This is a genomic window from Sulfitobacter sabulilitoris (genome assembly GCF_005887615.1).
In the GTDB taxonomy this organism is placed as follows: Bacteria; Pseudomonadota; Alphaproteobacteria; order Rhodobacterales; family Rhodobacteraceae; genus Sulfitobacter_E; species Sulfitobacter_E sabulilitoris.
The window spans coordinates 505713-560784 of record NZ_VANS01000002.1 but is presented as its reverse complement, the minus strand read 5'-3'; the positions used below and the strand labels follow the sequence as shown (position 1 = coordinate 560784).

At 63.2% G+C, this 55072-nt stretch carries 59 protein-coding genes and 2 tRNA genes (2 of these 61 only partly in view); 23 read left to right on the top strand and 38 right to left on the bottom strand.

All coding sequences use genetic code 11. From position 1 onward, the window contains the following. The 3 genes in view from FDT80_RS11070 to FDT80_RS11060 are tightly spaced (at most 14 nt apart) and all read right to left on the bottom strand, a layout consistent with a single transcriptional unit that may run on beyond the window. On the bottom strand, positions 1 to 218 hold the 5' portion of the coding sequence (locus tag FDT80_RS11070; RefSeq protein ID WP_138662333.1) for a peroxidase-related enzyme. Its footprint begins 355 nt before the window's first position; 218 of the gene's 573 nt are visible here — the first part of the coding sequence; the start codon lies at positions 216 to 218; its stop codon lies beyond the left edge, outside the window. A gap of 14 nt (positions 219 to 232) precedes the next feature. Next, positions 233 to 952, bottom strand: coding sequence for a GNAT family N-acetyltransferase (locus tag FDT80_RS11065; RefSeq protein ID WP_138662332.1), 720 nt, complete (start codon positions 950 to 952; stop codon positions 233 to 235). Further along, positions 949 to 1671, bottom strand: coding sequence for a competence/damage-inducible protein A (locus tag FDT80_RS11060; protein WP_138662331.1), 723 nt, complete (start codon positions 1669 to 1671; stop codon positions 949 to 951). The genes FDT80_RS11065 and FDT80_RS11060 overlap by 4 nt, the downstream gene beginning before the upstream one ends. A 72-nt stretch (positions 1672 to 1743) precedes the next feature. Here FDT80_RS11060 and sfsA point away from each other — a divergent pair, with 72 nt between their 5' ends. Both sfsA and map read left to right on the top strand, forming a co-directional pair. Further along, the gene (gene sfsA / locus FDT80_RS11055; protein ID WP_138662330.1) at positions 1744 to 2451 is read left to right on the top strand and encodes a DNA/RNA nuclease SfsA; all 708 of its coding nucleotides are present in this window, start codon (positions 1744 to 1746) and stop codon (positions 2449 to 2451) included. Between the two features lie 66 nt (positions 2452 to 2517). Then, the gene (map, locus tag FDT80_RS11050; protein WP_425471993.1) at positions 2518 to 3336 is read left to right on the top strand and encodes a type I methionyl aminopeptidase; all 819 of its coding nucleotides are present in this window, start codon (positions 2518 to 2520) and stop codon (positions 3334 to 3336) included. A gap of 73 nt (positions 3337 to 3409) precedes the next feature. On the opposite strand, the gene FDT80_RS11045 is transcribed toward map, so the two are convergent. Genes FDT80_RS11045 through FDT80_RS11035 form a run of 3 tightly spaced genes read right to left on the bottom strand, consistent with a single transcriptional unit; the run spans position 3410 to position 5376 of the window. Beyond that, positions 3410 to 3595: a hypothetical protein gene (locus FDT80_RS11045; RefSeq protein WP_138662328.1), complete on the bottom strand. Its 186-nt coding sequence runs from the start codon at positions 3593 to 3595 to the stop codon at positions 3410 to 3412. A gap of 18 nt (positions 3596 to 3613) precedes the next feature. Next, a complete protein-coding gene (gene rsmD, locus FDT80_RS11040) occupies positions 3614 to 4171 on the bottom strand; it encodes a 16S rRNA (guanine(966)-N(2))-methyltransferase RsmD (RefSeq protein WP_138662327.1) in 558 nt (185 codons plus the stop codon). Further along, positions 4168 to 5376 carry an NAD(P)/FAD-dependent oxidoreductase gene (locus tag FDT80_RS11035; RefSeq protein ID WP_138662326.1) on the bottom strand — a complete coding sequence of 403 codons (1209 nt, stop codon included), beginning with the start codon at positions 5374 to 5376 and terminating at the stop codon, positions 4168 to 4170. The genes rsmD and FDT80_RS11035 overlap by 4 nt, the downstream gene beginning before the upstream one ends. Before the next feature lie 93 nt (positions 5377 to 5469). On the opposite strand from FDT80_RS11035, the gene FDT80_RS11030 reads away from it, so the two are divergent. Then, positions 5470 to 5958, top strand: coding sequence for a peroxiredoxin (locus FDT80_RS11030; protein WP_138662325.1), 489 nt, complete (start codon positions 5470 to 5472; stop codon positions 5956 to 5958). A gap of 54 nt (positions 5959 to 6012) precedes the next feature. Here the strand turns inward: FDT80_RS11030 and FDT80_RS11025 are convergent, their stop codons facing one another. The 6 genes from FDT80_RS11025 to FDT80_RS11000 all read right to left on the bottom strand — a co-directional run bounded on the left by FDT80_RS11025 (position 6013) and on the right by FDT80_RS11000 (position 11875). Further along, the gene (locus FDT80_RS11025) at positions 6013 to 6309 is read right to left on the bottom strand and encodes a 4a-hydroxytetrahydrobiopterin dehydratase (RefSeq protein ID WP_138662324.1); all 297 of its coding nucleotides are present in this window, start codon (positions 6307 to 6309) and stop codon (positions 6013 to 6015) included. Then, entirely contained in the window at positions 6306 to 7493 is a 1188-nt protein-coding gene (locus tag FDT80_RS11020; RefSeq protein WP_138662323.1) for a GNAT family N-acetyltransferase, read from the bottom strand. Before FDT80_RS11020 ends, FDT80_RS11025 begins: the two co-directional genes overlap by 4 nt. 50 nt (positions 7494 to 7543) lie before the next feature. Beyond that, complete coding sequence (locus FDT80_RS11015; RefSeq protein WP_138662322.1) at positions 7544 to 8311, bottom strand: glycerophosphodiester phosphodiesterase family protein; 768 nt, start codon at positions 8309 to 8311, stop codon at positions 7544 to 7546. Next, complete coding sequence (locus FDT80_RS11010; protein ID WP_138662321.1) at positions 8308 to 8766, bottom strand: RidA family protein; 459 nt, start codon at positions 8764 to 8766, stop codon at positions 8308 to 8310. The genes FDT80_RS11015 and FDT80_RS11010 overlap by 4 nt, the downstream gene beginning before the upstream one ends. A gap of 74 nt (positions 8767 to 8840) precedes the next feature. Beyond that, complete coding sequence (locus tag FDT80_RS11005) at positions 8841 to 10142, bottom strand: HlyD family type I secretion periplasmic adaptor subunit (RefSeq protein WP_138662320.1); 1302 nt, start codon at positions 10140 to 10142, stop codon at positions 8841 to 8843. Next, the gene (locus FDT80_RS11000; RefSeq protein WP_138662319.1) at positions 10139 to 11875 is read right to left on the bottom strand and encodes a type I secretion system permease/ATPase; all 1737 of its coding nucleotides are present in this window, start codon (positions 11873 to 11875) and stop codon (positions 10139 to 10141) included. Before FDT80_RS11000 ends, FDT80_RS11005 begins: the two co-directional genes overlap by 4 nt. Before the next feature lie 186 nt (positions 11876 to 12061). On the opposite strand from FDT80_RS11000, the gene FDT80_RS10995 reads away from it, so the two are divergent. Beyond that, on the top strand, positions 12062 to 12841 hold the full coding sequence (locus FDT80_RS10995) for an MlaA family lipoprotein (protein ID WP_342777647.1): 780 nt from the start codon (positions 12062 to 12064) through the stop codon (positions 12839 to 12841). Then, positions 12831 to 13436: an MlaC/ttg2D family ABC transporter substrate-binding protein gene (locus FDT80_RS10990; protein WP_138662318.1), complete on the top strand. Its 606-nt coding sequence runs from the start codon at positions 12831 to 12833 to the stop codon at positions 13434 to 13436. The genes FDT80_RS10995 and FDT80_RS10990 overlap by 11 nt, the downstream gene beginning before the upstream one ends. A 352-nt stretch (positions 13437 to 13788) precedes the next feature. On the opposite strand, the gene FDT80_RS10985 is transcribed toward FDT80_RS10990, so the two are convergent. Continuing rightward, positions 13789 to 15999: a transglycosylase domain-containing protein gene (locus FDT80_RS10985; protein WP_138662317.1), complete on the bottom strand. Its 2211-nt coding sequence runs from the start codon at positions 15997 to 15999 to the stop codon at positions 13789 to 13791. A 254-nt stretch (positions 16000 to 16253) separates the two neighbouring features. Between FDT80_RS10985 and FDT80_RS10980 the strand changes: the two genes are divergently transcribed. After that, entirely contained in the window at positions 16254 to 16592 is a 339-nt protein-coding gene (locus tag FDT80_RS10980; RefSeq protein WP_138662586.1) for a P-II family nitrogen regulator, read from the top strand. Positions 16593 to 16623: 31 nt separating this feature from the next. Next, positions 16624 to 17946, top strand: a complete 1323-nt coding sequence (locus FDT80_RS10975) for an ammonium transporter (protein ID WP_138662316.1) — start codon at positions 16624 to 16626, stop codon at positions 17944 to 17946. 182 nt (positions 17947 to 18128) lie between these two features. Here the strand turns inward: FDT80_RS10975 and FDT80_RS10970 are convergent, their stop codons facing one another. From FDT80_RS10970 to smpB, 4 genes are all read right to left on the bottom strand, one after another. Further along, a complete protein-coding gene (locus FDT80_RS10970; protein ID WP_138662315.1) occupies positions 18129 to 19313 on the bottom strand; it encodes an amino acid aminotransferase in 1185 nt (394 codons plus the stop codon). A 2-nt stretch (positions 19314 to 19315) separates the two neighbouring features. Then, positions 19316 to 20170, bottom strand: a complete 855-nt coding sequence (sseA, locus tag FDT80_RS10965) for a 3-mercaptopyruvate sulfurtransferase (RefSeq protein WP_138662314.1) — start codon at positions 20168 to 20170, stop codon at positions 19316 to 19318. Between the two features lie 76 nt (positions 20171 to 20246). Beyond that, positions 20247 to 20897 carry a glutathione S-transferase family protein gene (locus tag FDT80_RS10960; protein ID WP_138662313.1) on the bottom strand — a complete coding sequence of 217 codons (651 nt, stop codon included), beginning with the start codon at positions 20895 to 20897 and terminating at the stop codon, positions 20247 to 20249. Beyond that, the gene (gene smpB / locus FDT80_RS10955; RefSeq protein ID WP_138662312.1) at positions 20890 to 21366 is read right to left on the bottom strand and encodes an SsrA-binding protein SmpB; all 477 of its coding nucleotides are present in this window, start codon (positions 21364 to 21366) and stop codon (positions 20890 to 20892) included. The genes FDT80_RS10960 and smpB overlap by 8 nt, the downstream gene beginning before the upstream one ends. 266 nt (positions 21367 to 21632) lie before the next feature. Between smpB and FDT80_RS10950 the strand changes: the two genes are divergently transcribed. Further along, complete coding sequence (locus FDT80_RS10950) at positions 21633 to 22865, top strand: lytic murein transglycosylase (protein WP_138662311.1); 1233 nt, start codon at positions 21633 to 21635, stop codon at positions 22863 to 22865. A gap of 23 nt (positions 22866 to 22888) precedes the next feature. Here FDT80_RS10950 and FDT80_RS10945 read toward each other — a convergent pair whose 3' ends face one another. Next, the gene (locus FDT80_RS10945; protein ID WP_138662310.1) at positions 22889 to 23707 is read right to left on the bottom strand and encodes a sulfotransferase family protein; all 819 of its coding nucleotides are present in this window, start codon (positions 23705 to 23707) and stop codon (positions 22889 to 22891) included. A 144-nt stretch (positions 23708 to 23851) separates the two neighbouring features. Between FDT80_RS10945 and FDT80_RS10940 the strand changes: the two genes are divergently transcribed. Then, the gene (locus FDT80_RS10940; RefSeq protein WP_138662309.1) at positions 23852 to 25429 is read left to right on the top strand and encodes a DUF5928 domain-containing protein; all 1578 of its coding nucleotides are present in this window, start codon (positions 23852 to 23854) and stop codon (positions 25427 to 25429) included. 9 nt (positions 25430 to 25438) lie between these two features. Next, positions 25439 to 25819 carry an HIT domain-containing protein gene (locus FDT80_RS10935; RefSeq protein ID WP_138662308.1) on the top strand — a complete coding sequence of 127 codons (381 nt, stop codon included), beginning with the start codon at positions 25439 to 25441 and terminating at the stop codon, positions 25817 to 25819. A gap of 59 nt (positions 25820 to 25878) precedes the next feature. Here FDT80_RS10935 and FDT80_RS10930 read toward each other — a convergent pair whose 3' ends face one another. The 5 genes from FDT80_RS10930 to FDT80_RS10910 all read right to left on the bottom strand — a co-directional run bounded on the left by FDT80_RS10930 (position 25879) and on the right by FDT80_RS10910 (position 30341). Beyond that, positions 25879 to 26526, bottom strand: coding sequence for a DUF1523 family protein (locus FDT80_RS10930; protein ID WP_138662307.1), 648 nt, complete (start codon positions 26524 to 26526; stop codon positions 25879 to 25881). Positions 26527 to 26537: 11 nt separating this feature from the next. Further along, positions 26538 to 26804, bottom strand: a complete 267-nt coding sequence (locus tag FDT80_RS10925; protein ID WP_138662306.1) for a hypothetical protein — start codon at positions 26802 to 26804, stop codon at positions 26538 to 26540. A 101-nt stretch (positions 26805 to 26905) separates the two neighbouring features. Continuing rightward, on the bottom strand, positions 26906 to 27988 hold the full coding sequence (locus FDT80_RS10920) for a sensor histidine kinase (RefSeq protein WP_138662305.1): 1083 nt from the start codon (positions 27986 to 27988) through the stop codon (positions 26906 to 26908). Positions 27989 to 28223: 235 nt separating this feature from the next. Beyond that, the gene (locus FDT80_RS10915) at positions 28224 to 29432 is read right to left on the bottom strand and encodes a M24 family metallopeptidase (protein WP_138662304.1); all 1209 of its coding nucleotides are present in this window, start codon (positions 29430 to 29432) and stop codon (positions 28224 to 28226) included. A 120-nt stretch (positions 29433 to 29552) separates the two neighbouring features. Continuing rightward, on the bottom strand, positions 29553 to 30341 hold the full coding sequence (locus FDT80_RS10910) for an alpha/beta hydrolase (RefSeq protein WP_138662303.1): 789 nt from the start codon (positions 30339 to 30341) through the stop codon (positions 29553 to 29555). 82 nt (positions 30342 to 30423) lie between these two features. Between FDT80_RS10910 and FDT80_RS10905 the strand changes: the two genes are divergently transcribed. Next, the gene (locus tag FDT80_RS10905) at positions 30424 to 31899 is read left to right on the top strand and encodes an NAD-dependent succinate-semialdehyde dehydrogenase (protein WP_138662302.1); all 1476 of its coding nucleotides are present in this window, start codon (positions 30424 to 30426) and stop codon (positions 31897 to 31899) included. Between the two features lie 131 nt (positions 31900 to 32030). Here FDT80_RS10905 and FDT80_RS10900 read toward each other — a convergent pair whose 3' ends face one another. The 7 genes from FDT80_RS10900 to FDT80_RS10870 form a co-directional block, all read right to left on the bottom strand. Further along, positions 32031 to 32498: an Hsp20 family protein gene (locus FDT80_RS10900; RefSeq protein ID WP_138662301.1), complete on the bottom strand. Its 468-nt coding sequence runs from the start codon at positions 32496 to 32498 to the stop codon at positions 32031 to 32033. 138 nt (positions 32499 to 32636) lie between these two features. Then, a complete protein-coding gene (locus FDT80_RS10895) occupies positions 32637 to 33440 on the bottom strand; it encodes a trypsin-like serine peptidase (RefSeq protein WP_138662300.1) in 804 nt (267 codons plus the stop codon). A gap of 19 nt (positions 33441 to 33459) precedes the next feature. Beyond that, the gene (locus FDT80_RS10890; RefSeq protein WP_138662299.1) at positions 33460 to 34248 is read right to left on the bottom strand and encodes a trypsin-like serine peptidase; all 789 of its coding nucleotides are present in this window, start codon (positions 34246 to 34248) and stop codon (positions 33460 to 33462) included. A 97-nt stretch (positions 34249 to 34345) separates the two neighbouring features. After that, positions 34346 to 35737, bottom strand: a complete 1392-nt coding sequence (gene glcF / locus FDT80_RS10885) for a glycolate oxidase subunit GlcF (protein ID WP_138662298.1) — start codon at positions 35735 to 35737, stop codon at positions 34346 to 34348. 12 nt (positions 35738 to 35749) lie between these two features. Beyond that, on the bottom strand, positions 35750 to 36100 hold the full coding sequence (locus FDT80_RS10880) for a hypothetical protein (RefSeq protein WP_138662297.1): 351 nt from the start codon (positions 36098 to 36100) through the stop codon (positions 35750 to 35752). Further along, positions 36100 to 37230 (bottom strand): FAD-binding protein, encoded by a 1131-nt coding sequence (locus FDT80_RS10875; RefSeq protein ID WP_138662296.1) that lies wholly within the window; start codon positions 37228 to 37230, stop codon positions 36100 to 36102. Before FDT80_RS10875 ends, FDT80_RS10880 begins: the two co-directional genes overlap by 1 nt. Before the next feature lie 75 nt (positions 37231 to 37305). Beyond that, complete coding sequence (locus tag FDT80_RS10870) at positions 37306 to 38757, bottom strand: FAD-linked oxidase C-terminal domain-containing protein (RefSeq protein ID WP_138662295.1); 1452 nt, start codon at positions 38755 to 38757, stop codon at positions 37306 to 37308. Positions 38758 to 38960: 203 nt separating this feature from the next. On the opposite strand from FDT80_RS10870, the gene FDT80_RS10865 reads away from it, so the two are divergent. Then, a complete protein-coding gene (locus tag FDT80_RS10865; RefSeq protein ID WP_138662294.1) occupies positions 38961 to 39317 on the top strand; it encodes a hypothetical protein in 357 nt (118 codons plus the stop codon). A 16-nt stretch (positions 39318 to 39333) separates the two neighbouring features. Here the strand turns inward: FDT80_RS10865 and rlmH are convergent, their stop codons facing one another. From rlmH to FDT80_RS10845, 4 genes are all read right to left on the bottom strand, one after another. Next, positions 39334 to 39804 carry a 23S rRNA (pseudouridine(1915)-N(3))-methyltransferase RlmH gene (gene rlmH, locus FDT80_RS10860; RefSeq protein ID WP_138662293.1) on the bottom strand — a complete coding sequence of 157 codons (471 nt, stop codon included), beginning with the start codon at positions 39802 to 39804 and terminating at the stop codon, positions 39334 to 39336. A 26-nt stretch (positions 39805 to 39830) separates the two neighbouring features. Further along, entirely contained in the window at positions 39831 to 40199 is a 369-nt protein-coding gene (gene rsfS, locus FDT80_RS10855; RefSeq protein WP_138662292.1) for a ribosome silencing factor, read from the bottom strand. A 208-nt stretch (positions 40200 to 40407) separates the two neighbouring features. Further along, a complete protein-coding gene (locus FDT80_RS10850; protein WP_246039923.1) occupies positions 40408 to 41196 on the bottom strand; it encodes a hypothetical protein in 789 nt (262 codons plus the stop codon). Between the two features lie 70 nt (positions 41197 to 41266). Beyond that, positions 41267 to 42637, bottom strand: a complete 1371-nt coding sequence (locus FDT80_RS10845; RefSeq protein ID WP_138662291.1) for a mechanosensitive ion channel family protein — start codon at positions 42635 to 42637, stop codon at positions 41267 to 41269. Between the two features lie 97 nt (positions 42638 to 42734). On the opposite strand from FDT80_RS10845, the gene FDT80_RS18985 reads away from it, so the two are divergent. From FDT80_RS18985 to FDT80_RS10825, 5 genes are all read left to right on the top strand, one after another. Continuing rightward, the gene (locus FDT80_RS18985) at positions 42735 to 42833 is read left to right on the top strand and encodes an isopropylmalate isomerase (RefSeq protein ID WP_212733850.1); all 99 of its coding nucleotides are present in this window, start codon (positions 42735 to 42737) and stop codon (positions 42831 to 42833) included. Between the two features lie 72 nt (positions 42834 to 42905). Then, on the top strand, positions 42906 to 44309 hold the full coding sequence (gene leuC / locus FDT80_RS10840; RefSeq protein WP_138662290.1) for a 3-isopropylmalate dehydratase large subunit: 1404 nt from the start codon (positions 42906 to 42908) through the stop codon (positions 44307 to 44309). Further along, complete coding sequence (gene leuD / locus FDT80_RS10835) at positions 44309 to 44914, top strand: 3-isopropylmalate dehydratase small subunit (protein WP_138662289.1); 606 nt, start codon at positions 44309 to 44311, stop codon at positions 44912 to 44914. The genes leuC and leuD overlap by 1 nt, the downstream gene beginning before the upstream one ends. Before the next feature lie 313 nt (positions 44915 to 45227). Next, positions 45228 to 46067, top strand: coding sequence for a hypothetical protein (locus FDT80_RS10830; protein WP_138662288.1), 840 nt, complete (start codon positions 45228 to 45230; stop codon positions 46065 to 46067). Next, positions 46064 to 47122: an endonuclease/exonuclease/phosphatase family protein gene (locus FDT80_RS10825; protein WP_170311856.1), complete on the top strand. Its 1059-nt coding sequence runs from the start codon at positions 46064 to 46066 to the stop codon at positions 47120 to 47122. The genes FDT80_RS10830 and FDT80_RS10825 overlap by 4 nt, the downstream gene beginning before the upstream one ends. On the opposite strand, the gene FDT80_RS10820 is transcribed toward FDT80_RS10825, so the two are convergent. Continuing rightward, positions 47119 to 47658, bottom strand: a complete 540-nt coding sequence (locus tag FDT80_RS10820; protein WP_138662287.1) for a redoxin domain-containing protein — start codon at positions 47656 to 47658, stop codon at positions 47119 to 47121. The genes FDT80_RS10825 and FDT80_RS10820 overlap by 4 nt on opposite strands. Positions 47659 to 47755: 97 nt before the next feature. On the opposite strand from FDT80_RS10820, the gene leuB reads away from it, so the two are divergent. Further along, the gene (gene leuB / locus FDT80_RS10815; protein ID WP_138662286.1) at positions 47756 to 48862 is read left to right on the top strand and encodes a 3-isopropylmalate dehydrogenase; all 1107 of its coding nucleotides are present in this window, start codon (positions 47756 to 47758) and stop codon (positions 48860 to 48862) included. 97 nt (positions 48863 to 48959) lie between these two features. Continuing rightward, positions 48960 to 49036: transfer RNA gene (locus FDT80_RS10810), tRNA-Pro, on the top strand. A gap of 169 nt (positions 49037 to 49205) precedes the next feature. On the opposite strand, the gene FDT80_RS10805 is transcribed toward FDT80_RS10810, so the two are convergent. Next, a tRNA-Arg gene (locus tag FDT80_RS10805) sits at positions 49206 to 49282 on the bottom strand. 126 nt (positions 49283 to 49408) lie between these two features. On the opposite strand from FDT80_RS10805, the gene FDT80_RS10800 reads away from it, so the two are divergent. Next, positions 49409 to 50446: a LacI family DNA-binding transcriptional regulator gene (locus FDT80_RS10800; protein ID WP_138662285.1), complete on the top strand. Its 1038-nt coding sequence runs from the start codon at positions 49409 to 49411 to the stop codon at positions 50444 to 50446. Continuing rightward, positions 50443 to 51654: a winged helix-turn-helix domain-containing protein gene (locus FDT80_RS10795; protein ID WP_138662284.1), complete on the top strand. Its 1212-nt coding sequence runs from the start codon at positions 50443 to 50445 to the stop codon at positions 51652 to 51654. Before FDT80_RS10800 ends, FDT80_RS10795 begins: the two co-directional genes overlap by 4 nt. Here FDT80_RS10795 and FDT80_RS10790 read toward each other — a convergent pair. Together FDT80_RS10790 and FDT80_RS10785 are read right to left on the bottom strand one after the other, a co-directional pair. After that, complete coding sequence (locus FDT80_RS10790; protein WP_138662583.1) at positions 51651 to 52319, bottom strand: aspartate/glutamate racemase family protein; 669 nt, start codon at positions 52317 to 52319, stop codon at positions 51651 to 51653. The two genes, FDT80_RS10795 and FDT80_RS10790, sit on opposite strands and share 4 nt — an antisense overlap. A gap of 25 nt (positions 52320 to 52344) precedes the next feature. Beyond that, positions 52345 to 52860, bottom strand: coding sequence for a winged helix DNA-binding protein (locus FDT80_RS10785; protein WP_138662283.1), 516 nt, complete (start codon positions 52858 to 52860; stop codon positions 52345 to 52347). A gap of 146 nt (positions 52861 to 53006) precedes the next feature. Here FDT80_RS10785 and FDT80_RS10780 point away from each other — a divergent pair, with 146 nt between their 5' ends. Next, positions 53007 to 54245, top strand: a complete 1239-nt coding sequence (locus FDT80_RS10780) for an NAD(P)/FAD-dependent oxidoreductase (protein ID WP_138662282.1) — start codon at positions 53007 to 53009, stop codon at positions 54243 to 54245. A 39-nt stretch (positions 54246 to 54284) separates the two neighbouring features. Then, a protein-coding gene (locus FDT80_RS10775; RefSeq protein ID WP_138662281.1) for a TRAP transporter substrate-binding protein crosses the window boundary here: on the top strand, positions 54285 to 55072 show its 5' portion. It continues 193 nt past the right edge of the window; 788 of the gene's 981 nt are visible here — the first part of the coding sequence; the start codon lies at positions 54285 to 54287; its stop codon lies beyond the right edge, outside the window.

The window sequence follows — 55072 nt, the reverse complement described above, 5'->3', positions numbered from 1 at the left end:
TCGCGTTCCAGCTTGCTGATCGCGCTGTCGCCCAGCATCAGATCGTTGTACATCGCCGTGAATGAATTGAGCTTGTCGGCGTCGAAGGCATAGGCGCGCAGCACGTTGGGCACCATCCCAAGCTTGTCCTGGCATACGTCGAAATATTTCTGCGTGGCCTCGGGCAGCGGGTCCATCATCGGCAGGTCGAGGGCGGTGGGCAGGCTGTGATCCGGCATGGGCGCGGTCCTTTTCATCTGGAAAGCTGGCGATAATGGTAGTGCCCGACCGCACCAAAGCCCAGCCCGGCATACAGCCGGTTCGCGCCGTCGTTCGAACGGGTGCAAAGTACCGACAGGCTGTGCGCGCCGTGGTCCTTGGCCCAATGCGCGGCGGCCCGCATGATCCAGGCGCCCACGCCCTGCTGACGCTGGTGCGGCAGGACTTCGACGGCATGGACCATGCACACCCCGTCGTGGATGGCGGCAAACCCCACGCCTCCGGGTTTTTCGTTCCAGCGCGTCAGGATACCGGTCTTGAGCGCGGCACGTTCCATCACCTGCCGCCGTGCTGGCCCGATGCCGCCCGCGGCCCAGATCTCGTCCATGATCGCCAGCGGCTCCCAGATGCAGAAGGCCGTCACGCGCGGGATCGGAATATCCGTCAGGCGCGCGACGTCGATGGACATCATCACCACCGGATCGATCAACTGGTATCCGCGCCCTTCGAGCCAGGCATCGAGGCCCGCATCGCCGTCGCGGATCATGAACAAGGGATCGCGCCCCATCGCGCGCATCGCGTCCTCTGCCGCTGCAATGTCGTCTTCCTCGACCGGTCCCGTGGCGGTGGCCGCCGACACCCGTTTGCCCCCGCCCTGACCGTCGCGCAGGGTCCATGGCCCCTGCTGCCAGACCCGCGCGGCGGGCCATGTCCGATCACAGACCTCGAACAACTGGGGCGCGGTGACTGTCATCCGGCAAACGTCGCGCGCAGCCGCGCGATGACGGACCGGACCGCCGCCTGATCAGTGCCGCGCACCACGATATTGGATCCGAACCTGCCATCCTTCTGGAACGGATAGGAGCCCATGCTGAGATCGGGAAACTCTGCCGCCAGATCGCCCAAGGGCCCCGCGATATCCCCCTCGCCCCGGTCGATGCGCAACGTCTCGCTGATCAGCGGCGCGCCCCCCGTCAGGCCCGGCAGAACACTCGACACCATGGCTTGAAACACCGATGGCACACCGGCCATGACATGCACGTTCTCAAGCGTGAACCCCGGTGCCGCGGATACCGGATTTTCAATCAGCGTCGCCCCGTCGGGGATACGCGCCATGCGCAGACGGGCGGCATTCAACTCGATCTCGGACTTCGCATAGTGATCCTCCAGCAGGGCGCGGGCGTCGGCGCGCACGTCGATTTTCACGCCAAAGGCCGCCGCGATGCAATCTGCCGTGATGTCGTCATGCGTGGGGCCGATGCCACCGCTGGTAAAGACATGGTCGAATGCCCGCGCCAGCGCCTGAACGGCTGCGATGATCGCGCCCCGGTCGTCGCTGACCACACGCACTTCGCGCAGGTCGATTCCCGCCTTGGACAGTTCGCCGGCGAGGTGATGCATGTTGGCGTCGCGTGTGCGCCCCGACAGAATCTCGTCTCCGATGACCAGCATCGCGGCAGTGGGATTGGGCATGTGGGCGTTTCCTCGGTGGTGATGGCCGCACCTGACTTGAGCGTGGCCCTGTCAAGGTATAGGCCTGCGGTCATGCGCTTTCAAACCCAACTTGTGCCCGCCCGCCTGATCAAGCGGTACAAACGTTTTCTGGCCGACTGTACCTTGGAAGGGACCGGGCAGACCATCACCGCGCATTGCGCCAATCCGGGGTCGATGATGGGCCTGGCCGAACCCGGACAGCGTGTCTGGCTCGAGCCGAACGACGACCCGCGCAAAAAGCTGAAGTTCGGCTGGCGGCTGGTCGATCATGGCGAGGGGCACTTTACCGGCGTCGATACCGGCGTGCCCAACCGTATCGTGGCCGAAGCGATCGACGCGCGCGCAATTCCCGCGCTGGCCGCCTACGGCACCTGCCGGCGCGAGGTCAGGTACGGAACCAACAGCCGGATCGACATGCTGCTGACCGAACCGGGCCTGCCCGACGCCTATGTCGAGGTCAAGAGTGTGACGCTGAGCCGTGCGCCGGGGCTGGCCGAATTTCCGGACAGCGTGACCACGCGCGGCGCCAGACATCTGGACGAACTGGCGCGCGTGGCGCAGGCGGGGCAGCGCGCCGTCATGCTCTACCTGGTGCAGCGGACCGACTGCGAATGCCTGTCGCTGGCCGCCGATCTGGACCCGGCGTATGCGACCGCCTATGCTGCGGCGCAGAAGAAAGGTGTTGAAACCTTGTGTTTCGGCACCAATATCTCACCCAACGGCATAGAAATGGCCCACCCGCTGCCTTTGCTGGGCTAACGGCCCACTGGTTCTTTGGGCCATAGCGCGCTAGACAGGCGCCCGAACTCAAGGATGGAGCCAGCAGTGAACCAGGATCTACGCGGCCGTCAGACCAAGGACGGCATCCGTATCTACGACGACGCGGACTTTGCCGGGATGCGTGTTGCGGGGGAATTGGCGGCGCGTATCCTCGACGAGGTCGCGCCCCATGTCGTCGTGGGCCAAACCACGGCCGAGCTTGACCGGATCATCAACGAAAAGGTGGATGCCGCCGGGGCCACATCCGCGACGATCGGCTACAAGGGCTATCAGCACGCAAGCTGCATCAGCGTGAACCACGTGGTTTGCCACGGGATTCCGGGCGACAAAAAGCTGAAAGACGGTGACATCCTGAACATCGACGTGACGGTGATCGTCGATGGGTGGTTCGGCGACACAAGCCGCATGTATGTCGCCGGAAAGCTGCCGCGCAAGGCCGAGCGGTTGATCAACGTGACCCATGACGCGCTGATGCGCGGCATCGAAGCGGTCAAACCCGGCAACACCTTCGGCGACATCGGCCACGCCATTCAGACATTTGTGGAAAGCCACCGCATGTCGGTGGTGCGCGATTTCTGCGGTCACGGGCTGGGCCGGGTGTTTCATGCGCCGCCCAACGTCCTGCACTATGGGCGTCCGGGCACCGGCGCGGTGCTCGAAGAGGGGATGTTCTTTACCATCGAGCCGATGGTGAACCTTGGCCGACCCGAAACCAAGACACTCGCCGACGACTGGACCGCCGTGACGCGCGACAAGTCGCTGTCGGCGCAGTTTGAACATTCGGTCGGTGTGACCCGCGACGGGGTCGAGATTTTCACCCTGTCGCCAGGCGGTCTGTTTCACCCGACCTACAAGACCGACTGATACGCATTCCGCGGCAGGCAGGCCGACCCGGCCCGCGCCGGGCGTTGTCCGAAACGAATGAAGTGAAGGCGCATCACTGCCCGTCCGCGCTGCTGTCGGATTGGGCGCGCAGCTGCGCGAGCAACATCGTCCCGTCGCCCCAGGGCTGCACCGCATCGCCGATGAACACCGGCGCAGGGCGCGGTCTGGGCGGTTTGGTATCCGCGCGGTCCGCCCGCGAGCGGAGCAGCCAATGCCAGGGAGATGCCGTTGCGATCATGCACGGCACTTTATCACATCAGGGCGCGGCTGCCGACAGGATCGTGACATGGGTGTCGCCGTATCGGCGGTGATCGGTCACGACCAATCCCGGCGGTGCGGCCTGCGGCGTACTTTCCTCCCAGACGATCACGCAGCCCGGGGCCAACCAATCGCCCGCGCGCAGGACCGCCAGCGCCTTGTCGCCCAATCCCTTGCCATAGGGCGGATCGAGGAACACCAGGTCGTAGGGCGCACCGGGATTGGACCCCAGCTTGATCGCATCGCGGCGGACAATATCGGTCCGGTCCTGCTCCCGAAGTTTGGCGACGTTCTGCGCGATCAGCTTTTGCGCCACGCGTCCGTCATCGACGAATGTCACATGCGCCGCGCCGCGCGACAGCGCCTCCAGCCCAAGCGCCCCCGTTCCCGCGAACACATCCAGCACGCGGGCCTGCGGGATCACATCAAGATGCACGAGCACATTGAACAGGCTTTCGCGCACCCGGTCGGTCGTGGGGCGCAGATGCGCGCCGGTGTCGCCCTTGCCCACGCTGGCCAAGGCGACGCTGCGGTGTTCTCCACCGATGATCCTCATGATGTCATGAGTGTCTTGAGGTCGGTTTCGGGGTCCGACACTGCCGCCTTGTCCGGCGATTTCCCCGCCTCGATCAGGCGTTTGCCGATCATGTAGGCGCGCGGATCATTCATCGCGTCCACCGCCAGCAGGGTGTCGCCCCCATAGTACCAGAATGACGCGCTCTGTCCGGATCCGCGGCGCGTGGCGACCTCGGTATATCCGGTGTTCAAACCGGCGATCTGCAATTTCACGTCATATTGGTCGGACCAGAACCACGGGCGCGCGATGTAATCCTTGTTCGCGCCCAGGATGTTTTCGGCCACCACCTCGGCCTGATCGATGGCATTGGGGACGCTTTCCAGCCGGATGCGGTGACCGGCATGGGGGAAGGACGCACAATCGCCCGCGGCCCAGACGTGCGGCGCGGATGTGCGCCCCTGCGTGTCGACCTTGATGCCGTTGTCCAACTCCAGCCCGGCGGCGTCGGCCAGCGCGGTCGCCGGCGTGATCCCGACGCCGACGATCACGAAATCCACTTCGATCTCGCTGCCGTCACCAAGCCGTGCAGACCGCACGGCGCGATCGCCCTCAAGACGGTCCAGCCCGACACCTTCACGGATGGTCACGCCATGAGACCGGTGCAGGACGCGGAAATAATCGCTGGTCTCGGGGGCGGCGACCCGTTGCAGGATGCGGTCCGCCATCTCGACCAAAGTCACCCTGAGCCCAAGCTTGGCGGCCACCGCCGACGCCTCCAGCCCGATATAGCCGCCACCGACGATCAGAACCCGCGCGCCGCTCACGAAGTGATGCGCCATCGCGTCCACATCGGCCAGCGTGCGGACCACATGCACCCCCTCAAGCGCACCGCCGATGCCTTCGGGCAACCGGCGCGGTATCGACCCGGTGGTCAGAACCAGGTCGTCGTAGCGCACCCGCTCGCCCTCCATCGTGACGGTCTGCGCGACGGTATCTATCGCCTCGACCCGGCGGTTCGTGTGCAGGTCGATGTCAACCTCGGTATAAAAACGCTCGGGCCGCAACAGCAGCCGATCCAGTGTCATCTCGCCCAGCAGATAGGCCTTGCTGAGCGGCGGACGCTGATAGGGGGGTACGGGTTCTTCGCCGATCAGGGTGATCTTGCCCTCAAAGCCCGCATTGCGCAGTTTGATCGCGCAGGATGCGCCCGCCTGCCCGGCGCCCACAATAATCGAATGGCGCATTCACGGCCCCTTTTACAAAGTGTCTTTCCCCGCCCAAGGCCAAAGCCTATATCGGTGCCAAGGACAAACGCAATTCCAAGAAAGGTCTATCACATGACGATTTCCACTGGCGAACGCCTGCCCGACGCGACCCTGGTCGAAATGGGTGCGGATGGGCCAAAGCCCGTATCGCTGGCCGACAGGACCAAGGGCCGCAAGGTCGTGATCTTTGCCGTGCCGGGCGCCTTCACGCCCACCTGCCATTCCGCGCACGTACCAAGCTTTGTACGCACCAAGGATCAATTCGACGCCAAGGGCGTGGACGAGATCATCTGCCTGTCGGTCAACGATCCCTTCGTGATGAAGGCCTGGGGCGAAGCGACCGGCGCGACCGCTGCCGGCATCACCATGCTGTCGGACGCCGAAAGCGCCTTTACCAAGGCCATCGGGATGGAGTTCAGCGCCCCGCCCGCCGGCCTGGTGGCACGATCCAAGCGCTATGCGATGCTGGTCGAAGACGGCACCGTGAGCCTGTTCCAGCCCGAGGAAGGCCCCGGCGTCTGTGACGTGTCGGGGGGTGAGGCGCTGTTGGCGTCGATGTGATCGGACCTTCGGCGGCGGGCCTGTCTTGGTTTGCCGCCGATGCGCGGGCCGATGTCAGCCCGCCAGCCCGTCCATCTTGCGCGCCAGCTTCACGTCGAGCGCGCTCAGGCCATCGACATCATGCGTGGTCAGCACGACGTTCACGGTGTTGTAGGTGTTGTCCCACTCCGGATGATGGCCCCATTTTTCGGCCCAGATCGCCGCCCTGGTCATCCAGCCAAAAGCATCCGCGAAATCGGCGAATTTGAACGTCTTGGCGATCGCGTCGCGGTCGTCCACCATGCTCCACCCCATGTCATACAGCGGTTGCAGCAGGGTCTTGCGGGTTTCTTCACTCAGTTTCTCGGTCATTCCTGTTCCTCGATCTGCGCCCGCTTGAACGGGCCATATTCCGTCAATACTTCGATCTCTTCGTCGACCGCCGCACGCTCTGCCTCCAGGTAGTTGCCGATGGCATCGGCAAAGCCGGGGTCGCCCACCCAGTGCAGCGACCAGGTGGCCGTCGGCAGATAGCCACGCGCCAGCTTGTGTTCGCCCTGCGCGCCCGCCTCGACCCGTTTCAGGCCCAGCCGGATGGCCAGGTCGATCGCCTGATAATAACACAGTTCGAAATGCAGGCAGGGGTGGTGTTCGCTACAGCCCCAATACCGGCCGTAAAGCGATTGCGCGCCGATGAAATTCAGCGCGCCCGCCACCCAGCGCCCATCGCGTTCGGCCAGGACCAGCGCCATGTCGGCGCGCAGCGTGTCCTGCGCGATGTCGAAAAATGCGCGCGTCAGGTACGGCGTGCCCCATTTGCGCGCGCCGGTATCCTGATAAAACCGCCAGAACGCGTCCCAATGCTCCGGCCGCAGGTCGTCGCCGGTAAAGGTCCGGATCGTCCCGCCAAAAGCCTGCGCCTGCGCGCGCTCCTTGCGGATGTTCTTGCGTTTGCGCGAACTCAAGGTCGCAAGAAACCCGTCGAAATCCGCGTAGTCGTCGTTGTGCCAGTGAAACTGTTGCGTCTTGCGGCGCATCAGACCAAGTGCCTCGCCCCGGTCGGCTTCGGCTTCGGTGCAAAAGGTAACATGCAGCGACGACAGCTTGTTGTCGGAGGCCAGTTGCACCGCCCCTTGCGTCAGCGCGGAAAATCCGGCGTCCTCGAACCCCGGGCGCACCAGAAACCGGCGGCCCGTCGCGGGGGTATGCGGCACGGCGATCTGCAATTTGGGATAATAGCGCCCGCCAGCCCGTTCATAGGCATGTGCCCAGTTATGGTCGAAAATATACTCGCCCTGACTGTGCGACTTGACGTACATCGGCGCCACGCCGATCAGCAAATCACCCAGATAGGCCGTGAGGTACTGCGGCTGCCATCCGGTGCCGGTTCCCACGCTGCCGCTGTCCTCCAGCGCTTTCAAGAAACGATATGTGGTGAAGGGATCGTCGGGTCGCGCGCCCTCGGCGGCTTCGGGGCAGGCGCAGGCGTCCCATTCCCTCGCCCCGATCTGATCCAGCGCGGGAACGACCCTGATTTCGACTGACTGATCCTTCATCGCGCCTTCCTGTCTGCCCTGCATCTAACTTGTGGCCGACGTGGCCCAGATCAAGGACGCAGAGCCGGCAGATAGCCTTCGAAGGTGATATTGTCCGCAACCAGCCGCGCTTGTCGCTCCTGATCCGGCGACCGCACTGTCCAGCACAGCACACCGGCGCCGCTCGACTTGATCTGGGCCACGCGTGCACGCCGCAGATCCTCGACTTCGTGACTGATGAAGCTGGCGCCGGTCCTGTCGAAATCGGGAATCTCGCGAAGCCTGTCGCAGGTGGCGCGCGGCAAAAGCCAGTCCGCGGGCGTGTAGGCCGATGTGGTTATCCCGCGAGGTATCTCCGGCAGGATTTCAGCTAGTCGCCCGACAGAGTGCGGGTTGAACGACATCATGGCGACGGGCCCGGAATACCCCGCCAGTGCCCGCGCGACCGCGTCTTCCAACGGTCCGATGTCGGGGCCCATGCCACCGTCCTGATCCTTGAGTTCGATAAGCAACGGCACCTGGCCCGCCACCAGATTCAGCACTTCGGGCAACGCCGGGATACACTCCGCCCCGCCGGTCAGCGGCACGTCCCCCAACGCCGCGGCACTGCGCAGGCGCACCGCACCCGTCTGCGGCGTCAGACGGTCCAGCGCATAGTCGTGGAACACCATCGCCTGACCGTCCGCGCTCAGTTGCACGTCGATCTCTATCCCATAGCCGACAGCAAGGGCCGCGCAGATGGCGGCGCGGCTGTTTTCCGGGCGACCGGCCTCGATGTCATGCAATGCGCGATGCGCCAGCGGCACCTGCAGGAAGTCATTCGGCAGATGTGGGATCATTTGATCTCGAAAATACCTTCGATCTCGACCGCGACCCCCAGCGGCAGGGATGCCGCCGACACCGCAGAGCGCGAATGCCGCCCTGCATCGCCCAGCGCATCGACCAGGAAATCCGACGCACCGTTGATGACCTTGGGCTGATCGGTGAAATCCGCCGTGGAGTTCACGAACCCTGTCAGCTTGATCACCCGCACCAGCCGCTCGATATCGCCACCGCAGGCCGCCTTGACCTGCGCCAGCAGGCTGATCGCACAGAGTTTGGCAGCGGCGGCACCTGCGCTCACATCAAGCGTGTCGCCCAACTTTCCGGTGACCAGCCCGTCCGGCCCGTTCGAGATCTGGCCCGAAATATAGACCGTGTTGCCGACCTGAACGAAGGGCACGTAGTTGGCCGCGGGCGCAGGCGCATCGGGCAGCGTCACACCAAGCTCTGCAAGGCGGGCGGTAATGGTCATGGCGGATCTCCTGTTGATCGGATGGGTCGTCGCGGACGCTAGCGGTGTTGCGCGGCGACCGAAAGGGGCGTGTGTCAGCTTTCGCGGAAAGCGCGGTTGAAATAATCGGCGACCGGTTTGATCAGATAGGCGATCGGCGACCGGTCCTCGGTCCGGATAAACGCCTCGACCGGCATGCCGGGGATCAGAACGGTGCCGTCCTTGAGCTTGCCCATCTCGCCGGGGTTCAGCACGATCTCCGCGCGGTAGTAGCTTTGCCCCGACGCTTCGTCATCGAAGGCATCCGCCGATATCTGAATCACCTCGCCATAAAGCTCGGGCGTGGTCCGCTGATCCAGCGCCGACAGGCGCAACGTCACCGGCTGGCCCGCGGCGATCTGGTCGATGTGAATTAGGTCGACACGCGCGGCGATCACCAGGGGGCGGTCCTGTGGCACGAGGAACATCACGGGCTCGGCCGGGCGAATCACCGACCGCGGCGTGCGGACCTGCATGCCGTAGATGATGCCCGACACCGGCGCGCGGATATCCAGCCGTTCGATCTCAAGGCGCAGGGCGCGGCGCTGTTCCAGCATCTCAAGCTCACGGTAGCGCAGGTCGCGCAATTGCGTGATGGCCTCCTCGCGGCGGCGGGTGCCCAGCTTCAGCCGCTCGATATCGATCTCTGTAATGCGTCCTTCGGCCTGCGCCTCGTTGGCGATCAATTCGCCCAGCGTCCCACCCAAACGGGCCAGTTCGCGCTCAAGGTTCAGCACGGTCGCGGCCTGTGCAAGTCCCCTGTCCAGCAGCGACCGTTGGCTCGTCAGCTCCTTTTCGATCAATTCCAACTGCTTGGCCAATGCCGCCTTCTGCGCGTCTATGCCGTCAATCTGGTTGCCGATCTGGCTGCTGCGCTTGCCCAGTTGTTCGATTTCCTTGGCGATCGATGCGCGCCGCGCGACGAACAGCCTGCGCTGCCCGTCCATCAGTTCTTGAAGGTTCGCATTGCGCTGCCCCGCCGCGATCAGTTCTGCGTCGAAGACCACCGCATCTGTCTCGTCGCGTTCGGCCTCAAGCCGTCCGCGCCGGGCCATCAATTCGTAAATCTGCCCCTCGGCAATCGCCAGCTGCGACGTCAACTGCTCGGGATCGAGTTGAAGCAGGATATCGCCCGCCGCGACGGTATCGCCTTCGTCCACGAGGATCCGCGCCACAGTGCCGCCGGTCTCATGCTGAACGATCTGACGGTTTCGGTCCACCTCGATCCGTCCCGAAGCCACGATAGCACCTGATATCTGCGTCATCACCGCCCAGGTTCCGAACCCGCCGAGCAGGATCACCAGGCCCAGGTATCCGATCACGACCGGGCGCAGGGCCGACCAACGACCGCCGGTCATACGACACCGCCCGCGCTGCTTGGCGCGCGTTGGATTTCCTTGTGATTTTTCACCATTCCGGCCAGCACCTCGTCCTTGGGGCCAAACGCCATCCGCATGCCGCCATCCAGCACCATCAGCGTATCGCATTCCTGGATCGCCGCGGGGCGGTGGGCCATGATCAGAACCGAACGGCCATCGGCCTTGAGCGCGCGAATAGCCTGATTCAAGGCCTGCGACCCGATATTGTCGAGGTTCGAATTGGGTTCATCCAGCACCAGGATGACCGGATTGCCATACAGCGCCCGCGCCAGTCCGATCCGCTGCATCTGGCCGCCGGACAGGCGGACCTGCCCCGAGCTGATCAAAGTGTCATAGCCCTGCGGCAACTCGAGGATCATTTCGTGCGCGGCGGCCTTCTTGGCGGCGGCCACCACCTCGGCATCGTCGGGCACATTCGCCAGCCGCGAGATGTTTTCGGCAATGGTGCCGTCAAACAATTGCACGCGCTGCGGCAAATACCCGATATGCTGACCCAGCGTCGCGGGCTCGTATTGGTCCAACGCCGCCGAATCCAGCCGGATCGACCCGCCAGCGGGGCGCCAGACCCCGGTCAGCGTCCGCGCCAGCGATGATTTGCCTGCCCCCGAGGGGCCGATCACGCCGACCGCCTGACCGGGCTTGACCTCGAACGACACGGATTTCAACGCCGCCTGCTTTTCGCCCGGCGGCACGACCGTCAGCGCCTTTGCGACCAGATGGGCGCGCGGCGTGGGCAGCCTGGTCTTGGTCGTCTCGGGCGGGACGATCCCCAACAGCTCTGACAGGTTTTCCCATGCTTTGCCTGCCCGCTGGACCACCGGCCACTGGTTCAGCGACACTTCGATCGGCGCCAGCGCACGCCCCAGAAGGATCGACCCGGCAATCATTCCCCCCGCGGTCATTTCCGCCTGAAGCACGAGCCACGCCCCCAGGCCCAGCATCGCGGACTGCAAGAACAGGCGCAGCGTCTTGGTCAGCGACGAAAACCCGCCGCCCACATCGGTGGCCTGTATCTGTTTTTCCAGGGCCGTGCTGCGCGCGGTCTGCCACCTGGTGAACGCCGCGTCGCGCATTCCCATCGCCTGAACCATTTCCGCCTCGGTCCTGATCTGGTCGGACATCCGCGACGCGGCATGGCCGGCGTCCGTGGCCTGTGACTGCGGATCGCGCGACAACACCTGGTTGGCCAGTGTGATCGCCACCAGCAACAACCCGCCTGCGACGCCAAGAACGCCCAGCATCGGATGCAGGATGAAAATCCCGGCAAAGAAAATCGGCACCCAGGGCATATCGAACCCGGCCATCAGAACCGGCGAGACCATAAGCCGCTGCACCGATTCCAGATCGGCAAGCCCGGTCTGCGTGCTGGCGTCGGGTGCCACGGCGGATTTCCGCACCACGGCATCGAACACCCGCCTGTCCAGATCATCCTGAAACCGCGCGCCGACGCGCGCCATGATCCGCCCGCGCGTGTAATCCATCACCCCCATCACACCGTAGAGAAACAGCACGAGAATCGACAAGGCGATCAATGTCTCTTCTGACCCCGACCCGAGAACCCGGTCGTAGACCTGCAGCATGTAAAGCGGGCCGGTCAGCATCAACAGGTTGGCAAAAAGGCTGAAAATGCCGACGGTCCAATACAGCGACCTGCTGCGCCGCCGCACATCACGCAGTTCCTGTAGGCCTTTCTTGTTATACGCACTGCTCATGGGCACATTTCCGCCTGCAATTTGGCCAAGGGTACGAGTTTCATGCGGCCCTTGGCCTTCTGTGTCAATCTTGCGTCTTGCAGCCTGTCGCCCATGGGCCACAATGCCGATATTAAAGAGGGCAGCGCCTTGGAGAAAGCTGCGAATGAATTAGGTAGACCTCAAATAGTTAATGGGGAATTTCACGTGAACAGTTTTCTTGGGTCGAACGGCGCGATTGCCCGGTATCTGGCGCTTGGCGCCTTGATGGTCCTGACCGCCTGCGGCACTGCGCAGGACACGGTCAGCCGCGCGGACGGCATCCATGACCCCTACGAGCCGACAAACCGCAGGATTCACGCCTTCAACAAGGCCCTCGACACCAATCTGCTGCGCCCGGGGTCAAAGCGGTACGCGCGTTTCGTGCCGGTCGAATTCCGCACCTCAATCTCGAATGTGTCGGAAAACTTCTCCATGCCCTCGGTGGCCGTCAACAGCCTGCTGCAGGGCGATCTGCGCAGCTTCGGGTTGTCCACAGCACGTTTTGCCGTGAACTCCACGCTCGGGATCGGCGGTATCATCGACGTGTATTCGGAATTCGGCGTTGAAGAGGTCGATACCGATTTCGGCGAAACCCTGTACGTCTGGGGCGTCGGCGAAGGGACGTATGTCGAATTGCCGGTCTTCGGCCCCTCGACGCGCCGCGATGCCCTGGGCCGGGTGGTGGATATCGTGACAAACCCGCTGTCCAATACGCTCGACAGTCCGGAAAAATACTATGGCACCGCCGCGGCCTACCTGACCCGGCTGAACGACAGGGATCGCTTTTCGTCAACGATCGATTCGATTCTTTATGACAGCGCCGACAGCTATGCGCAGGCGCGTCTGATCTATCTGCAGAACCGCCGGTTCGAACTGGGCGATGAAACGGCCAGTTCTGGCAGTGACCCATACACCGATCCCTACGAGGACCCCTATGCGCAGTAACATCACCCGGCGCGGGTTTCTGGCCGCGACGACCGCCGCGAGCGCCTTTGTGGCCTTGGCCCGCCCCGTTCTGGCCCTGACCGAAGCCGGCGCACGTGCGCTGATCAACACCGTCGTGACCGAGATCAACCGCGTAATCAGTTCGGGCAAGTCCGAAGCCGCGATGATCCGCGATTTCGAGACTATCTTTGTCCGGTACGGCGATGTGCCGATCATGGCGCAATACGTTCTGGGCAATGACGGCCGCCGCGCCACCGCCGCGCAGAAACGCGCCTTTCAGGAGGCCTTTCAGGGCTATATCTCGCGCAAGTACGGCAAACGGTTCCGCGAATTCATCGGCGGCAAGATCGAAGTGGAGAAAGCCCGTCAGATAAACGCGGGATACGAGATCATCTCGACCGCCTATCTGCGCGGCGAAGCCCCGTTCGAAGTGACGTTTCTCGTGTCGGACAAATCCGGGCGCGACCTGTTCTTCAACCTGTTCATCGAAGGCGTGAACGTGCTGCTGACCGAGCGGACAGAGATCGGCGCAATGCTGGACAGGCGCGGCGGCGATATCGACCAGATGATCGCGGATCTGCGGCGCGCGGGCTAGCAAGGTCATCACCCTCCGCAGGTCCGGGCACCGCGCAGATGGTTTGCCTGTGCCGCTGGCATGGACATCACGCTGATCCGACCTTTTTTCAAAGTGGCCAACGGCGGCCCGTCCGTCGCGGCGTCGGCGGGCCTGTTCGTGGCATGATCCGCCGTCGCCAGCGGGTAGAAAGACCGCAAGACGGTCTCGGCCGACGGCTGGCGACCTGCCGGATCCGCGCGACATCGCGGCAATGGGCCGGAGAGGGTTCGAGGCTCGCAGACAAACCACCCCTGCGATGTGCTTATCTCGTGATCCGAGGGGCGCGACGCTGGGGGAGAACAGATCCCCCCCTTTTTTGCGTGGCGGTCCTTCAGCGATCGCCTTGCCGCGGGGCCGGCGCATTGCTGCCGCCACCGCCGCCGCCACCGCCACCCAGGATATCGCGCAGCAGGCTTTCTATGATGCCGCCCGCGCCGCCACCGCGCGGTGCCGGCCCGACCAGCCTGTCGCCACCGCCGCCACGTACCGCGCCGCCATCGGTCGGCCGAATCATCGGCAGGGGGCTGACGGGCACACCCTGATGCGTGCGCACCATCGTTTCGCGCCAGATTTCAGCCGGCAGACCGCCGCCCGTGACCCCTGTCAGCGGTGTATTGTCGTCATAGCCCATCCAGACGCCGGTCACGTAATCGGCGGAAAATCCGATGAACCACGCATCGCGCGCCGCCTGTGTGGTGCCGGTCTTTCCGGCAACTTCGCGGTCGCCCAGCCGGGCCCGACTGCCCGTCCCTTCGGACACGACCTTTTCCATCATGTAGATCAGCTGCCGCGCCGCATCTTCCTGAATGACCCGCTCGCCGATGCCGCCGCCTGTGCCCATCAGCGGCTGATCATCCCCTAAAAGACGCAATTCGATCAAGCCATAGGGTGTCACCGCCGACCCCCCGTTCAGAATACCGGCATAGGCGCCCGTCATTTCGATCAGCGTGCTTTCCGACGCGCCCAGCGCCAAGGCCGGCCCGGCGGCCAGATCGCTTTCGATTCCGAACTGGCTGGCCACGCGCCGCACCTTGTCGCGGCCCACACTCTCGGACACCTTCACGGCGGGGATGTTCAGCGAATCCTGCAAGGCGCGCGTCAGCGTCACCTGGCCGTAATACCGGTTGGTATAGTTGCTGGGGCTCCACGGGCCAGAGCCGGGGATATTGATGGTCAGCGGCGCGTCCTGGACCGTGTCATTGGGCGAATACCCCAGATCAAGCGCCGCCGCATAGATGAAGGGCTTGAATGCCGATCCGGTCTGCCGCAACGCCTGCGTGGCACGGTTGAAAGCGCCCGAGACCTTGGTCTTGCGCCCGCCCACCATCGCCCGCACGGCGCCATCGGCGGACATCACCACGATCGCCGCCTGCGCCTTGGACCCCTCGCGGACTTTCTCATCAAAGATATAGGCCAGCCCATCTTCGGCCGCTTTCTGGATACGTTGATCCAGCGTGGTCTTGATAATCACGTCCTCGGTGGTATCGCGGGTAAAGAACTCCGGCCCGCTGGCGATCACCCAATCGGCGAAATATCCTCCCGCCTCCGCCTCGGCCGCATCCGACAATTGCGCGGGACTTGCCTGCGCCTGCGCGGTCTGGGCATCGGTCAGGTATCCCTGCTCGTTCATCAGGCGCAGGATCGTGGCGGCACGGCGCTGCGAGCGATCCAGATCGTTGGTGGGCGCGAAACGCGTCGGCGCCACCAATAGCCCCGCCAGCATCGCGGCCTCCGCCGGGTCGACGTTGGCGGCGGATTTGCCGAAATACCGCTGCGCCGCCGCTTCGAACCCGCGCGCGCCAGCCCCCAGGAACGTTCGGTTCATGTATATGTTGAGAATGTCATCCTTGGAATATTTCGCCTCCATCGCCATCGCATAGACCGCCTCCTTGGCCTTGCGCGACAGCGTCCCCCTGCGACAGGCGGTCTCGTATTCCTGCTCGGTCTGGCCGCTGGTCACGTCGAACGGCTCTCCCAGGCACAGCAGCTTGGCCACCTGCTGCGTGATCGTCGATCCCCCATGACCCGACAGCGGCCCCCGCCCTTCGCTCAGGTTGATGCGCACCGCACTGGCGATCCCGCGCGGGCTGACACCGAAATGACGATAGAACCGCTTGTCCTCGGTCGCGATGATCGCGTGCTTGAGGTGCGGCGACACGGTCTGCGTCGTGACCACGCCGCCGAACTGGTCGCCGCGCCACGCGAACACGCGACCGTCGCGGTCCAGCAGCGTCACGGATCCGCGCGCGCGCCCATCCAGCAGCTCGGTGACATCCGGCAGCGTCGTATAGAAATACCCGACGGCCAGTCCCAGAACCACCGCCGCCGCAAACCCGATCCGCCACGTGATCTTCCAGATCAGACGCAGGATCCAGCGGATCATCCGCTCAAAGAGCCCCAAGACCCCGCCACGCCGCACAGGCGTCTTTCTCCGTCGCGCGGATTTGCGGGGCCTGGCCTTGCCGCGCCCGCCCTTTGCCCCGGTTTTCGTGGAGGATCTCTTCTCCGCCACCAAGGGTTTTCGCTTCGATGAATCACTCATTGGGACCCCTGCTCGGCCACGATTTTTCCGCACCATACCCGGACAAGGACTGATTGTTGAGTTCTCAAGACCACCTCACCTCCTTTAATTTTTGCTTACTTTTTAAGCAATCAATGCAAACAGCCTGCTTTTTGTGCGCTTCGTCTGATTTTGGGCCCGGATTTGCCTGCTCAAACTTCCCCACACGCACCGCGCTGCGCTTGTCTGCACCTGCAAAGCGCAGGGATACCTGCCAAACCGTAAGGGGACACGAGGTGAAACTCATCATAGCGACAATCAAGCCGTTCAAACTGGAAGAGGTCCGCGAAGCGCTGACCGAAGCCGGTGTCCGCGGCATGATGGTAACAGAAATCAAGGGCTTCGGCGCGCAGTCCGGACACACCGAAATCTACCGCGGCGCGGAATACGCCGTGAATTTCGTGCCGAAGGTCAAGATCGAGATCGCGGTCACCGATTCGATGGCGGACCAGATCGTCGAAACGATCACCAAGACCGCTCACACCGGCAAGATCGGCGACGGCAAGATTTTTGTCCTGAACCTTGAGCAAGCCGTGCGCGTCCGCACCGGCGAAACCAACGAAGACGCGCTGTAAGACGCGCCGCAACCTGAGGGATATGACCCAAATGAAGCTTCTCAAACTCACCTCCGTCGCGGGCGCGCTTGCCGTTCTGCCGACGCTGGGCCTGGCGCAGGACACTGCCGCGGCCCCCGACATCGCCCCCTATATCTTTACCACGCTGCTGTTCCTTGTCGGCGGCTTCCTTGTGTTCTGGATGGCCGCGGGCTTTGCCATGCTCGAGGCGGGCCTTGTCAGATCCAAGAACGTCACGACCCAGTTGACCAAGAACATCGCGCTCTTCTCCATCGCGTCGATCATGTACTGGGCCGTCGGCTTCAACCTGATGTATCCCGGCGACGGCTGGACCATCGCGGGCTACGTCGGCACGCTGTTCTCTCCCACCTCGCTGGAGCCTGTGGGCCTCTCGGCGGCGGATGCCGCGCTCGACTACGCCTCCGTTGCGTCCGATTTCTTCTTTCAGCTGATGTTCTGCGCGACCACGGCATCGATCGTTTCGGGCACCCTGGCTGAACGCATCAAGCTGTGGCCCTTCCTGATCTTCGTGGTCGTGCTGACCGGCTTCATCTACCCGATCGAAGCCTCCTGGCAGTGGGGCGAAGGCTGGTTATACGAGATGGGCTTCTCCGACTTCGCCGGTTCGACCCTGGTGCATGCCGCAGGTGGTTTTGCCGCCCTGGCCGGTGCCATCGTGCTTGGCCCGCGCATCGGCAAATACGCCAAGGACGGTCGCGTCGTGCCCTTCCCGGGCTCCAACCTCGCTCTTGCCACGCTGGGCACGTTCATCCTGTGGTTGGGCTGGTTCGGCTTCAACGGCGGCTCGCAGCTGGCTGCAGGCACCGTGGGCGACATCACCGACGTGGGCCGGATCTTTGCGAACACCAACATGGCCGCCGCGGCCGGTGCCGTGTCCGCTCTGATCCTGACGCAGGTACTCTACGGCAAGGTCGACCTGACGATGGTGCTGAACGGGGCGCTGGCCGGTCTGGTCTCGATCACCGCAGGTCCGCTTGACCCCAGCCTCTTCGGGGCGCTTTGGATCGGTGCGATCGGCGGCGTCATCGTGGTCTTCACCGTGCCGATGCTCGACAAGATGAAGATAGACGACGTCGTCGGTGCAATCCCCGTGCACCTGATCGCCGGTTTCTGGGGCACGATGGTCGTGCCGGTCCACACCGCGGACACGTCCTTCGTGACGCAGTTCATCGGCTTCGCCGCGATCGGCATCTTCGTCTTCGTGGTCAGCCTCGTGGTCTGGCTCATCCTCAAGGCCGTCATGGGCATCCGCGTCAGCGAAGAAGCCGAGATCACCGGCCTGGATATGTCCGAACTGGGCATGGAAGCCTACCCGGACTTCTCCAAGGGCTAAGGTCCGACACGCGAAACCAGATTGGCCCGGATGCGCTCGCGTCCGGGCCTTTTTGGTCTTTCATCTTCCAGATGGAGAAAAATACCGCCGCCGGAGGCGGAAATCTCTTTGGCAAACCGCCCGCAACAGAAAGCCCGCGTCCCTGGGGGCGCGGGCCATTCGCTTCGCCAAGGCAGCGCGGATCAGATTCCGACGTCGAGGATTGCCTTGGCAAGGATCGGAACGGTCTCGCCATTCAACCCGGCAATGTTCATCCGGCTGTCACCCACCATGTAGATGCCATGCTCCGTGCGCAGCGCCTCGACCTTGTCCGGCGCGGCCCCAAGCCGGGAGAACATCCCCCGATGTTGCGCGAGGAACCCGAAGCGGTCGGAGCCCGACAGCTTTTGCAGCTCATCCGCCAGCTGCTGGCGCAGGTCCAACATGGTCAGCCGCACATCCTCCAGCTCGGCCTTCCAATCGGTGCGCAGCGCCTCGTCCTGCAAGATCATCGTCACGACCCGCGCCCCGTGATCGGGCGGAAAGGAAAAGTTCTGGCGGTTGAGAAAGGCCAGCGTATCCTGGTTGAGCTTGCGCGCATCGGGATCCTGGCTGATCGCCATCAAAAGGCCGGTCCGTTCGCGGTATATCCCGAAGTTCTTCGAACAACTCGCAGCGATCAAGCACTCGGGCACCGACGACGCCACCAGCCGGGTGCCGGCCGCGTCCTCCTCCAGCCCGTCGCCAAAGCCCTGGTAGGCAATGTCGATCATCGGCACTGCACCGGTGTCGCGCAGAACATCGACCACGGCCTGCCATTCCGACAGGTTCAGGTTCGCGCCGGTCGGGTTGTGGCAGCAGCCGTGCAGCAGCACGACATCGCCCGATTTCGCGGATTTCAGGTCTTCGATCATACCGTCGAAATCGACGCCGCCGGTTTCATCGTCGAAATACCGGTAGTTGACGACCTGCATCCCCAGGTACGACAGGATCGACAGATGGTTGGGCCATGTCGGGTCGGACACGAACACGCGCGCGTCCTTGTCCGCCATGCGGACCAGTTCGAACGCCTGGCGACAGGCCCCGGTCCCGCCGGGCGTGGCGGCAGCCGCCACCAGATCGCGGTCCACCGCATCGCCCAGCACCAGATCGATCAACGCGTCGGAAAAGCCCGGATCCCCGGCGAGGCCGACGTAGGTTTTGGTGTCCTGCGTCTTCCACAGCTCCTGCTCGGCCGCCTTGACCGCGCGCATCACCGGGGTAAGCCCCTGCGGGTTCTTGTACACGCCCACACCAAGGTCGATCTTCGACGGACGCGGATCGTTCTTGTACATCTGCATCAACGCAAGGATCTTGTCGGCGGGCTGCGCTTTGAGGTTTTCAAACATTTTCAGGCGTCTCCGGTTGCGACGGGAACGGTGGGGAACATTCCCCATTCCGCCCAAGACCCGTCATAAAGGGACCATTTGCCGTGTCCCATACGCTCCAGCGCCAGCGCCAGAATGGCCGCCGTTACGCCGGATCCGCAGGAGGTGATGACCGGCTTGCCAAGGTCAACGCCCGCCGCCTCGAAGACCGCGCGTGTTTCCTCGGGCGATTTCATCGTGTTGTCGTCGTTCAAAAGCTCGGTATAGGGCACGTTGCGCGACCCCGGAATGTGACCGGCACGCAGACCTTCGCGCGGCTCGGGCGCATCGCCGCGGAACCGCGCGGCGGAGCGCGCATCGACGATGACCGGTTCGCTCAGCTTGGACGCTGCCGCGACCTGTGTCACGTCCCGCACCAGATGGTTTTGCAGGCGCACCGTCATGTGGCGGTCGCGGACGATGGGCGGCATGTCTTCGACCGGATGCCCTTCGGCCTGCCATTTGGGAAATCCGCCGTCCAGTACGGCGACGTTTTCCTGCCCCATCAGCCGGAACAGCCACCACACGCGCGCCGCCGACAGCAGGCCGGCGCCGTCGTATACGACCACCTGGTGACCATCGCCCACGCCCATCGCGCGCAGTCGGGACATGAATTTTTCCACCGGCGGCGCCATATGCGGCAGGTCGGACCGGTGGTCCGAAATATCGTCGATGTCGAAGAACCGGGCGCCGGGAATATGCGCCGCATCGTATTCCGCCTTTGCGTCGCGGTTCGCATCCGGCAAGTACCACGATGCGTCCAGCAGACGCAGATCCGGGTCCTTGAGGTGTTTCGCCAGCCAATCGGTGGAAACCAGTGTCTTGGGATCGTCCGCCATGAGGAACCTCTTGTCGCGCTAAAACGCCCTTGGGTAACGCCGCTAGGCCAGCGTGGCAAGGGCTCTGACCAGCCGGTCAGGCGATTAGGATGCCCGGATCCGTGGCGGCAAAGCTGGCGCGCGCGCTGACCGCGGCGAACCAGCGCTGCAGCGCGGGATGCAGGGCCAGCATCGCGCGGCCCTGCGCCGCCATATCAAAATAGGCCATCATCGGCGCAAGATGCAGATCCGCCAACGACAGCGGCGTCTCGGGCGACAGTTGGAGCGCTTCGCCGGCGATCCCCTCAAGCGCCGCCAGCACGGGCTCCGCCGCCGCCAGCCCCGCGTCGATCACCGAGGCATCGGGCTGCGCCCCGACGAACGGGCGAAACACCGCATGCGCGAACACCTGCCGCACCATTGCGGTGTATCCATAGCAATCCACGATGCCGATCACCTGTTGCATCCGGCCCGCCGCCCGCGGGTCGGCGGGCACCAATGGCCGCTGCGGCGCAAGCATGTCGACATACCGCATGATCGCCGCCGTTTCGTAGATCGTGAAATCGCCGTGCCGCAGGACGGGCACGCGACCAAACGGCGTGGCGCGCGTCAGCGCCGGATCGGGTGTTTCGGCAAAGGGATCGACCTCGACATCGTCAAAGGACAGCCGCTTTTCGAGCAGAGCCATCCGCGCGGCGCGCGTATAGACGCTGTAGCGGTAACCGGTCAGGCTCAGCCGATCAGCCATGGTCCTTCAGCAAGCGCGCCTTTTGCCGCGACCAGTCGCGTTTGGCCGACGCTTCACGCTTGTCGTGGTTCTTCTTGCCCTTGGCGATGCCGATCTTGATCTTGGCCATCCCGCGATGATTGAAATACATCACCAGCGGCACCAGCGTCATGCCCTTGCGCTGCGTCGCGTTCCACAAATTCGCCAGTTCCTTGCGGCTGACCAACAGCTTGCGGCGGCGGCGCTCGTCATGGCCGAACGTCTTGGCCTGCTTGTAGGGCGCGATATAGCCGTTCACCAGCCACAATTCGCCATCCTCCACAGCGGCATAGCTTTCGGCGATATTGGCTCCGCCGCCACGCAGGGACTTGACCTCCGACCCTTCGAGGATGATCCCGCATTCGATGTCTTCCTCGATCGCGTAGTCGAACCGCGCGCGGCGGTTTTCGGCGATTACCTTGTAATTGGGGTCTGATTTTGTCTGGGCCATGCGGGATGATGTAGGACGCGCGGGGCATAGGCGCAAGTCACAGCAGCGGGTCCGGCGTTGCATGGCGTGCGGGCACCGGGGCCGAGGGGGACCGGATGCCCGGTTTGTCGCCGCCGCACATACCCGCCCGGCCGCCGGGGTGCCCGCGTCGGGGTATCGCAGTCGGGAAATCCGCCGATCGGACGGCGCTGCGCGTCTTGGGCTTGCAGCGTCCGGCCTGCCCGCTAAGGATGCCATGAACCCCACCGCAGCCCAGAGGCGAGCCCATGACCATCTCCAGACGAACGATGACATTGTCCCTTGGCGCGCTGATGCTGGGCGCGTGCAGCACCGGCGGCGGGTCGCTCGTGCCGGCGGCCGCTTCGCAATACCGGCGCGTCCCGAATGCCGGCTACGATGCATGGGTCGCCGCCTTTCGCACCCGCGCCGCGTCACAGGGAATCACGCCCGCCACCCTGTCGCGCGGGTTTTCCGGCGCAGGGTATCTGCCGCAGGTGATCGAGCGCGACCGCAATCAGACCGAATTCAAACGCTCGCTGGAAGATTATCTGGCCATAGCAGCCTCGGACGAGCGGGTGGACACGGGGCGCGCAAAGCTGCGCCAATTCGCCCCCACACTGTCACGGATCGAAGCGCAATATGGCGTCGAGACCAACGTCGTCGCCGCGGTCTGGGGGCTTGAAAGCCGGTATGGCGCCCGGCGCGGCGATGTGCCGGTAATCTCGTCCCTGTCGACACTGGCCTATGACGGACGCCGGGGCGCGTTTTTCGAAAAACAGCTGATCGCGGCATTGAACATCCTGCAAAGCGGCGACACCACACCGGCCAACCTGCAAGGAAGCTGGGCGGGCGCCATGGGGCACACCCAGTTCATTCCGACCTCCTATCAGGCCTACGCGGTGGATTTCACCGGCGACGGGCGGCGCGATATCTGGTCCGACGATCCCAGCGACGCATTGGCCTCGGCCGCAGCCTACCTTAAGCGATCAGGCTGGACTAAGGGCCAGCCCTGGGGCGTCGAAGTGCGTCTTCCGACGGGGTTCGGCGGGCCATACGGACGCGACAGCACGCGCAGCACGCAAGCCTGGGCCGCGCAGGGTGTGCGCGATATGTCGGGTAAAGCGGTGCGCGACTACGGGCCCGCGTCGATCATCATCCCGGCGGGGCGCAGCGGGCCGGCTTTCATGACCTTTCCGAACTTCAGGGTCATCACCCGCTACAACAATTCGGAAAGCTATGTGATCGGGATCGGGCATCTGTCGGACCGGATCGTCGGACGCCCTGCCATCAGGGGCACATTCCCCCCCGACGCCAACGGCCTGACGCTTGAGGATCGCAAGGCCCTGCAACGGCGGCTGACCGACAAGGGGTTCGACACCCAAGGCGCCGACGGGGTGATCGGCGGCAACACCGAAACGGCGATCCGCGCCTATCAGCGCAGCCAGGGACTGGCCGAGACGGGCCAACCGTCGCGCGACCTGTTGCAGCGGCTGGGCTAGGTCGCGCACGCCAGGCCGCGGCGTCACTCGCCCAGCTTGGCGTGCACCTCGTCCAGGTCGATTTCGCCCACCGGCATCTTGTTGGCCGGGTTTTCGAAGTCGTATTTGAACAGGTGGAAATCACGCTTGTAGATTTCATAGACCAGATGCATCGACAGATCGTCGAAATAATCCTCGACGGGATGCGCCCGCTTGGGGCCATGCCCTTCGCTTTCGTTGAAGCGCGGCACGTCGGCCAGCTTGATCGGTTTGGGCGTCTCGATCGCATCCAGGACATCCTGCATCCCATCGTTGAATGCCTCGGTCCAGACGATCTTGTCGTAGGTGCCGCCGTTCACGATAAAGGTGCTGACGTGCCCTGACATCGCGGACCAATGGATATCGGGATCCATCGGGCGGCGCCAACGGATGGTGTCGCGCGCAAACAGCAAGAAGCGGCGAAAGCTGGCGATCTGGTCGAACTCCTGTTTGCCGTCCTCGCCACCGACGTCGATGCCGTATTTCTGGATCAGCAGCGGAACCAGATTGCCGCGATAGCGCTTGCCGTTCCGCTGGATCCCGCAGATCTTGTCGAAAAACGAACTCAGGATCCGGGTGTAGGGGTTGCGCACGCAGGTAAAGGCGTAAGAGCTGTGGTTCTGGACATTGGTCGTGATCGGCTCCTGGCTGCCGTCAAGCGCCCACTTGTGCATGCCCTTCTTGGCATCGTGGATATCGCCGTCGAAAAATTCGCCGTGATCGGAATAGTACATGATCTGACCGATGGTCGAACAGGCGCATTTGGGCACCACACGGTACACCACGCTCTCACTCTCAGTCATCCACGTGCCGGGAAACCCCATGCCGTCCTACTCCTGCCTGGCCGTCCTGTTTTATGGCAACAGTTCCGCCGCGCCTCAAAAAAGCAAACAAATGCTGTTTATTCAATTCGCCTTCACCATTATCTAGGTAATCAATACAAGGTAAAGAGGCAGATCATCCCGATAATGGCAAAAATCGCCTACATCTTGCTATGCCACAAAGACCCCGATGCCATTGTGCGTCAGGCGCGGCGCCTGACGGCGGCGGGCGATTACATGTCGATCCATTTCGACGCCAGCGCCAACCCGGCGCATTTCAAGGCCATCAAAGCCGCGCTGGAGGACAATTCGAACGTCACCTTTGCGCGCAAGCGCATTCGGTGCGGGTGGGGGGAATGGTCGCTCGTGCAGGCCACGCTTTACGCGGTCCAGGCCGCGGCCGATGCATTCCCCCGCGCCACCCACTTCTATATGCTGTCGGGCGACTGCATGGCGATCAAGTCGGCCGAATACACGCACCGCTTTCTTGACGAGAACGACGCGGATTTCATCGAAAGCTTCGACTTTTTCGAAAGCGACTGGATCAAGACCGGGATGCGTGAAGAGCGTCTGATCTACCGCCACTATTTCAACGAGCGCACGCACAAGCGCCTGTTCTACGCGGCGATGAACCTGCAACGCAAACTGGGCCTGACCCGCGAGATCCCCGGCGACATTCAGGTGCAGATCGGCAGCCAGTGGTGGTGCCTGCGCCGTCGGACCATCGAATGGGTACTGGATTTTACCAAGACACGCCGCGACGTGATGCGGTTTTTCCGAACAACATGGATCCCCGACGAGACGTTTTTCCAGACCATCGTGCGCCACGTGGTCCCCGAAGAGGAAATACGCACCCGGACGCTGACCTTTCTGATGTTCACCGACTACGGGATGCCTGTGACCTTTTACGATGACCACTACGACCTGCTGCTAAGCCAGGATTACCTGTTCGCGCGCAAGATCAGCCCCGAGGCCGACGATCTGAAGCGGCGTCTGGGTCTGCTTTATGCCGCCGAGGGCGTGCAGTTCCAGATCAGCAACGAGGGGCGCAGCCTGTTCAAGTTTCTGACCGGGCGGGGCCGGATCGGACGGCGGTTTGCGACCAGGTTTTGGGAAACGGAAAGCACGCTGGGCCGCGAGCGGGAACTGTTGATCGTGATCTGCAAGAAATGGCACGTGGCAAAACGCGTGCTGGAACGGATCCGGCAGGTCACCAACGTGCCAGCGATCGAATATCTGTTCAACGAAGAAGATACCGCCCTGCCCGATCTGGGCGGGATTCAAAAGACGATGGAAAAACGGCACCGCCACCGTCGCGCGCTGATGCGGATGCTGTTCGACTATTTCGACACCGACCGGTTGATCGTCTGCATGGACCCGGAAAATATCGATCTCTTGAACGATTTCGCATCCGATCGGTCGGTCACGCGGATGTTGGAGATCGAATGTCATTTCACCGATGACTACCTGACCGGCCACGCCACGCGCGTGGGGCTGGCGGGCGACCGGACGTCGTCCGAGACCTTGGAACGGCTATTGCCAACCATCCGCAATGACATGATATTCGAAAGCGACCGCATCCGCGATGCCGGGTTCGAAAACCACAACCGGATGCGCGAACACGCGTCGGTGGACAACAACGCCGACGCGCTGGCCGATTTCCTGAGCATCCCGCCCGACAAGGCGCGCGAGATCGCGGACACCGATTACCTGTTTGCAGATTGAGGACCCCACATGGCCTATGCCTATGACGATCAGAACATCTTTGCCAAAATCCTGCGCGGCGAGATTCCCAACGATACGGTGCTGGAAACCGAACACACCCTTGCGTTTCGCGATATTCAGCCGCAGGCGCCGGTGCATGTTCTGGTCATCCCCAAGGGGAGCTACGTCAGCTACGATCACTTCGCGAGCCACGCCAGTGACGACGAAATCGTCGACTACAACCGCGCCATCGCGCAGGTCTGTGCACAAGAGGGCGTTGCCCTGGATGCCGGCGAGGGCTTTCGCATGATTTCCAACGCAGGCGCGAATGGCGTACAGGAAGTGCCGCATCTGCATGTTCACGTGCTGGGCGGTCGCCCGCTGGGCCGGATGCTGGCGCGCGCGGGCTAATTCGAACCGGCGCGACGCAGGCCGGTCAGGCCAAACCGGATCGCTGAAGCGCCCTGATGCTAGCGCCCGCCCCCGAAGCCGAGCCACCGCCAAAGCCTGTTGCCGCGCTCGGCCACGGCGTCTTCGGTTGCTTCCCAGCTGTCTTGAAGTTCTTCAAGCTTGGGGTCGATACGCGCACGGCGAAACCGCCGCCAGCGCACCCAGACGGCATAGACGAACGCGGCAAACAGCGTCAGGATGACGATGTTGAGCCACGGAATTCCCTTGGGCGCATCCGGACCATCGACCGGCCTGACCGAAACGGCATTGGGGAAGATCGTGAAAAACTCGTTGCGCCAGCCATAGTGCTTGAGCGCGACGTATTGCGGGGCGGCCGCCGTGGATCGCAGGTCGGCGGCTTCGGCCTGAAGGTTCGACGTGTCGAATTTGAAATAGGGCGGCCAGCCCCATCCCGTATCTTCATTGCGGTAGACCATCACGTCATCGCCCACGCGCCGCGTCTGGATGAAGAACACATCGCGATTGGGCACCGTGCCGTCGCTGCCCACATCGGCCGACGCCCAGAACCAGCGGTTTTCACCCGGATCGATGCGTTTTTCGTAGGTGTCGGTGATCCGAACGATATCCACCTGCGGCAGGGTATAGTGGAAAAACGCGGCGACGAGGCTCCAGAAAATCGCGATGAAGGCCCATTTGATATATGCCATTGCGGCCTCGCTCAGGTGAAATTGGTCAGGTAGATGATCGTTGCGATTAGAATGACAGGTATGATGTAGACGGCCAAAATCAACTTGCGCCGCAACGAGTGGTCATACTCCTTCAGACCGCGCTCGACAAAGTCCTCCTTGTCGCCGGTTCTGATGTCCTCCTCCCATTGCGCGCGCAACTTGTCGCGGCGCACAGCGCGGGAATACAGCGACAGGCTGATGTAGATGACCGTAAGTACGGCAAACCCGACGATCACCAGTTTGACGAATGCCGCCATGTCTACACCTCGCTCCGATGCCGCCGGGGGGACAGCTTGCCGACCGGGCCGACTGTGTCAAACGCTTGCAGCATTTGAAAGATCAAAGCATCGCGGCGGCGCTAGTCCAACGGCCAGACCACGCGAACTTCGGTTCCCGATTCGCTGTGCGGCAGATGCATGTCGCCACCCAACTGCTGTGCCGATGCCTCGATGATGCGCAGGCCCAGGCCGCTTTGGCCATTGTGCGACGTCCCCAGCCCCGGCCCATCGTCGGTGCAGGTCAGGATATACTGCCCGTCGCTTTGCTGTCCACGGATCGAGATCCGCCCGCAATTGCGCCCGTCAAAGGCGTATTTGGCGGCGTTCGTCACCGCCTCGTTCACGATCATGCCCAGCGCGGAGGCCTTGCGCGAGGGCAGCGGCAGCGGTGCCAGATCGACATCGATCTTGACGTAACGCGGCAACTGCTGGGCCACGCCTTTGACCACAGTGGCCAGGAAGGCGGCAATATCGACCGAGGCGCCGGTGTCGGTCTGGTAGAGCGCCTGATGCAGCCCGCTGACCGTCGCGAGCCGCCCCTGCACCGCGGCGAGCGATGCGCGGACATCTTCGGACTCGGATTGACGGGCTTGCATGCGGATCAGCGCCTCGATCGACTGAAGCGAGTTCTTGACCCGGTGATCCACCTCGCGCCGCAGCACGTCGGCATCCGCCAACGCCCGCCGCAACTCGATCTGACGCATCACCTGATCCGCCAGAACCGACAGCGTCTGGCGCTGCACATCGGTCAACCGACGTGGAACACGGTCGAGCACACACAACGCACCCAGCGCAAGACCTTGCCGGGTGCGCAGCGGTGCGCCGGCGTAAAACCTGATACCGCCGGGTTCGGAGACAAGCGTGTTATCCGTGGTGCGCGGGTCAAGGCTCGTGTCCTCAATTTCCAGAATGTCATCGGTCTCGATCGCGTGGGCGCAAATGCTCTGCGACAGCGGTGTCTGGGCTGGATCGAACCCGATCCGCGCCTTGAACCATTGGCGATCTTGGTCGATCAACGACACAAGGGCCACCGGCGTTTCGCAAATGGCCGCGGCAAGCCGTGCGATCGCATCGAAGTCTTCTTCGGGACCAGAATCGAGAATTCCAAAGTCGCGCAACGTGATCAGCCGCTGCGCTTCTTTTTCTTTTGCATCCGCGTCCATAGCCCACCTATCGCACCAACGTCATGCCAACCTGCTCCGTGTCATTGGTCATGCATGCACAATACCAAATCCGCCGATGCGATCTGACACAGATAATGCGCACGAACAATACACAAGGTACAGCTTCCCGGATCACGCAAAGGTGCGCCCGGTTTTCCAGCGGCATCGCCCATTGTGCGTCGTCCCGGGATGGGCCGGACATGCGAGCCCGCCTGCCCGGCCCAAGGAACCGGCCCTATGCTACGACATTGAAGTCCGGACCGTAGGGGTAGCCGGTGATATTCTCGTTTCCCGTATCGGTGATGACCAGGATGTCATGTTCGCGGTATCCCCCCGCGCCGGGGTTGCCCTGCCCGACGGTCAGCATCGGCTCCATCGAGATGACCATGCCCGGTTCCAGCACCGTGTCGATATCCTCGCGCAATTCCAACCCTGCCTCGCGCCCGTAAAAGTGGCTCAGCACGCCAAAGGAATGACCATACCCAAACGTACGGTATTGCAGCAGTTCCCGTTCCTCGAAGAAAGCGTTGATCTTGTGAGTGATATCGGCACAGGTCGCGCCGGGCTGAAGCAGGGTCATCCCGTATTCATGGGCAGCGACGTTCGCCTCCCAGATCCTGAGGCTGGCCGCATCGACTTCGCCCACGAACATCGTCCGCTCAAGCGCGGTATAATAGGCCGAAATCATCGGAAACGTATTGAGCGACAGGATGTCACCGCGTTGCAGAATCCGGCCGGTCACCGGATTGTGCGCGCCGTCGGTATTGATCCCGGATTGAAACCAGACCCAGGTATCGCGATATTCCCCGTCTGGAAACCGCTTGGCGATCTCAAGCTCCATCGCGTCGCGACCGGCCATCGCCACGTCGATCTCGCGCACGCCGGCCTCGACCGCATCGCGGATCGCATAGCCGCCGACGTCTGCCACCTGCGCACCTTGCCGAATAAGCGCCACTTCTGCCTCTGACTTGTACATACGCTGGCGCATGGTCGTCTCGAACAGGTCGACCATTGTCAGCGGCTTCAGAAAATCCTCGAGCTTGTCACGCTGCATGAGCGTCAGGTGATCGCCCTCATAGCCGATCACGGCGCCTTCGCCCGTCACGGACAGGATGGCACGCCAGAAATTGTCACGCTGCCAGTCGGTATAGGTGATGTTGTCGGCGAAGCTGCGCCGCCATGGCTGGCCCGCGTCGATGCCTGCGGAAATGGTTACACAGTCGGTTTCCGTAACCACAAGCCCATAGGGTCGGCCGAACGCGCAATACAGGAAGCCGGAATAATAGGCGATGTTGTGCATCGATGTGAAAACGGCGGCGGTGGCGCCGGCCACATCCATCCGGTCGCGCAACTCTTCAAGCCGCGCCTCGTATTCGGCTGCCTCGAACGGCAAAGGTGATTTTTCGCCGTTGTGAAAACGGTACATGTCGGGACGAGCGGTCATAAAAGACCCTCCTTTGCAGAAAGGTCCCGGCGTTCAGGACGGACTAAGACCAACGACCGGGCGACGCCATCGCCCGGCATCGCCCTTGTGACCCGAAAGCGGCCCCGCGATCAATGCATTTTACGTATCCGTCAGCAGTGCCGTCAGATCGCTTTTCGGATCGGCCAGCGCGTCGATGACATCGAAGTGATGCTTGCCGGCGACGACCACATGCGTGGCCCCCCATGTCCGCGCCAGCGCCTCGGCCTGTTCCAGAAATGCAGGCCGTTCGTCGGCACCGACCCAGACACTCAACTTCGGACCGCGCGGCACGGCCATGTTGATCGGGCTCTCGGCCTGGGCTTCGGCCGTGTCGATACGCAGGATGTCGTTCATGCTGGTCTGCATCAAGGGCGCAAGGTCCGCGATAGGCGAAATGGGGACGACCCGCGCGATCCGGCTGCGCACGCTGTCGGGCAGCACCAGCGGATCGAGCATACGCGCCACCAGATGCCCCCCCGCGGAATGCCCCGCAAGCACGATATCGCCCTGCGTTCGCTCCGCGATCGCCGTGACCGCGGCCGCGATCTGCCGCGTGATCTCGGAAATGCGCACGTCCGGACACAGATCGTAGGATGGCATGGCAACCGCCCAACCCTTGTCGATTGCCCCAGCGGCCAGATGCGACCAGACCGACCGGTCGAACGCCTTCCAGTACCCGCCATGGACAAAGATCAACGTCCCGCGCGCAACGCCCTGCGGATGAAAGAAATCATAGGCTTGGCGATCACTTGGCCCATAGGATACGCCAAGCTCGGCCCGTGCGCCCAACGTCTTGCGAAAGGCGGCGGCGGCGGCCTCCCAGCGGGGCGGAAAGGCTTCCGCCCCCGGAATATGGGCGGCATTGGCATAGGCATCATCTAGGTCCACGGGGTCTTTCTCCTTCAAACTCGAACTGGACAATCATAGCCAGACTTGCTTTGGGTTCCACAGACAAAAGCGGAGACATCAGATGACTGACGCAATGACCGACCTCAAGAGCCTGCTCAAGGATCCCACACTGTTTGAAACCCGTGCCTATATCGGCGGCGCCTGGGTCGACGGCGACGACGGCACCTTTGACGTGACCAATCCCGCGCGCGGCGACGTGATCGCACAGGTGGCCAACCTGAGCCGCGCACAGGTTGCCGGCGCCATCGCGCAGGCCGAAGCCGCGCAAAAGGAATGGGCCAGCTGGACCGGCAAGGAACGCGCCGCCGTGATGCGCAAATGGTTCGACCTGATGATGGACAACGCCGACGATCTGGCGACCATCCTGACCGCCGAACAGGGCAAGCCCCACGCCGAAGCCAAGGGCGAAATCGCCTATGGCGCATCCTTCATCGAATTCATGGGCGAGCAGGCCAAGCGCGTCTACGGCGAAACCATCCCCGGCCACCAGCGCGACAAGCGTATCACGGTCATCAAGCAGCCCATCGGCGTGGCCGCCTCGATCACCCCGTGGAATTTCCCCAACGCGATGATCACCCGCAAGGCCGCCCCCGCGCTGGCCGTCGGATGCGCATTTGTGGCACGCCCGGCCAAGGAAACACCGCTGAGCGCGATCGTCATGGGCATCCTGGCCGAACGCGCGGGCATCCCCGCCGGTGTCTTCAACGTGGTGCCTTCGGCGTCATCGTCCGAAATCGGCAAGGAATTCTGCGAAAACCCGGCAGTCCGCAAGCTGACCTTCACCGGCTCGACCGAGGTGGGGCGCATCTTGCTCAAGCAGGCGGCCGATCAGGTCATGAAATGCTCGATGGAACTGGGCGGCAACGCGCCCTTCATCGTCTTCGACGACGCCGATCTGGACGCGGCGGTCGAAGGCGCGATGATGTGCAAGTTCCGCAACAACGGCCAGACCTGCGTCTGCGCCAACCGCATCTACGTGCAGGCGGGCGTCTATGACGAGTTCTCGAAAAAGCTGAAAGTGGCGGTTGAAAACCTCAACGTCGGCGACGGGCTTGAACCCGGCGTCACGACCGGCCCGCTGATTAACCAAGACGCGGTGGCCAAGGTCCGCGAGCATATCGAAGACGTCACCAAGCACGGCGGCAAGATCCTGACCGGCGGCGACACGCATGAAAAGGGCGGCACCTTCTTCCAGCCGACAATCGTGACCGGCGTCACACAGGACATGAAGGTCGCGACCGAGGAAACCTTTGGCCCGCTGGCGCCCCTGTTCAAGTTCTCGGACGAAGACGAAGTGATCGCGATGGCGAACGACACGATTTTCGGTCTTGCCAGCTACTTCTACGCCAAGGACCTGAGCCGCGTGTACAAGGTGGCTGAGGCGCTGGAATATGGCATCGTCGGCGTCAACACCGGCATCATCTCGACCGAAGTCGGCCCCTTTGGCGGGGTCAAGCAATCGGGTCTCGGCCGCGAAGGCAGCCATCACGGGATAGAGGACTACCTCGAGATGAAATACATCTGCATGTCGGTGTGATGCTCCCTGCTTCCAAATGGCGGTAAATACCGCCGCCGGAGGCACCGGGATCAGCATCGCTGATCCCCCTTTTCAAATGAAATGGCCCGGAGCATCTGCTCCGGGCCTCCGCATTTCTAACGGATCACCGTTCAGTTGACGGCTTTGCCTTCGACCACGTCCTTTTCGATCTGCCTGGACGACGCGATCTCGATCTGGCGAGGCTTCAGCGCTTCGGGCACTTCGCGGGCAAGATCGATGTGCAACATCCCATCGACATGCGTGGCGCCTTTCACCTGCACGTGATCGGCCAACTGGAACCGGCGCTCGAACGCGCGGGTCGCGATGCCGCGATGCAGGTAGGTATGCTGTTCGCCGGTGTCCGCCTTGCGGGCCGAGACGATCAGCGCATGTTCACGCACTTCAACCGACAGATCGTCAGCGGAAAAGCCCGCGACAGCGATCGAAATACGATAGGAATCCTCGCCGGTCTTTTCGATGTTGTAGGGCGGATAGGTCGGCTGCGGGGTGTCGTTGGTCAGCACCCGGTCCATCATGTCCGCAATCTGGTCGAAACCGACAGTGGCACGGTAAAGGGGGGCAAAATCAAGTGTTCGCATGGGTGTCATCCTCTTGGTCTGAGCGATAAGCGTTACAGGCCCTCCAGCTTTGGACGGGCTCGGTTTTCAGGATGTCGAAGCCCGTTGCGGCACCTCGACGCTTTAGATCTGGGAACGAATTTTCGGCTTTCAAGACCCTCAGGGCCGGATGAATTTCGCCCCGCCGGCGGTTGTTCTTGCACCCACCGCGATCCTGCGCTGCCGGGCGACCGGGCCGGTGCCCGCCGCCCGCAACTGCCGTTTCAGGTCGGCGACGACCCGCGGCAGGGCCATGCCGAACATGACCTGCTTGCCGCCCATTCTGCCGATTCCCGAAACCAGCGATATGATCCGTCCCCGACCGTTCAAATGGCTGAAGACAGGCGCGCCGGAAGACCCAAAGGTGACATCGCAATCCATGGCCAATACGTCACCACGGATCTCGAGCATCTGACAGACCTTTTGCCGCGATGGCAGTGTCTCGCGTCCTCGACCGTAGGACACCACGCTGACGGGCCCCGGCGACACCGCGCCGCCATGCAGCACAAACGGGTCAAGCTGGGACGTCGGGATGGGCCGGGCAAGACGAAGAAGGGCAACGTCGTGGCGAATGTTCTCCATGGTCAGACCGCGGTCGGGCCTGTACCCGTCGTGCACGGCGATCTGCAGGATCTTCCGCTCCGCCGCGACGGTCTGCGCCCGCAGGCCCGCGCGAAATGTCAGGTCTTGTGCATTGAGCAGCGTTCCGGCCCCCGGATCATATACGCAATGCGCCGCCGTCAGAACCGTGTCGGGGTCGATCAACGTTGCGGTGCAAAAGCCGATACCGCCCGCGTCCAGCCGTCCGACCGCCTGCCATGCCAGTGCGTCGTTTGCGCCGCGCAAGCCCTTGAGCCCGGTATTCGACTGCGCCATTGCCACGCCCGCCGCGATCAGCGAAATGACCAAAGCGCCCAAGAACATGGCCACCTTCCCAGGTCGCCTAGGGTTTGACAAACTTCGCCCCGGTATCGCGCCGCGCATCGCCGACACGCAAACGGCTTGCTCCGGGTCCGGCCTCCTGAAACACGCCTTTGCCTGCGACCATTTCAGCCTGCAAACGGGCCAGAGGGGCGCCCAAAGACGTCCCCAGAGACACGTTTTCTCCGTCTACCTCAGCCTTGGCCGACACCACGGACACGATATGCGCGGCACCGCCCGAAAAGGTGAAAATCGGGGCGCCACTGGATCCGAAATCCACGGAACAGGAGGTCACAAGAACCCCCTCCTGACGCGCCAGAACGGTGCAGACCTCCTGCAGCGACGGCGCCTCGGACCGGTCCTTTGCATAGCTCACGACCCCGACGCGATCGCCCCTGCGCGGGCGCTCGGCCGTTTCAAAGGGGGTGATGGTCGTATTGCGGATCGGCTGATCCAGTTCCAGCAGCGCCAGATCGTTGCGCACCCGTTCCGAAGACACCTCGCCGTCATAGACGTAGTCGGGGTGCACCACGGCGCGTCGGACATTGCGATAGGCAGATGCGCGCCCATTGCGCCATCCGGCCAGAAATTCGACCGTCTCGTGGTTGATCCGCTCTTTCGTACGGTGGTCGTACAGACAATGCGCCGCCGTCAGCACCAGACGCTCGGCGATCAACGCGCCGGTGCAAAATCCGCTTCCGTTGATGTCCAGCCGCCCCACGGCTTCCCATGCGCCGCCATCCACCCCGGTATCCATGCGCTTGACCCGGGCATCTTGCGCAAACGCACTCGACGTCACGGCCAGAGCCATAAAAGAAAGAGCAATCCAGCGCCGCACGAACCATATCCTTTTTAATTCAACATGGCGTCGTGGTAGCGGCAAGTTGCGGCGAAAATAGGGCAATGCGCTAACGCAGAATAGGAACTGCGGGTTTCCGCTCATCGTCGGCGTCAAGCGCGGGGGGCCGTGGCCCGCCAGACGCCCAGTCGAGCAATTCGACCGTGTGCACCACCGGCACGCCGGTGCCGCTGCCGATCTGCATCATGCACCCGATATTCCCGGCCGCAATGATATCCGGGGCCTTGGCCTCCAGCGTGCGAATTTTGCGTGTTTTCAGTTGCTTGGATATTTCTGGCTGCATCAGGTTATACGTCCCTGCCGATCCGCAGCACAGATGCGGATCGCTGGGTTCCACCACCGTGAACCCTGCCCGTTTCAACAAATCCTTGGGGTATGTCTTTATCTGCTGACCGTGCTGAAGCGAACACGCGGCGTGATAGGCAACCACCAGTCCCTGCGGCACGGGATCGGATTTCGGCGCGGCATCCGTTCCGGCAATCTTGTCACGAGCGGGGCGCGCGGCGGCCACTTCCGGCGTATCGCGCGACAGTTCGATCAAAACCTCCGACACGTCCTTGGCGATGGCCGAAACACGTTCGGCATCCTGTGCCAAGGGGTCGTTGCGGAACATGTGACCGTAGTCCTTGACCGTCGTGCCGCAGCCCGAGGTGTTGATCACGATCGCGTCCAGCCCCTCGGCGTCCATCTCCGTCGTCCAGGCCCGGATGTTTTTTGCCGCCGTTGCGTGGCTCTCGGCGGTTTTTCCCATGTGATGCGTCAGCGCGCCGCAGCACCCAGCCCCTTCGGCGACGACAACTTCGCATCCCATGCGCGTCAGCAGACGGATGGTGGCATCGTTGATGTCGGTGTTCAGCGCCTTCTGCGCGCAACCCGTCATGAGCGCCACACGCTTGCGGCGCGGGGCGGCGGCCTGAAAGGTCTGCGGGTCGTCATTGCGGCTGACCGGCGGAATCCTCCTCGGCGCCATCTCCAGCATCGCCCTGAGCCGCGCATCCGGCATCGCCCAGGCAAAGGGCCGCCCGATTTTGGCGCCCAGCAAGGCAATGCGGAACCGTGTGGGATAGGGCAGAATCCGCGCCAGGATCCACCGCAGCGCGCGGTCCGAAAACGGGCGTTTGTACGTCTGCTCGATATAGTCGCGGGCATGATCGACAAGGTGCATGTAATGCACGCCGCTGGGACAGGTGGTCATGCACGCCAGGCACGACAGGCAGCGGTCGATGTGCTTGACGGTCTTGGCATCCGGAACGCGGCTGTTCTCCAGCATGTCCTTGATCAGATAGATGCGCCCGCGCGGGCTGTCCAACTCATCGCCCAGCACCTGATAGGTGGGACAGGTCGCCGTACAGAACCCGCAATGCACGCAGGACCGCAAGATCTCGTTGCTGCGCTGGATCGCAGGATCCTTCAGCTGTGTCTCTGTGAATGTTGTCTGCATTTATTCCGCCACTTACCCTGTCACCATATGTGCCGCGGCAAACCCGAACCACGGCACCGTCGTTGCTATCGCGCCGCCAACCCGCGTCAACCGGATCATGCCCCGCCGCGAATCAAGCCGTCGCAGGGCCTGCGCGCCCAGCGCCATGACGGCGATCCAGGCCAGCCAGATCAACGTCAGCGCCACGCCGGTCGCGGCTCCCGTTTCGCCAAAGACCGCCCGCAGGCCCATGGCACCCGCGATGCATGCCGCAGTGATTCCCACAAGCATCATCGCCTGCCGTGGCACCGGTTGCACGACGGTCAGCGCGGCAAAGATCGCGGGCCCCGCGCCAAACACGACGGCGAACGCCAGCGCCAGCATCAGGCCGCCGATCCCATCAAGCCGGGGTTGAGGATGCCGCGCGGGTCGAACCGCGCCCGCAACCCTGCGGTCAACTTCGCCACGCCGCTGGCTTCGGGCTGGAACACCGGCACCTTTGCGCGCGTCTCGGCCGTGCCTCGCACCAGCGTCGCATGACCGTCGAACGCCCCCAGCCGCGATCGCAGATCCGTACCCTCGGACACGCGCAACCAGATCAAACCGCCCGCCCAGTCGAACACGCATCCCTGAGCCTGCGCGCGGGCCGCCAGCGCCGGACCGTCAGATGGCTTGCACGACACCCGCCAGACATCGCCGGCTATGCCGTGAAAAGCCGCCACATCCCGGACATCGGCCCAGATCCTGACCGTCGATGCCGCGTCTGCACGCTCCACCCGCGCCCCGAACCCGGAAAGCAACATCTGCAATTGCGTCAACCGGTATGCCACCGACGCCTCGAAGCCTTCGACGCGCAACATCGTCGTCGGCCCCCCGTCGGGGCCCTCCGGCAAATGCGACGCGCCGCTCACCTCGAAGGGCGACCCAAGCGCCGCCGCCATCGCGCGCACCGCATCCACCTCGTTCAGCCCCTGCAAGACCAGCGTCGCCTGCGTCTCCGGTGTCGGCAGGACCTTGAGCGCGACTTCGGTCAATACGCCCAGCGTCCCCCAGGACCCCGCCATGAGCTTGACGAGGTCATAGCCCGTCACGTTTTTCATCACGCGCCCGCCGTTCTTGACGATATTGCCAGCGCCGTCCACGAACCGCACGCCCAGAGCGAAATCACGCGCGGCACCTCCCTGAATCCGCCGCGGCCCGCTGATATTGCCCGCAATGACGCCCCCGATCGTCGGCGCGCCGGATGTGCCCATCAACCCGCGATGATCCATCGGCTCGAACGCCAGCCGCTGATGCTCCGCGGCCAATGCCGCCTCGACATCGGCCACCGGCGTGCCTGCCGCCGCGACCAATGTCAGCGCGCCGGGCTCATAAAGCGAAACGCCACGGATCCCGCTGACATCCAGAACGTCACCTTGCGGCGCGATACCGCGGGTGCCGCCGCCCTTGACGGCGAGCGGGCCTGACGCTGCAGCGATCACCTCGGCCAGGTCGTTTTCGGTTTCAGGTTTCATGTATCTTTGGCCTCAAATACCTGGAGGGGGGCGGGGGGCTGTCCCCCCGATGGGTCCGGCGCACGCGCCGAAGGCTTATTCCGCGGCCAATGCGGCCGTACCGCGCCGCTGTTCCGATACCGCCAGCGGGAACACCTTGGCAGGGTTCAGCAGCCATTGCGGATCGAACACGTCCTTGACGGCCATCTGCGCCTCAAGATCGGCGGGCGCATATTGCACCGTCATCAGATCACGCTTCTCGATGCCCACACCATGCTCGCCGGTCAGACAACCGCCTGCCTCTACGCACAGCTTCAGGATCTCGGCGCCGAATTCCTCGCAAAGCTCCAGATCGCCGGGCTTGTTGGCATCGAACAGGATCAGCGGATGCATGTTGCCGTCGCCCGCATGGAACACGTTGCCGACCTTGAGCCCGTATTCCTTCGACATCTCGCCGATCCGCCGCAGGACGAACGGCAGCGACGACACCGGGATCGTGCCATCGAGACACATGTAGTCGTTGATCTGACCCATTGCGCCAAAGGCAGATTTCCGGCCCAGCCAGATCGCGGCGCTTTCCTCGGCGGACTTGCTTTCGCGCAACTCGACGGGGTCGTGTTTGCGCGCGATCTCCATGATCAGTGCAAGCTGAGCATCGATCTCCGCGTCCGATCCCTCGACCTCGACGATCAGCAGCGCCTCGCACATCGGGTAACCGGCATGCGCAAAGGCCTCCGTCGCCTCGATGCAGGGGCGGTCCATGAATTCGATCGCGACCGGCAGGACACCGGCCTTGATGATATCGCTCACACAGGCGCCCGCGACCTCGTTGTCGTCGAACCCCATCAGGACGGGCCGCGCGCCCTCGGGCTTGTGCAGAATCCGCAGTGTCGCTTCGGTCACGACACCCAATTGCCCTTCGGAGCCGCAGATCAGCCCCAAAAGATCAAGCCCGCCCGCATCCAGATGCGCGCCGCCGATCTCGACCACCTCGCCATCCATCATGACCATTGCCACACCCATCAGGTTGTTGGTCGTCACACCGTATTTCAGGCAATGCGCGCCGCCGGAGTTCATCGCGATATTGCCCGCAATGGCACAGGCAAGCTGGCTTGACGGATCGGGCGCGTAGAAAAATCCGTTCTCCTCAACGGCGCCGGTCACGCTCAGGTTCGTGCGCCCGGTCTGAACCCGGATAAAGCGGTTGTCGTAATCGGTTTCCAGCACCTCGTTCATCCGCGCCACACCCAGGATCACGCAATCCGCGGTGGGCAACGCGCCCCCGGCCAGCGACGTGCCCGATCCGCGCGGGACGACCGGAACACCCTCTTCGTGGCAGATTCGTAGCACATCAGATACCTCGCGCGTGCTGGTGGGCAGCACGGCAACCATCGGCGGGCACCGGTAGGCGGTCAGCGCGTCACATTCATAGGCGCGGGTCTCGGCTTCGTCATGGATCACGGCGTCCCGCGGCAAAACCTTTTGAAGCCGTTCCACCACACGCGCCTTGCGCGCCAGAATTGCACTGTTCGGTTTTGGCATTTCCATGGTGTCACCCTCCGTTTGGTAAATTAATATTACCAATTTCCCTTTTTAGCAAGATCAAACGCGCTGCGCTTTGGTGCGCACGGCCTGGGGCGCAGCGCCGCTCACGCGAACTTGCGCGATCGGTCGCCGAAAACGCTCGCATTATCGCACCGACCCCTTAAGTAGGCGTCACCACGTCCCCTTGATCGATTGTTTGAATACTCATGCGACCTATCGCCTTTGCCATCGGCCTTTGCATCCTGCCTGTGACCGCCTTCGCGGAACCGCCCGTCATCGAAAACGTCGCTGCAACCCGATCGGGCGGCACATGGCGCTTTGACGTGACGATCCGCCACCCCGACAGCGGATGGGACCACTACGCCGACGGCTGGCGCGTTCTGGACATGAACGGCAAGGAACTGGCGATGCGTCCGCTGGCGCATCCGCATACCGACGAGCAACCCTTTACCCGGTCGCTGTCGGGCGTGACCGTGCCCGCGGATGCCGCGCAGGTCCAGGTGCAGGCGCGCGATTATCCCAACGGCTGGAACAGCGACACCACGGTAGTGACGTTGAAATAGGGCCCGGCCCCGGCCGTCACACCCTGTGATAGGGCGATCCGGCAAGGATCGATGCGGCGCGGTACAATTGTTCGGCCAACATCACCCGCACCAGCATGTGCGGCCAGACCATCTTGCCAAAGGACAGCGCATGATCCGCCTCGGCGCGCAGCTCTGGCGCGATGCCGTCGGCGCCCCCGATGATTAGCGCCAGGTCACCACGCCCGGCATCGCGCCAGTCGCCCAGCCGCGCGGCGAAATCCGGCGACGGCTCGACCTTGCCGCGTTCATCCAGAACACAGATCAGGGCACCTTGCGGCACGGCGCGGCGCAAAAGCTGCGCCTCGGCCTCCATGCCGCCCCCGCGACGGTCCTCGATCTCGACCACGCGCGCAGGCCCAAGGCCCAGCGCCCGTCCCGTCCGGTCGAACCGGGTCAGGTAATCATCGATGAGGATCTTTTCCGGTCCGGCGCGCAAACGCCCCACCGCGCAGATATGCACACGCATGGGATGCCCTTACCCGGACCTATGTGTCAGCTTGCCGCGACGCCGGGGCCGCCGACGGGCTGCCACATCTTTTCAAGTTGATAGAATTCACGGACCTCGGGACGAAAGACATGCACGATCACGTCGCCGGTATCGATCAGAACCCAGTCGCCGGTATCCTTGCCCTCGATCTTGGACGTGCGGCCATATTCGTCCTTGATGGTCTGCGCCAGCTTCTCGGAAATCGCCGACACCTGCCGGGTGGACCGCCCCGAACAGATGACCATGTAGTCGCCGATCGCCGTCTTGCCGCGCAGATCGATCTGCACGATGTCTTCGGCCTTGTCGTCGGTAAGTGATTTGAGAATCGTCGCCAGCAGCGCATCGCTTGTGGCAGTGTCGGGTACGGTCGCCATCAGCGCCGGACCTTTGTCCGCGGATTGACCCGCGTCAGCATGGAATGACAGGACATTGTCCTCCTAATTGCGCGCCGCCGGACCCCCGGCGCTGGGGCATACCAAATAATAGCAAGACAGGGCCGGTTTTTCAATGACACGCCGCCCGTCACGCCGCTTCTGGCGCGCAGCGTCACATACGGGCGTCATCAACCGCCGTCCAGCGCAATCAGGCTGCCGGACGACGTCGCTTTGCGGAAAGATCCTCGAACGCGCGGCGCCATTGCGCGTCGATCCGGTCGATCGCCGAGACATCGAATTGGCCCTCGTGTTCCCAATAGCGCCCTGACGGCACGACATATCCAAGCGCCGCTTCCTCCTCGAGGATCGAACGGGTCGCATCGCTGACGCGCGCCTTGAGGGGGTGCCGCAGGTCCTGTGGGGCGGCGCGGTCGAACACCAGGCGGCTTTCACCGCGCGACAGGTTCACGCAGGCGCAGCCCTGCCCGGCCGCGATCAACGCCAGCCGGGCGGATTTCGCGCCCAGATCGCGCAGGGTGATTTCCTGGCGCAGGGGATCGGCCGTGCCGGTCCCGTAAAAATGCGTCTGTCCCGTCGCGGGATACACCATGTCGCATCCCAGAAATGCCATCACCCGCGGCCGCAGGGCATGCAACGCCCAGTAGGCCGCCGTATAGGCCATCGTGCCACCCGCATATACAAAGCCGCCATAGGCGTTCTGCGCCGGAACAAAGGACCGCGCGTCGATCAGGCGCTGGTGCGGCAGCGTCTCATGCGGCAGACGGTCGTCGGGAAAATCCTCGGGAAAGACCAGATCGTCCCAGTCGGGGCGCACACGCCACGCGTTGTTGATCGCGACGATACGGTCGAACCACGCGCGCGGCCATCGGGCGCTTTGGGTGACATTCGGGCCGCTGCCCAGCACAAGAACAACATCCTGCGCGGCGTATGTGCCTGCCCCGGACGCCACTGACCCGGCTTCTTTTTCCAACGTCATCAACTGGTTCCCTGCCACGACTGTGCGGTGCGAAGGTAGGGCTCGCACGAACGACGGCAAGCGGGGCTTGTCAATCGGCCGCAGGCGCCGAAAGCCGGACCGATTGACGATCGTCCTGCACGGGTCCGCCCGCGTCGCCCAGCATGCGCACTTCGCGTTGCGGGAAGGGAATGGATATGTCGTGTTCCTTGAACGCATCCCAGAGCGCGAGGTACACGTTGCCGCGAATGTTGGTCAGCCCGCCAGTGGGGTCGCGGATCCAGAAGCGCAGGATATAGTCAACGCTGCTGTCGCCGAAACCAACGATATGGCACACCGGCAGCTTTGGGTGCGCCAGCACCCTGTCCACCTTGGCTGCCGCGTCGATGGCGATTTTGCGAACAAGATGCGGGTCGTCGCCGTATGCCGTGCCGAAATAGATGTCCAACCGCACGAAATCGTTGGAATGCGACCAGTTCACCACCTGACCGGTGATCAGGTCTTCGTTCGGGATCAGGTATTCCTTGCCGTCGCGGGTGACCACCGACACATATCGCGCGCCCAGCGAATTGATCCAGCCGAACGTCTCGCCCAACGAGATCACGTCCCCCGGCTTGATCGACTTGTCGAGCAGGATGATGACCCCCGACACGAGGTTCGACACGACCTTTTGCAGACCGAAACCAAGGCCGACACCGATGGCGCCCGACAAAACGGCAAGCCCGGTGAGGTCGATCCCCACCGCCTTGACCCCCATGAAGAAGGCAATGCCATACAGCACGATCTGCACGCCCTTGACCGCCAGCACCTGCATCGAGGGGCTGATGTCCTCGTTCTTGCGGATGCTGGAGGCGGTCGTCGTGCTGACGATGCGCGCCATCGTGAACAGGATCCCGATGACCACGATCGCCGTGATGATCGTCAGCAGCGACAGGCGGAAATCGCCGACCTCGAGCGCGACATCGTCGAGGAAGGCCGCCGCCTCGTCCGCGACATTCAGCAGGTAGAGTGTTGCATAGACCCACAGTGCATACATGACCAACCGCCGCAGCGGGCGATTTCGCACCAGTCGCGCGGCATAGGCGATGCCCACCCAGACCGCCGCCAGCGTCGCGGCGAGACCGATGATGTAACTGCGCGATGGCCAGGTGATGTTCTGCATCACCAGATAGACGGCATAGGCCAGTGCCGCGAACCAGATCAGACCCAGCCGCCGCTTGACCTGCACCACCACGCGCAGCTGCCACTTGGACCAGCCTTCGCGCTTGCGCACGTACTCCTGCAACATCTGGCCGGACACCCGGTGCAGGAGCCACGACACCAGCGCCAGGCCGATCAGGATCAGGATCTGGTTCTGCCGCCATCCGGGGCTGAGCACACTTTGCACGAAGGTCAAAGCCCCGTTGATCATCGCCTGAAGCGATTCCGAAAACTCGACGTAGGGTTCAAGGTCCGGGTTCATGCACTGTCCTTTTGCCCGGAATCGTTGCACGAACCAGTTGCGGCGCGCAACCCACCAGCCCTTGCAGGACAGGCTATTGCGCTGTATCTGATGCGGCATGACACGTGTATTTGATCTGGTATTCGATCTGGGTGACCGCGCGCGGCTGCGCGAACGGTTTTTCGGTGCCACGCGCACGGTGCTGGCCCGGCTATAAGCCGCGCGATCCGCGCAGCCTTCTGTCACCCGACCACCTGATCCAGACCATCACCAAAACGGGAGTGGACCCATGTCCCCCAAGACGCTTTACGATAAAATCTGGGATGCCCATGTCGCGCACGAAGCCGACGACGGCACCTGCCTTCTGTATATCGACCGGCACCTCGTGCACGAAGTGACGAGCCCCCAGGCCTTTGAAGGGCTGCGCATGACGAACCGCACCGTGCGCGCCCCCGACAAGACGATCGCCGTGCCGGACCACAACGTGCCCACCACGCTTGACCGCGCCAAGGGCATCGAAAACGAGGAATCGCGCATTCAGGTGGATGCGCTGGACAAGAACGCCAAGGATTTCGGGATTCACTACTACCCGGTGTCCGACGTCCGCCAGGGCATCGTGCATATCGTCGGCCCCGAACAGGGCTGGACCCTGCCGGGCATGACCGTGGTCTGCGGCGACAGCCACACCGCCACCCATGGCGCGTTCGGTGCGCTGGCCCACGGCATCGGCACGTCCGAAGTCGAACACGTTCTGGCCACCCAGACGCTGATCCAGAAGAAATCCAAGAACATGAAGGTCGAGATCACCGGCAAACTGCGGCCCGGTGTCACCGCCAAGGACATCACCCTGTCCGTCATCGGTGAGACCGGCACCGCCGGCGGCACCGGTTATGTCATCGAATACTGCGGCGAAGCGATCCGCGATCTGTCGATGGAAGGGCGCATGACCGTCTGCAACATGGCGATCGAGGGCGGCGCGCGCGCCGGCCTGATCGCACCGGACGAAAAGACGTTCGAATACTGCATGGGCCGCCCCCACGCCCCCAAGGGCGCCCAGTGGGACGCGGCGCTGGACTGGTGGAAGACGCTTCAGTCCGACGATGACGCGCCCTGGGACAAGGTGATCACCCTCAAGGGCGAGGACATCGCGCCGGTGGTCACATGGGGCACCTCGCCCGAGGACGTTCTGCCGATCACAGCGACCGTTCCCGCGCCCGAGGATTTCAAGGGCGGCAAGGTGGATGCCGTGAAACGGTCGCTCGACTACATGGGGCTGACCGCGGGCATGAAGCTGTCGGATGTCGAGATCGACACGGTGTTCATCGGGTCATGCACCAATGGCCGGATTGAGGACCTGCGCGCCGCGGCCGCGATCCTCAAGGGCAAGAAGATCAAGGACGGCCTGCGTGCGATGATCGTGCCCGGTTCGGGCCTTGTGCGGGCGCAGGCCGAGGAAGAGGGCCTTGCCGATATCTTCAAGGACGCGGGATTCGAATGGCGTCTGGCCGGGTGTTCGATGTGTCTGGCGATGAACCCTGACCAGCTGTCGCCCGGCGAACGCTGCGCGGCCACATCGAACCGCAACTTCGAAGGGCGCCAGGGCCGGGGCGGCCGCACGCACCTGATGTCGCCCGCGATGGCGGCGGCGGCGGCGATCACCGGAAAACTCACCGACGTGCGGGAGATGATGTAATGGAAAAATTCGACAAACTCACAGGCATCGCGGCCCCCATGCCGATGATCAACATCGACACCGACATGATCATTCCCAAGCAGTTCCTCAAGACGATCAAGCGGTCGGGCCTCGGTGTTAACCTGTTCGACGAGATGCGCTATGATGACGACGGCAAGGAAATTCCGGATTTCGTGCTGAACAAGGACGCCTACCGCGATGCGCAAATCATCGTTGCGGGCGATAACTTTGGCTGCGGATCGTCGCGCGAACACGCGCCATGGGCGATCAAGGATTTCGGCATCAGTTGCGTCATAGCGCCCAGTTTTGCCGATATCTTTTACTCAAACTGCTTCAAGAACGGCATCCTGCCGATCGCCCTGCCGCAAGAGCAGGTCGATATCCTGATGAAAGACGCGGAAAAGGGCGCCAACGCGCGCATGACCGTCGATCTGGAGACCCAGACGATCACCACATCCGACGGCGAGGTCATCACATTTGACGTGGACCCCTTCAAGAAGCATTGCCTGATGAACGGGCTGGACGACATCGCGCTGACGCTCGAAAAAGCCAAATCCATCGACAGCTTCGAATCCCAGGCAAGCCAGGCGCGCCCCTGGGTCTGAGGATACGGGCCCGACCCCACATGGCGGTCGGGCCTGATTAACCTGCAAAACATGTAGATAGTGGACGCCTGAGCGTGACCCACAACATCTTGCGCGGCGCCTAAAAATCGCCCTGAAATTGATGCAAGAACGCACCACCCCCACCTTCAAAATGCCCCTTACTTTAAGTCTTGTGCAGCAACGGCCTTGAGGACTGTGACGAAAGAAGGCACAAATTGGGCAAGAATGAGGCAGACCCCGCACTGACGGGGCATCAAGTTGGAACAAGAGCGCGGCACTGCATCGCGTCTGGCCAGTTTGAAGGGATAGAGTAGTGTTAGCACGCATGTCAGGTGCCGCGATGCGCGGCCTGTTGGTCGCTTTGTTGATCGCCACTCCGGCGCTCCTGCTGCCGGGCGTTGCTGCTGAATCCTCGCAAATTGTCGTTCTCGTGGCGCTTTTGGCTTCCTTCATGACCTTCGTGGAATATTCGTCCCGTGCACCCAGCATCGTCGAATTCCGCGATGCCGCGCCGTTCAACCGTCTGCGCTTCGTCTCGCTGTTCTTTACCGTCTTCTTGCTGTCGGCCATCGCCAAGGGCACCAGCGAGCCGACGCTGATGTCCAACGCGTTGACGTCGCTGGGCAAGATCATCGGCAACGGCATAGATTTCCCGTTCTCGCCGGTGCGTCTCATGGTGCTGATGCTGCCCGCCGATGCCGACACGGTTGTCGTCAACATGGTGCGCACCGCCTCCGGCTTGGCCTACCTCATATCGCTCGTGGCGATGACGGCGTTCCTGATCCTCGTGCGCGGCCTGAACTGGCCGGCGCGCAACGGGGCATTCAACGTCTGGGTCAACCTGCCGCTGTTCAACCCGACGGTGGGCGGCGATGTTCTGTTCCGACTGCAGCGGGACGCGCGGGTGAATATCGTTCTGGGCTTCCTGCTGCCGTTCATCATTCCGGCAGTGGTCAAGGCCACGGCCAATCTGATAGACCCGATCTCACTTGAGAACCCGCACACTTTGATCTGGACGGTTAGCGCATGGGCCTTTCTTCCTGCCAGTATGATCATGCGCGGCATCGCGATGAACAAAGTCGCCGAAATGATCGAGGAAAAGCGACGCCGCGCCTACGCGAACGCCGAGGACGGTACGTTTCAGACAGCCTGAGCGCGCTTGCCTGTCTGGCGTTTGTCACAACGGGTGCCAGCGCGGACCCCCTTCGCATCGCCACCTACAACACCGAACTGGGCCGTGACGGCCCCGGCCTGTTGTTGCGCGACATCCTGCGCGGCGACGACCCGCAGATCACCGCAACGCTCGCGATCCTGACAACCGCCGCCGCGGATATCGTCGCGTTGCAGGGCTTCGACTACGATCTGACCGGTGCGGCCCTCGGGGCGTATCAAACCGCACTGCGCGACCGCGGACTGGACTACCCCTACAGCTTTGCCATCCGCCCCAACAGCGGCTGGCAAAGCGGGCTCGATCTTGACGGTGACGGAAGGTTGGGCGGCCCCGGCGACGCGCAGGGATATGGCCGGTTTTCCGGCCAGAACGGCATGGCCATCCTGTCGCGCTTTCCGATCGCCGCAAAGGATGTTCAGGATTTCAGCCCCCTGCTGTGGCGCGATCTGCCCGGCGCGCTGCTGCCTGAAACCGATGAGGGCCCATACCCAAGCGCGACCGCGCTGGCGGCTCAGCGCCTGTCGAGCAAGGGACACTGGATCGTACCTGTGGACGTGCCGGGCCTGGGCCGGGTTCACCTGATGACCTTTCACGCCAGCCCGCCGGTGTTTGATGGCCTCGAAGACCGCAACGGCAAACGCAATCACGATGAGACAGCCTTTTGGCTGGCCTATCTGGATGGCGCCTTTGGCATCGTGCCGCGGGACAGGTTCATCTTGTTGGGCGACGCAAATTCCGACCCCGTGGACGGCGATAGCCGCAAGTCCGCAATCGTCGGCTTGCTGGGCGACCCCCGGCTGCAGGACCCCGCACCGGTCAGTGCAGGCGGCCGTGACGCGACAGGCGATGCGGGCGACACCGTGGATTGGGACGACCCGCAACCGGGAAACCTGCGGGTGGATTATGCCCTGCCATCAACCGACTGGACCGTCTTGCAAAGCGGAGTGATTTGGCCACCAACGGATGATCCGTTGGCAGCCGTGGCAGAATCGGCCAGCCGCCATCGCCTCGTCTGGGTCGATCTAGACCGGCCCTAGGCAGCCGGGGCCAACGCGGCCTGAACCGTGCCACGTGGCGGATAGGCCTTGTCGATGGCGAAATCGAGCGCCTTGACGACGTCCTCCATCCTCGGCCGGGCAAAGGGAGCAGTCTGGACCCAGCTTGCATAAAGCGATCCGTCCGGCCGGACGTAAAAGATGCCCGGCTCGTTGAACATCGCCGGCTCCTCGCTGCCGTCGCGGGCGCTGGATATGTACAACCCCCAATCATCCCGTGCGTCCGACAAGGCAAGGGAATGCGCGACCCTCACCTTGGACACACCGGCCTTTTCCACCGTTTTGACCGCCTTTTCGGCGGGATCGGCAGAGACAAGGACCACATCTACCTCACGCTTTTCGAACTCGGGCAGCATCTGCTCGATTTCGCCCATCTGCTTGATGCACAAGGGGCAATGCAAACCGCGGTAGAACACGACCAGCGTGCCGTTGCGGCCCTGGGGCTTGGAGAGATCGAAGGGGCCATGCGACAGGGTGGGCAGGCGCAGGTCGGGGGTTTTGGTGTCTGGGAAAATCATCGTGCCTCCTTGGCGGTCATACGAAAGGTTTAGGCGCTTGACCCCTTTGGGGCGCACCGTTACCTCAAAACGCAACAGTTCCCTCAGGAGTTCCATCATGTCCAATCCTTCGCTTCTTATCCTGCCCGGTGACGGGATCGGCCCCGAAGTCATGGCCGAGGTCCGACGCATCATCGGCTGGTATGGCGACAAGCGCGGCATTCATTTCGACGTGACAGAGGATCTGGTTGGCGGCATCGCCTACGACACGCACGGAACACCGCTGCACGATGACACGATGGCCAAGGCCCAGGAGGTTGACGCGGTCCTGCTCGGCGCCGTCGGCGGGCCGAAATACGATGCGCTGGATTTCAGCGTAAAACCCGAACGTGGGCTTTTGCGCCTGCGCAAGGAAATGGACCTGTTCTCGAACCTGCGCCCCGCGCAGTGCTTTGACGCGCTGGCCGATTTCTCGTCGCTGAAAAAAGACATCGTTGCCGGCCTCGACATCATGATCGTGCGCGAACTGACCAGCGGCGTCTATTTCGGCGAACCGCGCGGGATCTTCAAGGAAGGCAACGAACGGGTCGGAATCAACACCCAGCGCTATACCGAAAGCGAAATCGACCGCGTCGCCCGCTCCGCGTTCGAACTCGCGCGCAAGCGAAACAACAAGGTCTGCTCGATGGAAAAGGCCAACGTGATGGAATCCGGCATCCTCTGGCGCGAGGTGGTGCAAAAGGTCCATGACGAAGATTATCCCGATGTGGAGTTGAGCCACATGTACGCCGACGCGGGCGCGATGCAGCTGACCCGCTGGCCCAAGCAGTTCGACGTGATCGTCACCGACAACCTCTTCGGCGACCTGCTGTCCGATCTCGCGGCGATGCTCACCGGGTCATTGGGTATGCTCCCCTCCGCAAGCCTCGGCGCGCCGATGGCCAATGGTCGGCCCAAGGCGCTTTACGAACCCGTGCACGGCTCCGCCCCCGACATCGCCGGTCAGGGCAAGGCGAACCCGATTGCCTGCATCCTCAGCTTTGCAATGGCGCTGCGCTATTCGTTCGATCAAGGCGACGAAGCCGCCCGGCTTGAAACAGCCGTGGAAAAGGTGCTGGCCGACGGCGCGCGCACGGCGGATTTGATGGGCGCCGAGGGCGGCACACCGATGTCGACTGCGGAAATGGGCGATGCTGTCCTGGCGGCACTCGACGCGAGCCTTTGATCCCTGCGACGGGCGCGCCACATCGGTGGCGCGCTGAACTGCCCGCATCACCAGGGCTTGCCAAATCCTCGGGCGCGCAGTATCTGGCATCCACGGTCGGGCTGTAGCGCAGCCTGGTAGCGCACCTGCTTCGGGAGCAGGGGGTCGGAGGTTCGAATCCTCTCAGCCCGACCAACTCTTTCAGACGACCGGCCCACCAGGCCCTGCGCGAACACCAAGGTCGTCATCCGGTATCCTTCAGCAAAACCATCGCCACCCGCGCCCGCATTTGTGAATTTTCCGCAGGAAAATCACAATGGCTTGTCGCGCGGCAAAGCCGCTCCTTTGGGACACGGGCTTTCAATGGTGACCCCGGCAGGATTCGAACCTGCAACCTGCCCCTTAGGAGGGGGCTGCTCTATCCAGTTGAGCCACGGGGCCGACGGCTGCGGGTTTAGACCACCACGCGCCTCTTGTCATCGCCCCATTTGCACGTAAATTTCAGGTCGCTTGATCGCGCTCCCGCCAATAGGGTAGCAAGGATCATCCCTAGACAGGACAACGCCTTTGACACGTCCAACCAAACGCCCGCTCACGCTGCGCGATGTATCCGATGCCTGCGGCGTGTCCGAAATGACCGTCAGCCGCGTGTTGCGCAAGCGCGGCGATGTATCCCAGGGGACCCGCGACCGGGTTCTGGCCGCCGCCAAAGCGCTCGGCTATGTCCCCAACCAGATCGCCGGGTCGCTGGCATCGCAACGGGTCAACCTGGTCGCGGTGATCATTCCCTCGTTGTCCAACATGGTCTTTCCCGAGGTGCTCAACGGTGTGAACAGCGCGTTCGAGGACACCCCCCTGCAACCCGTGGTCGGCGTCACCGACTACCTGCCCGAAAAAGAAGAACGCGTTCTTTACGAAATGCTGTCATGGCGGCCCTCTGGGGTGATCATCGCCGGGCTGGAGCATTCCGAGGCCACCCGCGCCATGCTGCGCAACGCAGGTATCCCAGTGGTCGAAATCATGGATGTCGATGGCACGCCGGTGGATGCGATGGTGGGCATTTCGCACCGTCGCGCGGGCCGCGAAATGGCGCGCGCCATCCTCAAGGAAGGCTACAGCAAGATCGGTTTCATGGGTACCAAGATGCCGCTCGACCACCGCGCGCGCAAGCGGTTCGAAGGGCTGACCGAAGGGCTTGCCAAGGCCGGGATCGAAATCGAGGACCGGGATTTCTACTCCGGCGGCTCCGCGCTCGCCAAGGGCCGCGAGATGACCCAAGCCATGCTCGAGCGCTCGCCAGATCTGGATTTTTTGTATTATTCCAACGATATGATCGGCGCGGGCGGGCTGTTGTGGCTATTGGATCAAGGGGTCGATATCCCCGGCCAGATCGGCCTTGCCGGGTTCAACGGCGTCGAATTGCTGCAAGGGTTGCCGCGCCAATTGGCCACGATGGATGCCTGCCGGGCCGAGATCGGGCGCGCGGCGGCCAAGATCATTCTTGATCGGACAGATCCGCAGGGCGACGATGCCGCACCGGCGCATATCACACTGACCCCGACCATTTCGCCGGGGGACACGCTGCGCCGCAGTCGTCGCGGATGAACCGTCTCGTGCTCGACAATGCGCAGGCGCGGCGCATCTTTCTGGATCGGCACGCCCTGTCCGAGGCGCCACAGGGCGACGCGCGCGGCCCGGCGCTGCTTGGACTGATCGAACGGCTCGGGTTCGTTCAGCTCGACAGCATCAACACCCTGGCGCGTGCGCATGATCTGATCCTGTTTTCCCGCCGTCCGCGGTATCGGCCCAAGGCGCTAAAAACACTCTACGAAAAAGACCGCGCTCTGTTCGAACACTGGACCCACGACGCCGCCGTGATCCCGATGGGATACTACCCCTACTGGCACCTGCGCCGGCAACGTGATGCCGACCGCCTGCGCGAGCGATGGCGTGATTGGCGGCGCGATGGCTTCGAGGCGCGGTTTCAGACGGTTCTTGACCAGATCCGCGACCACGGCCCGGTCTCATCCTCGGAGGTGGGCACGGGCGAGGCCCGCGGCAGCGGCGGCTGGTGGGATTGGCACCCGTCCAAGACGGCACTGGAATACCTGTGGCGCAGCGGCGCGCTTTGCGTCGTGGGGCGCGAAGGGTTTCAGAAACGCTATGACCTGACCGAGCGTGTCCTGGAGCAGTCGGTCTGCGACCCGGCCCGCGCGCCCGACCACCGCACCACCGTGAACTGGTGCTGCTCGGGCGCGCTGGATCGCCTTGGCTTTGCCACGCCCGGCGAACTGGCCGCCTTCTGGGATCATGTGACCATGACCGAGGCCAAGGCATGGTGCACATCGGAGCAGGCCGCAGGCCGGTTACAGCCGGTCACGATCATCGGCGCGGACGGCACCCCGCGCGACAGCTTTGCGCGTCCGGAGATCGCCGCCGATCCGGCGTTGGAAATCGCCCCCACAAAACGGCTGCGCGTGCTCAGCCCCTTCGATCCGGCGCTGCGCGACCGCAAGCGGGCAGAGCGCCTGTTCGGATTCGATTACCGCATCGAGGTCTTCGTGCCGGCCGCCAAGCGAACATACGGCTACTACGTCTTTCCCGTCCTTGAAGGCGACCGGCTGGTCGCGCGCGTCGACATGAAAGCCTTTCGCGACCGCGACACCTTGCAGGTTCGCGCGCTCTGGCCAGAGCCGCGCGTGCGCTGGTCCAAGGGGCGCGCCGCCGCGTTCGAGGCGGAAGTGCAGCGCCTGACCAAATTGGCAGGTGTGTCACAGGTCGCATTCGACAATGGCTGGCTGCGCGCGGATTAATCCAGCGCGTCAAACTGCGTCGGCGCAAGCGCTTCATGAAACCAGCGCAGATACGTGTAGATGGAATAGACCGGTCGCCCGGTGGCGCGCTGAATATCGGGCGCATAGGGCACCATGTTGGTGCATTCCAACAGCAGTGCGCCGATCTCGGGCACCTGTGCCGTCACCCTGCGCGCCGCGGCCACGAGGTCGGCCCGCGCCGAAGCCACATCAAGCGATGCACGGTTGTCCAATATGGTCCGCGCAAAGCTGCTGTCCTCGACGCCGACGATGACTGAATCGCGCGGCACGCCTGCCCGGTCAAGATGGGCGCGCGTCAGGCTGGCCGCCGAAATCGTGAGAATGCCGACGCGCTGTCCCGGCGGCAAAGCGGCCTGAACCTGCGCCGCCTGTTCCAGCGCCGAGGCGGCGACCGGAACGCGCAAGGCCTGTGCCAGACGCGGCCGGATCAACGCCAGGAACCCGCAGGTCGTGGCAATGCCGGTACAGCCCCCGTCCACCAATCGATGCCCTGCATCGACAAAGGCCTGCACAAAGGGTTCGGGGTCGTCGCGAACGATCGCCTGCGGCGTCGCACCTTCCACAACGGCATATCGAACCGCGAATGGCCACGTCGACGGATTGCCGACATCGCCCTGAATACGCGGAAAGGCCGTGTCGAGCATCAGGATGCCCAGCCTCGCGGCCACGTCAGTAGGTCGTCGCGGCGCGCGCGGCCTGATCGTATTGCCCCGACATCAATCGCAGCAGCGACGCAAGCCGACTGACCTGTTCGGGCTCCAGCCCCAGATCACCAACGGCGCGCAGCAGCAGCCCTTCGCGAATTTCGCGGTAATGTTCGCAGGTGGCCGCGCCCTTTTCGGTGACGGCGACGGTCTTTTCCTTGCCTTGCCGCCCGTCGCGCACCAGCCCCGCCTTGATCAGCTTCTTGACGGCATAGTTCACCGTGTGGGTATCCTCGATGTTGAGCACCAGACAAATATCGGCAAGCTTCTTTGGCCGGTCGCGATGATACACCGAGTGCAGCACAAGGACATCCAGCGCGCCAAGTTCTGGATAGCCTGCCATCGCGATGGCGCGCACCATCCAGCGATGGAACGCATTGCCCGCCAGCGTCATCCCGAACTCCAGTTCGGAGATTTCGGGAAACGATCCGCTGGCCAGATGCGCGGAAGAGACGACAGGGCCCAAGTATGTATCAGACATACGCCGCAGCCTGCGCCATTCTGATAATTTGTCAACAATTTGTTGACGTGTTGTGAAAGTTGGTGAGTAATGACGCTAGGGAATCATCGCGAAAGACGAAATCACGTGACGGACGCCGCCGCAGACACCCCCGACCGGACCCCCCAATGACCCAGCATGTCGCGGTCATCGGCGCAGGGATCGTCGGCGTATCCACCGCGATCTGGCTGCGCCGCCTGGGCGCGGACGTGACGTTGATCGACCGCGCCGCCCCAGGCACGGGCACATCGCACGGCAACGCCGGCGTGCTGGCCGCCTGCTCCGTCACGCCGGTCACGTCGCCCGGCCTGCTGACCAAGGCACCGGGGATGTTGCTGTCGCGCGATGTGCCGCTGTATCTGCGCTGGGGATACCTGCCGAAACTGGTGCCTTGGCTGCTGCGCTACCTGAGCCACGCCACCGATTCCGAAACCCGCCGCATCGCGCGCGCCCTTGCCCCGATCACCGCCGATACCGTGGCGCAGCACAAGGCGCTGACCGACGACCTGGGATTGGAGCGGTGGATCAACGACAGCGACTACGTGTTTGCCTATACCGACCGCGCGGCGTTCGACCGCGATGCCTATACGTGGTCATTGCGCGGCGATGCCGGGTTTGCGCCGGATCTTATCGAAGGCAATGCCGTGCGCGACTATGAACCGGCGCTTGGGCGCGACATCACCTGCCTGGCCGTGATGCGCGACCACGGGTTCATTGCCGATCCGGGTGGGTATGTCGCCGCTCTGGCCCAGGCGTTTCGCAACATGGGCGGCAAGGTCATCGTGGCCGAGGTCAAGGATTTCAACCTGAGCGACGGCAAGATCGACACCATCGAAACGACCGAGGGTCCGATCGCCTGCGATGACGCGGTGCTGGCCACGGGCGTGTGGTCAAAGCCGTTGATGGCCAAACTGGGCCTACGTGTGCCACTGGAAAGCGAACGCGGCTATCATATCGTGTTCGCCGACGCCACGGGCGGACCGTCGCGGCCCACAATGATCGCCGCGGGCAAATTCGTCGCCACCCCGATGACAGAAGGGCTTCGCTGCGCCGGGGTCATCGAATTCGGCGGGCTTGCGGCAGAGCCGTCGCGCGCCCCCCTCGCGTTGCTGCGCGCACAGGCCGAAGCCGCCTTTCCCCACCTGCAAGCGCAGCGCGAAATCGAATGGCTGGGGCACCGACCCGCCCCCAGCGACAGCCTGCCCCTGATCGGGCAGGTGGGCACGACACGGGTCTATACGGCCTTCGGGCATCACCACATCGGGTTGACCGGCGGACCAAAGACAGGCCGACTGTTGGCCGGTCTGATCGCCGGCTCACCGGCAAACACCGATCTGACGGCGTACCATCCACAACGGTTTGCCTGACGCACCAAAAACGACACACCAAACAACCGGGAGATTGAAATGAATTTGTTTACCAGACTGATGACCACCACCGCCACGGCCACGCTGGTCCTGACCGGCGCGCTGGCGGCCGAGACATGGGACATGCCAATGGCCTATTCGGCGTCGAACTTCCATTCCGAAAACGGCGCAGAATTTGCCCAATGCGTGACCGCGGGCACCAACGGCGAGATCGAGATCACCGTTCACCCCGGCGGTTCGCTGTTTGCGGGCGCGGACATCAAGCGCGCAATCCAGACCGGGCAGGTCCAGATCGGCGAGCGGCTGCTCTCCGGCCACCAGAACGAGAATGCGATCTTCGGCTTTGACAGCATCCCCTTCCTGTCGCCCTCGTTCGAAGATCACGACCGCCTGTGGGCCGCCGCCAAGCCAACCATCGAAGAGGTCCTCGACGAGCAGAACCTCAAGCTTCTCTACTCCGTGCCATGGCCGCCGCAGGGTCTGTATTTCAAGAAGGAGGTCAACTCGGTCGCCGACTTGGAAGGCGTCAAATTCCGGTCCTACAACAACGCAACCAGCCGTCTGGCCGAACTGACGGGCATGTTGCCCGTCACCATCGAGGCGGCCGAGATCAGCCAGGCCTTTGCCACCGGTGTCGCGGAATCGATGATCTCTTCGGGGGCAACCGGATACGACCGCAAGGTGTGGGAAAGCCTGACGCATTTCTACGAGGTCGATGCCTGGCTGCCGCGCAACTACGTGATGGTCAACAAGGATGTCTGGGCGGATGCGTCCGACGCCAACAAGGCCGTGATTTCCGCCTGTTCGGGCGAAGCGGAGGCGCGCGG

Coding starts and splice junctions, on each gene's coding strand:
- FDT80_RS11065 (WP_138662332.1), bottom strand. CDS start 952: ATGACAGTCACCGCGCCCCAGTTGTTCGAGGTCTGTGATCGGACATGG.
- FDT80_RS11060 (WP_138662331.1), bottom strand. CDS start 1,671: ATGCCCAATCCCACTGCCGCGATGCTGGTCATCGGAGACGAGATTCTG.
- sfsA (WP_138662330.1), top strand. CDS start 1,744: ATGCGCTTTCAAACCCAACTTGTGCCCGCCCGCCTGATCAAGCGGTAC.
- FDT80_RS11045 (WP_138662328.1), bottom strand. CDS start 3,595: ATGATCGCAACGGCATCTCCCTGGCATTGGCTGCTCCGCTCGCGGGCG.
- rsmD (WP_138662327.1), bottom strand. CDS start 4,171: ATGAGGATCATCGGTGGAGAACACCGCAGCGTCGCCTTGGCCAGCGTG.
- FDT80_RS11035 (WP_138662326.1), bottom strand. CDS start 5,376: ATGCGCCATTCGATTATTGTGGGCGCCGGGCAGGCGGGCGCATCCTGC.
- FDT80_RS11030 (WP_138662325.1), top strand. CDS start 5,470: ATGACGATTTCCACTGGCGAACGCCTGCCCGACGCGACCCTGGTCGAA.
- FDT80_RS11025 (WP_138662324.1), bottom strand. CDS start 6,309: ATGACCGAGAAACTGAGTGAAGAAACCCGCAAGACCCTGCTGCAACCG.
- FDT80_RS11020 (WP_138662323.1), bottom strand. CDS start 7,493: ATGAAGGATCAGTCAGTCGAAATCAGGGTCGTTCCCGCGCTGGATCAG.
- FDT80_RS11015 (WP_138662322.1), bottom strand. CDS start 8,311: ATGATCCCACATCTGCCGAATGACTTCCTGCAGGTGCCGCTGGCGCAT.
- FDT80_RS11010 (WP_138662321.1), bottom strand. CDS start 8,766: ATGACCATTACCGCCCGCCTTGCAGAGCTTGGTGTGACGCTGCCCGAT.
- FDT80_RS11005 (WP_138662320.1), bottom strand. CDS start 10,142: ATGACCGGCGGTCGTTGGTCGGCCCTGCGCCCGGTCGTGATCGGATAC.
- FDT80_RS11000 (WP_138662319.1), bottom strand. CDS start 11,875: ATGAGCAGTGCGTATAACAAGAAAGGCCTACAGGAACTGCGTGATGTG.
- FDT80_RS10990 (WP_138662318.1), top strand. CDS start 12,831: ATGCGCAGTAACATCACCCGGCGCGGGTTTCTGGCCGCGACGACCGCC.
- FDT80_RS10985 (WP_138662317.1), bottom strand. CDS start 15,999: ATGAGTGATTCATCGAAGCGAAAACCCTTGGTGGCGGAGAAGAGATCC.
- FDT80_RS10975 (WP_138662316.1), top strand. CDS start 16,624: ATGAAGCTTCTCAAACTCACCTCCGTCGCGGGCGCGCTTGCCGTTCTG.
- FDT80_RS10970 (WP_138662315.1), bottom strand. CDS start 19,313: ATGTTTGAAAACCTCAAAGCGCAGCCCGCCGACAAGATCCTTGCGTTG.
- sseA (WP_138662314.1), bottom strand. CDS start 20,170: ATGGCGGACGATCCCAAGACACTGGTTTCCACCGATTGGCTGGCGAAA.
- FDT80_RS10960 (WP_138662313.1), bottom strand. CDS start 20,897: ATGGCTGATCGGCTGAGCCTGACCGGTTACCGCTACAGCGTCTATACG.
- smpB (WP_138662312.1), bottom strand. CDS start 21,366: ATGGCCCAGACAAAATCAGACCCCAATTACAAGGTAATCGCCGAAAAC.
- FDT80_RS10950 (WP_138662311.1), top strand. CDS start 21,633: ATGACCATCTCCAGACGAACGATGACATTGTCCCTTGGCGCGCTGATG.
- FDT80_RS10945 (WP_138662310.1), bottom strand. CDS start 23,707: ATGGGGTTTCCCGGCACGTGGATGACTGAGAGTGAGAGCGTGGTGTAC.
- FDT80_RS10940 (WP_138662309.1), top strand. CDS start 23,852: ATGGCAAAAATCGCCTACATCTTGCTATGCCACAAAGACCCCGATGCC.
- FDT80_RS10935 (WP_138662308.1), top strand. CDS start 25,439: ATGGCCTATGCCTATGACGATCAGAACATCTTTGCCAAAATCCTGCGC.
- FDT80_RS10930 (WP_138662307.1), bottom strand. CDS start 26,526: ATGGCATATATCAAATGGGCCTTCATCGCGATTTTCTGGAGCCTCGTC.
- FDT80_RS10925 (WP_138662306.1), bottom strand. CDS start 26,804: ATGGCGGCATTCGTCAAACTGGTGATCGTCGGGTTTGCCGTACTTACG.
- FDT80_RS10920 (WP_138662305.1), bottom strand. CDS start 27,988: ATGGACGCGGATGCAAAAGAAAAAGAAGCGCAGCGGCTGATCACGTTG.
- FDT80_RS10915 (WP_138662304.1), bottom strand. CDS start 29,432: ATGACCGCTCGTCCCGACATGTACCGTTTTCACAACGGCGAAAAATCA.
- FDT80_RS10905 (WP_138662302.1), top strand. CDS start 30,424: ATGACTGACGCAATGACCGACCTCAAGAGCCTGCTCAAGGATCCCACA.
- FDT80_RS10900 (WP_138662301.1), bottom strand. CDS start 32,498: ATGCGAACACTTGATTTTGCCCCCCTTTACCGTGCCACTGTCGGTTTC.
- FDT80_RS10895 (WP_138662300.1), bottom strand. CDS start 33,440: ATGTTCTTGGGCGCTTTGGTCATTTCGCTGATCGCGGCGGGCGTGGCA.
- FDT80_RS10890 (WP_138662299.1), bottom strand. CDS start 34,248: ATGGCTCTGGCCGTGACGTCGAGTGCGTTTGCGCAAGATGCCCGGGTC.
- glcF (WP_138662298.1), bottom strand. CDS start 35,737: ATGCAGACAACATTCACAGAGACACAGCTGAAGGATCCTGCGATCCAG.
- FDT80_RS10880 (WP_138662297.1), bottom strand. CDS start 36,100: ATGCTGGCGCTGGCGTTCGCCGTCGTGTTTGGCGCGGGGCCCGCGATC.
- FDT80_RS10875 (WP_138662296.1), bottom strand. CDS start 37,230: ATGAAACCTGAAACCGAAAACGACCTGGCCGAGGTGATCGCTGCAGCG.
- FDT80_RS10870 (WP_138662295.1), bottom strand. CDS start 38,757: ATGGAAATGCCAAAACCGAACAGTGCAATTCTGGCGCGCAAGGCGCGT.
- FDT80_RS10865 (WP_138662294.1), top strand. CDS start 38,961: ATGCGACCTATCGCCTTTGCCATCGGCCTTTGCATCCTGCCTGTGACC.
- rlmH (WP_138662293.1), bottom strand. CDS start 39,804: ATGCGTGTGCATATCTGCGCGGTGGGGCGTTTGCGCGCCGGACCGGAA.
- rsfS (WP_138662292.1), bottom strand. CDS start 40,199: ATGGCGACCGTACCCGACACTGCCACAAGCGATGCGCTGCTGGCGACG.
- FDT80_RS10850 (WP_246039923.1), bottom strand. CDS start 41,196: ATGACGTTGGAAAAAGAAGCCGGGTCAGTGGCGTCCGGGGCAGGCACA.
- FDT80_RS10845 (WP_138662291.1), bottom strand. CDS start 42,637: ATGAACCCGGACCTTGAACCCTACGTCGAGTTTTCGGAATCGCTTCAG.
- FDT80_RS18985 (WP_212733850.1), top strand. CDS start 42,735: ATGACACGTGTATTTGATCTGGTATTCGATCTGGGTGACCGCGCGCGG.
- leuC (WP_138662290.1), top strand. CDS start 42,906: ATGTCCCCCAAGACGCTTTACGATAAAATCTGGGATGCCCATGTCGCG.
- leuD (WP_138662289.1), top strand. CDS start 44,309: ATGGAAAAATTCGACAAACTCACAGGCATCGCGGCCCCCATGCCGATG.
- FDT80_RS10820 (WP_138662287.1), bottom strand. CDS start 47,658: ATGATTTTCCCAGACACCAAAACCCCCGACCTGCGCCTGCCCACCCTG.
- leuB (WP_138662286.1), top strand. CDS start 47,756: ATGTCCAATCCTTCGCTTCTTATCCTGCCCGGTGACGGGATCGGCCCC.
- FDT80_RS10795 (WP_138662284.1), top strand. CDS start 50,443: ATGAACCGTCTCGTGCTCGACAATGCGCAGGCGCGGCGCATCTTTCTG.
- FDT80_RS10790 (WP_138662583.1), bottom strand. CDS start 52,319: ATGCTCGACACGGCCTTTCCGCGTATTCAGGGCGATGTCGGCAATCCG.
- FDT80_RS10785 (WP_138662283.1), bottom strand. CDS start 52,860: ATGTCTGATACATACTTGGGCCCTGTCGTCTCTTCCGCGCATCTGGCC.
- FDT80_RS10780 (WP_138662282.1), top strand. CDS start 53,007: ATGACCCAGCATGTCGCGGTCATCGGCGCAGGGATCGTCGGCGTATCC.